The sequence below is a fragment of the Symplocastrum torsivum genome, assembly GCF_059505465.1.
Genome location: NZ_JCACKQ010000047.1, coordinates 1 through 53144 on the forward strand (window position 1 = coordinate 1; position 53144 = coordinate 53144).

Consider the following 53144-nt stretch of genomic DNA (forward strand, 5'->3'; position numbering starts at 1 on the left):
CTTCCCTGCTCCTTTTTCGCTTAAGTTGACACCAATGAAAGCCTTGCGCCCCTACAAATGGTGTTTCAAGGAAGGATATTGCGTAAGTCCTGTAATTGATAGCCCTACAAGGGAAGGGGGCTAATTTCAAAGCCTCTCTCCTTGTAGGAGAGAGGTTAAAACTGTACTGCGCGTACAATTGAAAACCGCTATGTATTCGCTTTTAGTCTTTTGTCAAACTAATGTAGGGCTTTACACAGTCTGCTGCATTGCTGCCTTCGTCTTCTCTCGGTTTAGCTTCAAAATCAATACCCCTAACGGTGGCAAACACAAGTCCAACGAGTAAGGCTGAGTGTGGAACGACCATTCATCTGTCCACTTGCCTCCTAGATTTCCCATGTTGCTACCACCATACTCACGGGCATCACTGTTGAAGAGTTCCGTATAAAATCCAACTTCTGGAACACCAACCCGATAGTGACTATGAGGTTGAGGTGTGAAATTGCAAACCGTAACAATAAACTCGTCAGAATCCTTAGCACGACGAATAAAGGCAACCACGCTATGGCGATTGTCACTACAATCAATCCACTCAAACCCCTCTTGGGCAAAATCCTGAGTATAGAGCGCAATTTCAGTGCGATACAGTTGGTTGAGGTCACTGACAAACTGCTTTAACTTTTGATGTGGCTCAAATTGCAACAAATGCCACTCCAAATCCGCCCAAGCATTCCACTCACTCCACTGCCCAAACTCCATACTCATGAAGAGAGTTTTCTTACCAGGGTGAGTGAACATATAAGCAAACAAGCAGCGGACATTCGCAAACTTCTGCCACTCATCTCCTGGCATCTTGCCCAGCATATTGCTCTTGCCGTGGACAATCTCATCATGAGAAAGCGCCAGCATATAGTTCTCGCTGTGGTTGTACCACATACTGAACGTGATGTTGTTCTGATGGAATTGGCGGAACCAAGGGTCCATGTGGAAGTAATCCAACATGTCATGCATCCAACCCATGTTCCACTTCAAGTTAAAGCCCAGTCCTCCCACATAAGTCGGCCAAGACACCATCGGCCAATCTGTTGACTCTTCAGCAATCGAGAGGATACCGGGAAAGTAGCTAAAGATAGTGTGATTCGTCTGACGGAGGAAATCAGCCGCATCAATATTTTCCCTACCTCCATACTGGTTGGGTAACCATTCTCCAGCAGGGCGACAATAGTCCAGGTAGAGCATCGAAGCCACAGCATCCACCCGCATTCCATCAATATGGTACTTGTCGAACCAGAACAGAGCGTTCGACACCAAAAAGTTACGCACCTCATTGCGGGAATAGTTGAATACCAGAGTTCCCCACTCCTTATGTTCCCCCTTACGTGGGTCGGCATGTTCATAAAGGTGAGTACCATCAAAAAACGCTAACCCGTGACCATCTTTAGGAAAATGTCCCGGTACCCAGTCCACAATCACACCAATCCCATTTTGGTGGCACTGATCAACAAAATACATGAAATCTTCTGGTGTCCCAAAGCGGGAAGTGCAAGCATAATAGCCCGTCACCTGATAACCCCAAGAACCATCAAAGGGATGTTCCGCTATTGGTAGTAGCTCAATATGGGTGAATCCGAGTTCCTTTACATAAGGAATTAGCTGCTGCGCTAATTCTCGATAGGTCAGGAAACGTGCCCCTGGTCTGAGTTCCGAAACGACTACTACAGGCTCTTCCCCATTCTCAAGCTTAGCTGGTTCTCCTGAAGAGGCATGAAGCCAAGAACCCAAGTGAACCTCATACACAGAAATCGGCTGAGTTAAAGCATCCGTATGTCGCCGACCCTCCATCCAGTCAGAATCCTGCCACTGATAAGCATCTAAGTCAGTAACAATTGATGCAGTTTTCGGTCGGGGTTCTTGCTGAAAGCCATAAGGGTCAGATTTTTCGTAAATATGCCCATCAAAGTTTTTGATTTCGTATTTGTAATGTTCCCCAAAACCAAGGGAGGGAATGAAGAGTTCCCAAACCCCAGTTGAACCTTTACGCATCTGGTGTTTGCGCCCATCCCAATCGTTAAAATCTCCCAAAACCGAAACGTTACGAGCGTTAGGTGCCCAAACGGCAAAGTAGACACCTTTTACACCGTCTATTTCTGTTGCGTGTGCGCCCAGTTTCTCGTAGATGCGGTGGTGATTGCCTTCGCTAAATAGATGTAAATCGAAGTCTGTTAAAAGAGGAGAACGGAAAGCGTAAGGGTCATGGATAACTCGCTCATGCTCACCTTCCTTGAGCCGTAGCTGGTAATTTGCCAGTTCAGGTGTCTCAATTTCTGCTTCAAAAAAGTGAGGATGGTGAACAGAATGCATTGGGTATTCCAGCCGTTCTTCTGGACGAACCACCCAAGCCGCTTCCGCATTTGGTAGATAAGCCCGCACTACCCAGCTAGTCTTCCCATTTTGCTCAACTCGATGGGGACCAAGGATTTCAAACGGGTCATTATGTTGATTCCAGACAATCCGGTCAACTTGTTCAGGGGCAATTATCGGGGACATCAAGCTATCTACCTCTATAAACGGGGAGCAAGAGCGCCATACACAACACAATTTTAATATTTATATACAAATTTATTGCTTTGTACACATTTTTACCGACAATACTGGCGAATTAGGGGCTAGAACACTAGCCAGAGAGGTATTTATGGCAAAAGGAAGAGGACAGAGGGCAGAAGGGAAAAGATTCAAGCAGAAATAAGACCCTCACCCATTGAGCAGGAATAAGATTACGATTACCCCCAAGATAGTTTTCGTCTTGGGTTGATGAGTGGAATTTTTGTTAAAGCGGAGTCAGTGTTCGGAACAGATGGCGCAGACGCAACAGAAAAATTAATTCCTGGATTCGTGGGTTCAATTCAGGCGAGGTGGGGCGCTGCGCTAACTTGGCTTGCAGTTGCGCGTATTGGGCGGCTGTCAGTACCTTACCATCAATAGGCGATCGCGCTTCGGTAATAATCTCCGTTCTTAACACCTCTTCTGGCACATCTTCCGGTGGTGGCAAACAAAAAGCGGGTTCAGCCACAACGAACGATAGTCCGATTACCAAACTCAAGAATCCGCTCTGTTTCATTGCCTAGCTTGCCTCTTAACCATCCACAACCTGCTTGCTCGTCCAGTACCATCTGTGCGTTTCGACAATAACTAAAGATGTCGCCAAAAACGCACTATTCACATCTAGCACGCTAAAAATGACTCCGTAGTTCATCCAACCTTTCCACGCTCCTTAATCAAAATAGCGACACCAGACAAGGGTCTGAATGTCGCCATCAATCTAAAGAGCGAGTCTCTTGGCTTGTGACCGAACGTAGCGCGATCGCGCTTCTTACTAGCTAGGCGATGTAGTTGGAGACTCAGCCGGAGAATCAGCAGGGGTCGTTTCGCCAGTACCACCTTCACCTGACTGGCAGGCACCTAAGGTAGTAGCTAGAGCAAACACGAGAGCTAAACCAATTAATTTCTTCATACACTCCTCTTTTATCACGGCTGGCATCAAAAGAGATGTTATGCCAGTCCATCTACAATTCTACAGTTTTAGCATGAAGAATTATTTTTTACTCTATTTCTTTAGAAAGATCGGCTTTTTTTAAATTTATGCTTCTTTATGCCTAGCTTGAGCCTCGTAAATCCCTACTCCTGGGTCTACGCTTTCTGTAGAGGGCGTTTTTCGTAGTCTAGACTACAACTTTTCGTAAGAGTAACCTGATATCCTACATAGATATGTCAGTTTGGGAAGTCGTCTTTAGGTTGATTTGAAAATTGGAATTCTTCTCGCTGCCCAAAATGAACGAGTTAAGGTGGGTGCGGAGTATTCTTCAAGGGAGGCATTGTGTTCCCGATCGCTAATTATGCTTTTCAATTTTTCCAAGCCTGGATCAGGTATCCCAGACTGCAAGCCGTACTTAGCCAAAAAATTGTTGACCGTATCCGCAATTCCTTGGAGTTGCAAGTAGTCCTCCAAACGGCGGCTGATGAGGTAGGTACCTTACTCAATTTAGATAGCTGTAGCTTCCTATGGTACTTCAAAGACACGCAGCGAGTGCAGGTAGTCTGTGAGTGGAATAACAAGCGAAAAACATCGCTATTGGGATACTATCCCTTATGCCGCTTTGGAGCGATCGCATCCGCACTCGTAGCTGGCGAGCGGATTGTGAACAATGGCATCGAGCCATCTAAGCCAAAATCATTATCGCTGGGTTTGCTAGCTCAACAACTCCCTTGGCTAAAGCATTGGCGCAACAAAAAGCCTCAGCAAGCGAGTTATGTCCTTGGGGCAAACCGACAATCCTTCGGGCAGGAAAGCAACCTGAGCGGATGTGGGGATAGCCTAGATGGACTACCTCTAGTCGCTCCCGACAAGATGATAGGAGAAGCCTTATTAAGTGCTTCAGGGGAGCTGACAACGCAAGAAAATCACCTTTGTGCAAATCATCCTGTACTGGGATATAGAGCTAGCGTACTGATTCCCGTTACTGCCACCAGCGAAGGAATCGGGTTCATCGCCTGTCTTTCAGAACAACCTCGTCGTTGGTCGGCGGGGGAAATTGAGTTTTTAGAGTCGATTGCTGAGCCACTAGAAATTGCAATCCGTCAAGCTAAGCTTTACGAAAAAACACAAAAACAGGCAATTCGAGAACGGCTAGTCAATCAAATCACCCGTCAAACCCGTCAGAGTTTTGATCCAGAGATAATTTTAACGGAAGCGATCGCACAACTGTTGGAGGTACTAGAGGCAGACCGATGCCTTGTTCACCTCGTTGAAGACCTCAACAACCCTGAAATTATTGAAGCTAACTCAGAACGCCCTAGAACTTTTGCTTGTGGCGCATTCCGGCGCAAGCATATCTACGAAGTTTGCCGCCAGCCGTTTTCCCCTTCCCTAGAAGTCTTCGATATCAACGGACCCATAACCCAGTGGGTAATCCAGCATCGTCAATTGGTAATGATTCCAGACATTACCCAAGATGAGCGGATTGGTAAAGCGAATCCTGAATACCAAAAGACTCAGATTAAGTCATCGCTTGTCATCCCCGTCCAAGCGAACGGCAAACTCCACGCCCTACTCTATATCAATCAGTGTTCGCAGACCCGGTACTGGTCAAAAAATGACCAACAACTTGCCGAAGCCGTAGCCGATCAATTGGCAATTTCCCTGCAACAGGCTTATTTGTATGCCTGCACTCAGCAGCAAGCTGCCCATAGTGCCCTGCAAGCGCAGAAGATGGCAGAAATGATCGAGGAACTGCGACTAACTCAAGCCCAACTGATACAAAGTGAAAAAATGTCAAGCTTGGGTCGGATGATTGCTGGTGTGGCTCATGAAATTAACAACCCCGTTGGCTTTATCTACGGCAACATTCCTTATGTTGAAAATTATGTAAGTGAATTAATTCGCCTCGTACAAGCCTACCAAGCTTACTATCCCCACCCACCTGACGGAATCCAACAATTGACGCAGGAAGCAGAAATCGATTTTTTACTCAGAGATTTACCCAAAATCCTGAAGTCTATGGAATCGGGGGCAGAACGGATTCAGGAGATTGTGCAGTTATTGCAGAAGTTTTCTGGCACCAATGGTGCCCCTGTAAAACCAGTTGATCTCAATGCAGCATTGGAAAGTACACTGTTGATTTTGCACAGTCAACTTGTCGGCAAAATTCAGGTAGAGCGATACTACGACAACTTACCGCCAGTGGAATGTTATGCCAAGCAGATCAACCAAGCCTTTTTGAGTATCCTAACGAATGCCATTGAATCACTCAACCGGTTGGCTGATCCGACGAAAGTCATTACGCTGCGGACAACGTGGGTTCCCAGTCTTAATTCGGGACAAGGGGGTCGAGTACAAATTGCGATCGCCGATAATGGTCCAGGAATTAAGCCGGAAATTCAGCCGAGAATCTTTGAGCCTTTTTTCACAACCAAAGACGTTGGTCAAGGTAGAGGATTGGGTCTAACCGTCACTTATCAAACCATTGTCAACCAACATCATGGTCAAATAGACTGTCAATCTCAGCTAGGTCAAGGTGCTACGTTCCTGATTGAAATTCCAGTGAAGCATCCCCAATTCTTGACATCAGAGCCATCTTCATATGCAGGGATGACTACTATGTCTCAAGCCAAATCTAAAGCCCCTAGCCGACATTCAGTAGCTGCTGCCACCAACAGCGGATGTTAGGATGAGTTCGATTATCGAGTTTTAGGCGAATTGCATTTTTGCGATCGCTAGTATCACGTTTGCTATCATTATTCGCTCTTTACGGGAATTGCTAGATACACCTTGTTTAGGGTAGTAGACATAGGTTCCCAGTCAGGACTCTGTTGCATCAGATAACGGACAAAAAGCAACAACGCCTAGCTGACGTGATCCAATGGACTTGAGATAACTTCCAACCTAAGAACGGTGAAATGCTTATGAACGCTGTCCCTCGCTCAGTTCTACCCCAACGACATCAACCCAGACGACAAGCGACCAACTCCAAGGGGACGCGATCAAGGGCAACGCTCTCATCAACCGTGAGTGTACCGTCTAGAAACACTGGCAAGAAGGTAGAAAAACTCAACGCCTCGCGACAGCAAACACCAATTTGGCTCTCATCACTATTGTTTTTGCAGCGTAGCTCCGACGTTGTAACATTCATTTTGGTTGCCACTACCCTCACAATCTACTCGTGGACAGTTTATACACAGCAGCAGTGGACAAAAGAGTACCGGAAATTAGAAACACTGCAACGTCATGAACGCCATCTAACGACAACGAACGCAGTGATTAAAGACCAACTAGCGCAACAAGCCGAAAACCCAGCGACAGGGCTAGTGACGCCTAACCCAAGCAACACAATTTTTCTGCCACCAGCACCTCAACGCCAAGCCCAAACTATTCCAACTTCAACAGCTAAACCAGAGTCAAAGGCAACTACACCACTGGGATACTGAGTTGACATCCTCCCCGGCGTGAACGCACGGGGATTCCAAAGATTACTCTTTGGGCTTCCTCTTTCCCCGACTCGGCTTACACTGAGGAGTTTCCTCACCAATGCAGAGGTCGATGTCTCCAGAGGCGTTTAACGTTCCCGTGTGCCCCACGGTACGGAGTGCGATTTCAAGGATATTGATAGCTGCATTCCAGTCTCGGTCTAACACGAACCCACAATGAGGACATCTATGAGTTCTTTGACTCAACGACTTGGTGACTCCCTTCCCACAAGTAGAACAATTTTGACTGGTGTAGTGAGGTGGCACGCTTACCGTCACCACACCAAATACCTTCCCAAAATATTCCAACCAATCTCGGAAAGCCGACCATGCAGCATCGGAAATAGACTTAGCCAGTTTTTTGTTCCTAACCATATTCCGCACCTGCAAGTCCTCATAGGCAACCAAGTCGTTAGACTGGATGACGCACCTTGCCAACTTTACGGCAAAGTCTTTACGCTGCCTACTTACCTTGAGGTGCTTTCGACTCAAACGATTTCTCGCATTGACTCTGTTGTTAGAACCATAAAGAGTCTTGGAAAGTCTGCGACCAAGACGCTTGAGCGATTTCTCCGACTTTCTCAAGTGACGGGGATTTTCAACGGTTTGCCCGTGGGAATCGGTGTAGAAGTGAGTCAAGCCAACATCCAACCCAATGGTTTTACCCGTTGGCTGTCTCTTCTCTACTCGTTCTTGGTCGAGACAAAACTGAACGTAGTATCCGTCAGCTCGACGGACAACCCGCACTCGCTTAATCTGCTTCAACTGATAGAAGTGCAGGTCACGGGTTCCCCACATTTTGAAACTTCCAGCTTCAAACCCATCAGTGAACGTGATAGTTCGCCTATCAACGAGCAGCTTCCACCCTGTGGTTTTGTACTCAACAGAGCCATGAGTTTGATGTTTTTTAAAACGTGGAAAACCTTTGTTTCCTGGTCTGCCCTTGTTGCAGTTGTCGTAGAACCGAGCGATAGAACTCCAAGCCCGTTCAGCAGAAGCTTGCCGAGCCTGAGAGTTAAGTTTGCCAGCGAACGGGAACTGTTTGCCGAGAACAGCGCAATATGCGCTCAACTCGTACTTCCCGATTCCCTTGTTGTCCATCCAGTGTCTGAGGCAACTGTTGCGAATAAAACGAGAAGTACGAATGGCTTCATCAAGCCGTTCATACTGCTGCTTTGTTCCCTCAAGTTTTGCCTCGAATACCAGCATGATTACGCTGACGCAACTGGCGTAAGTTTATCATAAAAGCCGCCCTAGAAGGACGGGGCTTTATACCCAATTTTTTGGTAACGAATCATGAGTTATGAGTTAAAAGAGCCTGACCGCTCTAAGGTCAAAGCACCTCACGGAGGAACGCCTTCACAAAACTCAAAACCCACTAAGCTGCCCCAGCTCAGACTGCTGCTGGTTTGGGCACTCATGATGGCAGGCAGCATCGGGCTACTCCTAAACTTGTATCGGCTGCAAGTTGACCAGGCACGACTCTTAGAGGGGAAAGCACGTCAGCAGCAGATGGTATCGTTACGTCCCTTTGTCCCGCGTCGTCCAATTGTTGACCGCAATGGCAACGTTTTGGCAGTTGACCGACCCGTCTATACCCTGTACGCCCATCCAAAGTTTTTCAAGATCTCCAAGCAGAAAATGGCAACAATCCTGGCTCCCTTAATCGGGAAGACAGTAAGCGACTTGGAGAAGCTATTTGACAAAAAAAACAGTGGAATTCGCCTGGGTCGGGCACTGACTGAAGACGTTGCGGACCGGATTGCCGCGATGCAAGTCGATGGTTTAGAGCTGATTCGGCAATACTCCCGCCTTTATCCCCAGCAGGATTTAGCGGCTGATGTAGTGGGTTACGTTGATGTCGATCATCGTGGTCAGGCAGGATTGGAATACTCTCAGGAAAACTTACTAGAACGTGCGGTTCGCACGATTCGCCTCAGTCGTGCTGGCAATGGCGCACTGATGCCAGATCATGTTCCAGAGGGATTTTTGCACTTTGATGATTTACAGTTGCAGTTGACGCTCGATAGCCGCCTCCAAAGAGCTGCTCGCTTTGCTCTCAAGCAAAAAATTGAGCAGTTTAATGCTGAGCGGGGGACGGTCATTGTTATGGATGCGCGGGATGGTTCTTTATTAGCGCTGGTTTCTGAGCCGACCTATAACCCCAATCAGTACTACAACTTTGATGTTGGTCTATTTAAAAACTGGGCGCTGACAGACTTGTATGAACCCGGTTCGACGTTCAAGCCCCTGAATGTTGCGATCGCATTAGAAACTGGAGCCATCCAACCCGACAGCCTGTTCAACGACACGGGGCGGATACAAATCGGCAAGTGGCCAATTGCCAACCATGACTTTGAGTCAATCGGCGCTCGTGGGATGCTCAGCGTCACCCAAATCCTTGAGCATTCCAGCAATATCGGCATGGTTCGGATTATCCGACAAATGAAGCCAGATCTCTATTACAGTTGGCTAGAACGCCTAGGACTGGGGCATAAGGTTGAAATTGACTTACCCTTCGAGGCACCGGGGCAGTTCAAAAGTCAGCGGCAGTTTACGACTTCAGCAATTGAACCCGCTACCACTGCCTTTGGTCAGGGCTTTTCCTTAACGCCGATGCAACTCGTTCAGATGCACGGTGTTTTGGCGAATGGAGGCAAGTTGGTGACTCCTCATGTGGTTCAGGGGCTATTTGATAGCAAAGGGCAAATGCATTGGCAGCCTCGTCTGAGTGCGGCGCGTCCAATCTTCTCTCCAACAACCACCCAATCGGTTCTTTCCATGATGGAAAGCGTGGTTCGTGAAGGCTCAGGGAGCAATGCTCAAGTTCCGGGTTATCGCATTGCCGGAAAAACGGGTACCGCTCAGAAAGCTAGCCCGACAGGCGGCTATTACAGCAATGCTAAAATTACCAGCTTTGTCGGGATTTTTCCGGTGGAATCTCCTCGCTATGTGGTTCTAGCTGTAGTTGATGAACCGAAAGGAGATGTTTTTGGTTCAACCGTCGCTGCACCGATTGTTAAGTCGGTGATTGAAGCCCTAATTGCCATTGAGCGAATTCCACCCAGTCAGTTACCAGAGCCAATGAACTCTACTCAGGTGCCACCGATGAACTCTACTCAGCCGCTACCGCTGAACTAAAGGAAGGGAGGCTGGGCAGGGGATGTTCATTCGCGCTGGTGGCAATTCTGCCCTAGCGAACTAATCTCTAGTTTGACTTTGCTGTACTTGCTTCAATAGCTGCTCTGGAGAGTGAGCTGGTGCAAGACAACTGAGTCCTTGGCAGACTAAGCCCACAGAGCCTTCAGGCAGATTGGTTTCTAACTGATAGACACTCACAGGCAAATACTGAGCAATTAGGGACGTTAGCTGGTCACTGTTAGAGCGAAGCAGGGTACAGTAGCGATACCAATCTAGGGCAGTAAATAGCGTTGGACAGGATTGAGGAGCCTGGTTCATGGCACTGCTAAACGCTTGTAGGGATTGCTCCGCTTTGTCAAGGTATTGGAGGTCTTCAGTAAGTAGAGCAAGACGAACTAGATTTGCGATCGCTACTCCATTGGCAGAAGGTGTCGCATTGTCAGCATAACTACGCTCCCGCACCAACAAGTCACCACTGGTGTCAGTCGCCGAGTTGTAATACCCACCCAGTTCCGCACTCCACAAGAATTCATCAAACTCTTCCTGTACCTTGAGGGCTTTTTCTAACCAGTTGTTCGTTGTTTGTTGTTCGTTGTTTGTTGTGCCAATGACAACTGACAAACTTGCTTGATGCAAATCTAGGAGGGCTTTGATAAACAGAGCGTAGTCTTCAGACTGTGCTAGCACTGAAGGCTGACCATCGTAGTTGAGTCGGTGGAAACGCCCTTCGACCCATTGATTGTCCAAAATAAATTTGGCAGCGTTATTGGCTAATGCCCAGTAATCCGGTTGATGGAACACACTGTAGGCTCGTGCTAAGCCGGAAATCATCAAGCTATTCCAGGCGACAATCATTTTCGTGTCCGTGACGGGTGGAATCCGACCTGACCACTTGTTCGTTTTTGCCTCTTGATTGTTTCGGGCTGGTGGGAAGGTTTCTAATGCCTCAGGATTAGAACCATAACGCGCCTCAAAGAGCTTTGCCAAAGCAGCTTCCAACGTCTCACTGAGTTGTTCAGAGTGGCGGCGTTGTAAAACATTGTGCCCCTCAAAGTTGCCTTCAGGTGTAACTGTAAATTCCTTTTTAAGTTCTGCGAGTTCTGATGAAGTGAGGAGTTGTTCCAGTTCTGTGTAACTCCAGACATAAAACGCTCCTTCCTCTGGTTCAGTAGCTGTAGGAGTCGTAAAATTGTCGGCATCTTGGGCAGCGTAAAAGAAGCCTTGAGGGGCAGTCATTTCCCGATTGAGCCATTGTACTGTTCCTCTGATCGCACGTTCAAATGCCGGTTCTTGAACACTCGCACTCCACAAATTCGCTAGGTACTCGACAATCTGCCCGTTGTCATAGAGCATTTTTTCAAAATGGGGTACCGTCCAAGTCGCATCAACGGTGTAGCGGTGAAAACCACCAGCAACGTGATCATAGATACCTCCCCTTGCTAGGTCTAATCCTCGCTGAGCGCAGGCTTGATAGGCATCATATTCAGATTCATGACTCAACCGGGTACCCCGTAGGGCAAGCTCAGCATACGGTATCATCGGGAAGCTTGGCCCATAACTTCCTCCACTGATTACGCCCGTATTCGTCTCAATGCCACGCTCTAGTAACTCATCACTGAGCTGAGTGGATGCTTGGAGCATGGCTGACTGCTGGAGGTTCAGCAGAATTTCTTCTTTGAATGTTTGTAGCTTAGTTTTTTCGATGTCGTAGAAGCGGCGAATCGCTTGTAGTACCTGTAAAAATCCAGGGCGTCCGTAGCGTGGTTCTACAGGAAAGTAGGTGCCTCCATAAAACGGCACTAAGTCATCAGGGGTGAGGAAAACATTAAGCGGCCAACCTCCTTGCCCTGTCATCATCTGCAAGGCTTGCATATAAATGCTGTCGATGTCTGGTCGCTCTTCCCGATCCACTTTGATCGGCAAGAAATTAGCATTCATATACTGCGCGATCGCAGGATCGGAAAAGGCTTCTCCTTCCATCACCGTACACCAGTGACAGCTAGAGTAACCAATGGAAAGGAAAATCGGTCTGTTGTTTGCCTTAGCGGTTGCCAGCGCTTCATCAGACCAAGGCCACCAGTCTATGGGATTTTCAGCGTGCTTACGAAGATAAAGACTTTGGGTTTGAACAAGGCGGTTAGTCATGGGAACAGATACTTAAAAACTGAGTAGACGCGCTTTGTGGCTATCTGGAGAGTCAGTGTATGAGGGGCGTGAGTAATCCTCTTGGCTGGAGTAGAGACAGCAGGGTTCAAGAAGGACGCTCAAACAGAAGGTGGGGCTAGGAAGCACTACTCGACTTAGCTAATGTTGTAGGAGTGGGGTAATCGCGTGTGTGAGCCACAACTCCTCAGTGCAAGAAGAAGGCAGGAGGCTCTTATGCAGAAGGCAGAAGCCTTAATGCTTGTACAGTAAGCCGTTTAGCCAATGTTCAACTGGATAGTTATTTCCGCCGCGCTGCACTAAGTTTTCTCCCCTCCAAGTTTCAATTTGATGTCAAATTCGCTTTCGCTTTTTCATAGGCAGACTTCTGCTGAGGTGTTGATGCTTGTAGGCACTCAGCATGAACACGCTCCAAACCCTCGATGTACTCCTGATTCTTGCCCAAAACTGGGTTGGCGCGAGAGGAGGCAATGAGAGCCAGTTGCGCCCTTAGAGGCAATTGGCGGAACGCTTCTAAGCGTTTTTCTAAAGAAGACATAGTTTTAAAAACAGCTCTTTCAACAGGGATGAGTAAATTAACCAACACCGAACAGACTGTGACACCATTAGCTTATCTAATGCTTTGGTTCACTACGGGCAGAATCTCAGCCTTTTTTAACCTATTCGTGAATTGCTCTCATGAAGCTTTCGGAACGTTTTACAGATGCTCTAACCTTTGCCACGCAGTTGCACGTCAACCAAACTCGGAAAGGCGGTGGAGTTCCTTACATTTCCCACCTCCTGGGTGTGGCGAGTATCGCTCTAGAGTATGGGGCAAATGAAGATGAAGCGATCGCAGCTTTACTTCATGATGCCATTGAAGACCAAGGTGGTGCTGCAACACGAGAAGAAATTCGCCGCTGCTTTGGTGATGTTGTGACAGAGATTGTTGATGGTTGTACTGACTCCGACCAAACACCGAAACCGCCTTGGCTACAGCGCAAGGAGGCTTATATTGCTCACATTCCCACAGCATCAGCCTCAGTCCGTTTGGTGTCAGCAGCCGACAAGCTGCACAATGTCTGGTCAATTCTCAAGGATTATCGCCTTTTAGGAGATGCAGTTTGGGAACGCTTCCAAGGCGGCAAGCAAGGCACACTTTGGTATTACCGTTCTTTAGTTAAGGCGTTTCACACGGCTGGGTCAACCCCTCTGGTTGAAGAATTTGAGCGCGTCGTGGATGAACTAGAACGCTTAGTCGGCATTCGAGCGAATGAATAATAAGCAAAAAAGTTAGCGATCGCTCTTTTCTAAACCAACTGCTTTTTCTATACTCTGTTCATCATTAATGACTACTGAAAATTTCGACAAAAAGTAAACTAACTTTAAATACTTTTTGCAATACAAGCGTAATTCGTGCACATTACTGATGTATTACTTTTCTCTCTTTAGAGTGAAATTAATCGCTCCTGAATTCTCCCTTTCTTCTTCAAAAATATCTCTTTAGACCTAGTCCTTTAGATAGAGCTTATTACAGATGTATGACAGTCACAGTAAGTAAAGAAACTTGTACTAATTGAAAGATTCATCAGTCGTGGCTTCACCCTGGACAAATCCACTCCCGCTAGAAGAATTTGCAGCAACCAAAGTCGTAATCTATTCTTATGACGATCGCTGGGTTCCCATTACATTTTCCAATTTGGCTGAGGCAATAAAAATCTATCATCAGGCATTGCTTCACGGTGCAGAAATTTTTGTATTTCCACCGGATTCAACACTGGATCATTCGACAATAGGGCTTTTGTCCTCTCTGTAGGAAGCGATCGCTCATGCTGAACAACAGCATCAGTTAGACTAAGCTTCTAAAACAATCAACCAGTTTTCAGATCGCAATCTACTTGCGCTCGAACGATGCGATCAAAGGATGGGTAGAACCTAATCTTTGATTTAGCGCGTCGAGAGCGGTTGGCTGAGAATGAACATGAGCATCAATAAATAAACCAATCGCTTCCGCCATCAAATTTCTCAGTTGGTCTTCTGGTTGGGTTGCTGGAAAGTCTAGAAATGGTCTACCCGTGGTAGCATCAAACGGATCGACGACAGAAAAATGGTTGGCTCCTTCCAGAAGCAGTAGATAACTATCATCTCTCCCGCCTTTGATCGCTTCCCGGAAAGTACGCATCACTGGAGTTGTCGCCTGTTCCCACGCCACTCCATAGGGATGACTGCTGTTCGCAATGACTCCATCGCAGGTTCCCCCCATCAGGAGTAGAGGTAAGGAATCCGGTAAAGGGAGGATTGTGCCAGATGCATACCCTAGCTGTACAATTGCTGCGGTATGAGCAGCATACGCAAAAGCGGCTGCCACTTGTGGATGAAACCGCGAGTCTGCACTTTCGATGGCTACTCTACCTCCAGCCGAGTGCCCACCCAGAATAATGTGGTCTAAATCGAGCAAACCAGCTAAAACCCCTTCAGCTTGTAACCGCTCTAGTGCTGCCAGTAAAGCGGGCAAAGCAGAGGCTGTTGGTCCTGTACCGTAGACGTTTGGAGCCAACATCTTCAGGTCAACCCCTGGAGTGAGCGCTACCATGCCGGGTAAATTCTCGGCAATCCAAGAAAAGGTAACGACCACAAGTCCACGATCCGCCAATTTAACTGCCAACCATTGATACAACTCAGGTCCACAGTTAATCCCGTTGAAAACAATGACAACCTTGAATGGAGCTTGTTGAGAATCAGCAGGAACAACACCCAGATTCTGTTCTTGATCACTGCCTGACATCTGGGCTGGGTAGAAAACCTTGAGCTGAATGGTGTCATAGGGTGAAGCAGCAGTTTCAACTTTAGCAGTTTGGAAAAGTGCCCGAACAGTCATGATATTCAAATGTCAGCTACTCAAATCCGGATCATCCTATCACTGCTTTGAAACAGTTCGCAAATCTCCAAAACACATAACTTATGATTTCAGTTTGATGAGTAATCATGAACATCATTTCCTCTCAACTTTGAAGAATAAAATGATGCAATTAAACTATATCAACGTCATTTAGGAGAAGAGATGAAAGTTCGCGTATCTCACTAGTGCAAGAAGGCAGAAGGAAGGGGGCAGAAGGCAAAAGGTCGAAAGGCTTATACGTCTCCGTTTTGGCTCTGTTATACCATGTCTCGATTCTGCCTTTATTGCTTCTAAATTTTCGTATAAGTCTCGTTAGGGTGCTGGTGGATCTGGAGGAGAAGGAATCAGCCCCCCCCTTGCAAAGGCAGGGCTGAGGTGGGGTAATAATAACTTGCTGGAAGAGCTGAGTTATAGCAAGCAAGTTAAATGTTGAGCAGCTTACCTTTCTCCAAAATTTCACTGGCTCTTAGCACTTCCTGTCTTGCCCATTGATCGGCGGCTAGGATGTCATCTAAGGAAGGATTCGGACAGTTATCTGTTTGATGGCGATCGCATATTTGTTCAATCAGACGCGCAATATTCAAATATCCAATTTTCTCATCTAGAAATAACGCCACTGCCTGTTCATTTGCCGCATTCAACACCGCTGGCATGGAACCCCCCGCACGTCCTGCGGCATAAGCGAGTTGCATACAAGGATATTTTTGATGGTCGGGTTCCCTAAACGTGAGATTTCCAGCCTTCACCAAATCTAGCTGTTCCCAATCGGTATAAATGCGATCGGGCCAGGATAACGCATATAGTAGCGGTAAGCGCATATCTGGCCACCCTAGCTGCGCTAAAACTGAGGTATCTTGTAGCTCAATCAACGAGTGAATAATACTTTGGGGATGGATGACAATATCGATATGGTCGTAGTCCATGCCGAAGAGAAAGTGAGCCTCAATTACTTCCAAGCCTTTATTCATCAACGTGGCGGAGTCTACTGTAATTTTGCGCCCCATTGACCAGTTTGGATGCTTCAAAGCATCAGCAACAGTAACCTCTGGTAACTTCTCTACAGGCCAATCGCGGAATGCCCCCCCAGAGGCAGTCAGCAGAATCCGCCGCAATCCCCCCGTTGGAACCCCTTGAAGACACTGAAAAATTGCAGAATGTTCTGAATCTGCGGGTAATAATTTGACTCCATATTTCTCAACCAGTGGCAGCACAACAGGGGCACCAGCAATCAGAGTTTCCTTATTCGCTAGCGCAATATCTTTACCTGCTTCAATTGCAGCAATAGTTGGTAACAGACCTGCACAGCCAACAATACCAGTCACTACAGTTTCAGCATCCCCGTAACGGGCAACTTCTGCAACCCCAGCTTCACCAGCTAGGAGAATTGGTTGGGGATCGAGGTCGGCAAGTGCTTCTTTGAGTTCTGGTAACTTTTCTTCTATACAGATGGCAGCAATTGCTGGTCGAAATTGCCGAATCTGAGACGCTAACATTTCAACATTACGCCCTGCTGCCAATCCAACAAGCCGGAATTGGTCAGGATACTGAGCAACAATATCTAACGTCTGAGTACCGATAGAGCCGGTGGAGCCGAGGAGAGTAATCGCTTTCACAATGCTTTTAAAATTAGACGCCACTCCACTATAAAATTCTTTGGGTTAATTCTTCGCAAGCTTCTATGGAAAAAACTTAAGGAGTCTGGGATAGACCGTATTCTACAAGCCTATATTTAAGCTATTGTGCCTTTGGGCACTGCTGACAGAATGTTATTTGGCTTGTTGCCTCATTTAGGGATAAGCAGTGATAGTCCTGGACAGCCTTGTTACCGGAGTAAGCGATCGCATTTTCCCATCTTGCTGGATAGCACATCCATAAAGACTGAAATGACAAAGGAAAAAATCAGCCAAATAGTCAACTCATCTTTGCTGATTAGTGGTGCCTTTCTTCTTTGTGCAGCCTTGGGGATGTTGATTAATCCTAATACGTTTTATAAATTCTTTTCTCCAGTTCAATTAGTCCCCGATCCGATTCCTCCTTCCCAGAGTGTTAGTTACTACTGGGATTTAAAAGGTTATGCAGAGCTGGCATTGAATAACCAATGTATTGCCTTCTATCCTCTCTGGCCGCTTTTGATTCGTACCCTTTTTCATCCTCAGAGTGTAGAGCAAGCAGCTTATGCTTTTTTGGTGCTTTCTGCTGTTCTCTTCTTTATCTCTCTTCCACTGTTAGTGTGGATTTTCAAGAAAGCTTTAAACCACCAAAGCTTAGCGTTTCTCGTGGTTTTAGCATTTTCGCTAAGTCCAATGGCAATTTTTCGAGTCATCGGTTATACAGAAAGTTTCTTTACTATCCTTAGTGCTATTTTTATTTGGTGTTGCTTACGTCAAAGTCGTTTACATGAAACACTTCGACTCGCTCTAGTATTTGGCGTAACGTTTGTTATGTCTTTAACTCGACCGATTTTAATGCCATTTATCTTTTCCTCAATTGCTGCATTGGGAACAATTTATTTATTTGATTGGTTGCGATTAGAACGTCGAAGTAGAAGCAGTCTATTGACAAACGCTCATTATTATGGTGAAGAAATTAAAATTACCATTACCCTTTGCCTTGCCACAGTAATAGGCTATTTACCCTATGGTTTGTTTTGTCTGCATTCGAGAGGAAGCTTTTTTGCTCCGTTCACCGATCAATCGCTTTGGGGTACTAAATTAGGGTTGCATTTAGAACTCTTGCTCTTCCCTAAATCTCCTTTATTTGACTTGTATGGGTTGTATTTCCCGATATTAGTCTTAGTGCTTTCGCTGTTCTTGGTTTACTTCAAGGTTAGAAATGAAGAACCCTTAATGTGGATTCCTCAGTCGCCGCTGTGGCTGATTTTATTTTTATATCCACCGCTACTTGTAGTAACCTATATAGCTAATTATCTCAGGTTAAGGAGTAATACTAATTGGGTGAGGCAAGACGAAATTTCACACCCCCCGTGTCAAGGGGGGAGCAATCAAAGAATATGGGACAAAATTAAACCCAATGGGTCTAAGGCATCTAGAGGTGCTAGTTCTCTAAGTAAGCTTGTCACATCGGATTTTGCCCAAAGCTTGAGTCATAACTATCTGTTTTGGTTTTGTGCCTACTTCGCGGTGTTCCACTCACTTCTAATCTTTTTCACACGCGATCGCCTTTATAGTTTGGGGAGATATAGCTTCGGCCTTCCCTTCTTCTTCCTGACGCTGGGATATCTTTGTTGCTGTATTCCGGGTAAAAGAACGAACCTTGCCTTATGGTTGTTTATTTGGGTTAGTGCGATCGCTTTGGTTGAACAATGGGTGAATTATGGACAAAATCAATGGCTTGGTTGAAACGTAGCGGTTTTCAGTTACGCGCGTGTACATCACAATAACCTAACCCCCAACCCCTTCCCGGAATCGGGAAGGGGAGTAAGAATCAAAGCCTCACTCAAGAGTTCGCACTCCAATAAAATAGATTTTCGGTCATTCAGTGGTTGCGAGGAGAGTATGGAGTCATCGGCTGACAGTATCAAAGCATCCGGTAACGATACCGAGAAACTAACTAGAACAAGGTTAATGCCAAAGGCTGTTGGTTGGATGATTGGTGTCAATGCTTTGATTTTATTTGTGTGTAGCAGTGTGCGACACGCCTTGTTTCAATCATCAGCGTTTGATTTGGGGATTTATGACCAAGTTATTTACCTGATGAGTCAAGGACAACCCCCAATTTCTTCGTTCTTGGGGTTCCATCATCTCGGCAACCATACTGCTTATTCTGTCTACCTGCTGGGTTTGCTGTACAAAATTTACCCGACGATTCACTGGTTGTTTGCGGTGCAAGCCATTGGTTTGTCGTTAGGTGCGCTACCCATTTGGCATCTGGCGCGTCAGGCGGGGTTGAAAGAGTCGCAAGCAACAGCAATGTCAGCAGTGTATTTGTTGTACCCGTTGATTTTCAATCTCAATATTTTTGACTTTCACCCAGAAGTCATGGCTGTATCGGTAATCTTAGGGGCAGTTTTGGCGGCACGATTGGGGAAGGTAGCGTGGTTCTGTTGTGCCATCCTTTTTGTGTTGGGATGTAAGGCGGCGCTTTCCCTAACCGTGGTAGCGATGGGAGTATGGCTGCTTGTCTTTGAGAAGAAACGAGTTTGTGGTGCGATCTCAATTGTAGCGGGTGTCGCTTGGTTTATTATTGCGACTCAAATAATCATCCCTAGATTCAGTGGCACAGAGGCAGCGGCTGTCTTTCGTTATGCCTATTTAGGAGACTCGGTACTGGATATTGCGAAAAATCTCTTATTCAAGCCAAATCTAGTATTAGGAAAAATCTTTTCCCTCGGTACGCTGGAATATTTAGCGTTGTTGCTATCGCCAGTAATTTGGGGACTTTCACCTCGCTATTTAACACCGTTGGTAGCCGCGATTCCGGCGCTAACGATGAATATTCTTGCGGCTTACCCTTATCAACGGGATTTAATTCATCAGTATTCTCTACCAGTCTTACCCTTTCTTTTGTTGTCGGTAATTGCAACGCTGGCGGCGGGTAAAGGCTTGTTACGCAACAAACGAGAGATAATACTTTGGTCGTTGGTAGCTTTTTTAGCGTTAGCGAAGTTTGGTTATTTCTGGAGTCGGTATTTGCGTCCGATTGAGACTTGGCAAGCTACAAAAGATGCGATCGCAGTGGTAAAAACAAAAGAAGGTGTTTTAGCATCCGCTCATATTGCCCCTCATCTTACTCACCGTACCTTAATCAAGGCAGCTTTTCCGGGTTCAGAATCAGCAGACCTAAATCAGTTTCGGTATGTTGTACTCAATGTCCGTTACCCTGGCTTAGGGCTGCCTATGGAAGTTGGGACAAATTTGGTAAAGCGGCTTAGTCAAACGCCAGAGTTTCAGTTGCGTTATCAGCGGGATGATGTATTTGTGTTTGAAAAGGTTGCTGATTCATAGTTTCGTTAGTATCAAATCTGCGGCTATAGGAACAAAGCCTACCTTCACGGACTAAAGACAGCCTTGCAAGCGTGTTTAGAACAATCAGCAGAATCAGGAAAATGAACGAGAATCTTTTACAACGAATCACCCTCAATTCAGATATTTGTCATGGCAAGCCCTGTATTCGGAATCTGAGATATCCGGTTGAGTTTTTGCTGGAGCTACTTAGCTCTGGTATGACAACGGAGGAAATCTTAGAAGACTATGACGACTTGGAAACAGAAGATATCTTAGCTTCACTGTTATTTGCAGCAAGGCTTAGTCAGGTTAAGAGCATTTACAAATTTGCCTCATGAAGTTTTTGGTGGATGCTCAGTTGCCGTTACGCTTAGCCTATCGCTTGCGAGATGTAGGGCATGATGTGTTGCACACACGAGAGTTACCCCGTCAAAATTCAACTCCTGATTCTGCGATTAACCAAATTTCGCTGGAGCAGGAACGAATTGTGATTACAAAAGATTTGGATTTTTTGGAATCGTTCCTGATTCGTCAACAGCCCTATAAGTTGCTATTAGTGACAACAGGCAATATAAAAAACTCTGATTTAGAGGCATTATTTCTCAACAATCTTTCTCAACTTGTTGAACTACTTGAGCAACACAACTACATTGAGTTAAGCCGTAACGCTCTAATCGTCCATCAATAATCATCCGAAAATTGTGCAAAGCCTTTTGGAATATTGATACAGTAGCGGTTAAAACGATTAATGCTTAGGTTGGTAAGGATGATGTTCCATCCAGTGTCGAGCAATATCCAGACGGCGGCAAATCCAAACCTTGTCATGCTTCTGGACATAATCGAGGAAACGCACCAACGCTGCTGTACGCCCAGGACGCCCTGCTAACCGCGCATGTAACCCAACAGACATCATTTTGGGGGCTGTTTCTCCTTCCTGGTAAAGCACATCAAACGCATCTTTGAGATAAGTAAAGAAGTCATCGCCACTGTTGAATCCAGGCGCAACGCAGAACTTCATATCGTTGTTGTCTAGAGTGTAGGGAATTACTAAGTGTGGCTTCCCCTCAACTTCTACCCAGTAAGGCAAGTCATCGTTATAGCCATCAGAGTCGTAAAGAAAGCCACCCTCCTCAACAACTAAGCGACGGGTGTTAACACTAGGCGCATAACGACAGTACCAACCGAGAGGACGTTCACCCGTTAGTTTCTGCAATGACTCAATCGCCCAACGCATTTGTGCGCGTTCCTCGACTTCATTCATGTTTTGGAAGCCAATCCAGCGCCAACCATGACAACAGATATCATATCCAGCTTTTGCGATCGCATCTGCTGCTTCTGGATTTCGTTCTAACGCCAGTGCCGCACCAAATACAGTAATAGGAATATCTCGTTGGGCAAATAAGCGCATCAACCGCCAAAATCCTGCCCGACTCCCATACTCATAAACCGACTCAACAATTAAGTCTCGCCTCCCCGATTCCATCGAAGCACCAGGCACTTCCCAAAGATACGTTTCTGAGCGATTATCACCATCAGGAATCGAGTATTCTGACCCCTCCTCATAGTTCATTACAATTTGCAGGGCAAGGCGAGCGCCTCCAGGCCATTTTGGATCAGGTGGGTTTGCCCCATAGCCAATTAAGTCACGCGGGTAAGGCTGGGTCATGAGACAAGTAGATGAACACGAGTTGACAGTAACTATAATTGCATCTCTGGTGCTGTAAGCTGTTGGCAAATTCATTGCTGTAGGAGCCAATGGCATTCATTGGTGTCAACTTAAGACCCGCTCATTGGTTTGGCTGACCATATTATTTGTTTTCTATTGGTATTGATTCATCAGTCGTTGCACCTGAATCTGCACATCTTGAAAGGCAAGAGGAGACACAACCCCAGTTCTGAAGGTTTGTTCGGTGGTGTAGCGCCCGTTCTCTAAGTCTCGAAAGACTGTAAGTTCCTTATCCTTAAGATTTACTACCCAATATTCAGCAATATCTGCTTCGTCATAGACAGCTTTTTTCTCGTTCAGGTCTTTGCTGAGAGTAGTGTTTGAGAACTCAATTAGCCAAAAAATGTCATCTGGATAGGGATGGTGTTCTAGATAGACTGCTCCCAGTGGTTTAACTATTGCCAAATCTGGGGCGGGTTCGGAGTCATGGGGCAGGGTGATGGGGTGCGCCTCGCGGATTTTGACCCGATTGCCCAGCAATGTCCGCAAATAATCGCCAACTTCACTGTTGTAGTAGGCGTGGGGTTCTCGCTCTGGCGGCATAACTACAAGATCTCCGCGCAATAGCTCGACGGGTTGATCGTCAAACAGCCCAGCATCAATCGCCCGGTGATAGCGTTCAATTGTCCATTTGTAGGTGGTAACAGTCATGGCTTGTAAGCGGATCTTATTCATTTTTTTGAATGAATAGCTGACTCAGCCGTTTTAATATTCCTAAAACTGTATACGAATCATTACCCCGCCTTAACGTAAATTCATCCGATAACGCATACAGTGGAACCTCTTGCTGAATCATTTTAAGAAAAATAAAATTACTTCCATTCGTCACCAAACCAAACAGAGGCTTTTCAGGTTGAGGACTTGCCAACATATAAGCTAAAGCCTGCGGAATTCCTGGCTCTAGAGACAGTCCGGCGCGTTTCGACTCAATGACAATTACCCAAAACCGATCTTGCAACACCAAAACATCAATCTTGCCTCGGATAACAACCTCTTCATCCTGCTCAACAATCTCTACTGATTCCTCACTTTGGCTGTAAAAGGGTGGTAGATAAAAGCCCGCTAAATCCAACAGGGGTGATAGCACGACCATTTTTACCATATCCTCCAGCATTGGACGCATGATTAAGTTGAGATAGCTCTGCTTAACCCGATCTAATCGCTGCCTTTCTCCATCAGTTAGTTCAGGTAATTCCCCTTGCCATTCCTGAAAAAATTGCTCGTCTTCAGACCGCCTTAACTTAAACTTTTTTACTAAATCATATAATGTTACTTTCTCAGCCTGAATGACCTGAACCATAAACCGCATCCTACTTCTTTTGAGATGAAGCATAACTCAACTACTGAAGAAACACATCCAACCCCTGACACGTCTCATCCCGTTCTGTCTCAATCTCCTGCCAACTTAACAACAGGTTGGTATGACTGAACAGCCTTTTGATAGCGTCGCACCATTTATTCAGGAATATATCTACACACAAGGCTGGACTGAATTTAGGCAAGTTCAAGTCGAAGCTTGTCGCGTTATTTTTGATACAGATGCTCACCTTTTACTAGCAGCAGGAACCGCATCAGGTAAGACAGAAGCGGCTTTTTTGCCCGTCTTAACTCGGCTTCACCAAAACCCATCTACAACCATTGGCGTCCTCTACATTGGCGCTATTAAAGCACTAATTAACGACCAATTTGAACGCCTCAACGACTTACTCAAACAAGCTGATATTCCGGTTTGTGCTTGGCATGGCGATGTCTCGCAACGCCGCAAACAACAGTTACTCAAAAATCCTAAAGGTGTACTGCAAATTACTCCAGAATCCTTAGAAAGCCTACTTATTAATAAAACTAGTGAACTCAGCCAGCTATTTGGAGATTTACAGTTTGTCATTATTGACGAGATTCATGCTTTCATGGGTTCTGAACGGGGTTGTCAGATTCTCTGCCAATTGTCACGCCTCTCTCGATTCATCAAAACTCCACCTCGCAGGATTGGCTTATCGGCAACGTTGGGCGATTACTCACTAGCAGAGAATTGGCTGAGTTCAGGAACCAATAGAGCCGTTATTACTCCTAAAATTCAGGGTGGGCAACGAAAAGTGCAGCTAGCGTTGGAACACTTCTACCGTTCCCATGAACCTGATGATGAAGCACTCAATAGTTCTTACTACAACTACATTTTCGACAACAGCAAATCTCGAAAGTGCTTGATTTTTGCTAACAATCGTACTGAGACAGAATCCATTATCGCCAAGCTGCGTCAAATTGCCAAGACACAAGGATTACCAGATATTTACCATGTTCATCATGGCAGCATTTCTGCCCCACTTCGAGAAGCAGCAGAGGAAGCCATGCGTGAGGCTTCAACACCTGCTGTTACAGCTGCAACCGTTACTTTAGAGTTAGGGATTGATATTGGTCAACTTGAACGGGTAATTCAGCTAGACGCACCCTTTTCTGTCTCTAGTTTTTTACAACGCTTGGGACGCACCGGGAGACGGGGGAGTCCTGCTGATATGCGCTTTGTCTGCACTGAAGTTGAGCCATCTGGTGAAGAATCCTTACCTGAGCGAATTCCCTGGCAACTCTTGCAGTGTATTGCCATCAGCCAGCTTTATATAGAAGAACGTTGGATTGAGCCAATTGAGCCGATTCAATATCCCTTTAGCTTGTTGTATCACCAAACAATGAGCATCTTAGTAGGGATGGGAGAACTCTCACCTGCTGCCCTCGCTCAAGAGGTTTTAAGCCTGCCTAGTTTTGCGGCAATTACACACGCAGATTTTCGGCAACTGCTACGTTACCTGATTGATATTGACCATATTCAACAGACTGAAAACGGTGGACTAATTATTGGTTTAACTGGCGAACGGATTGTCCGAAATTTTCACTTTTACGCTGTCTTTCCAGACAATGTGGAATATGTTGTCCGGGATGAATCAGGAGAAATTGGCAGTATTGCAATGCCTCCTCAGCTAGGAAATCGGTTTGCCTTGGCTGGGAGAAGCTGGGAAGTTTTAGATATTGATACCAAAACAAAAGTTGTCTTTGTTAAGCAAGTCGATGGGAGTGCCAGTATTTCCTGGCAAGGTGGTAGTTGCAGCATTCACACCAAAATTCTGGAACGGATGCAAAAAGTTTTAATTGAAGATACGCAATATTCTTACTTGCAAACTAAAGCAAAAGAACGCCTAAAAGCAGCGCGTCAACTTGCAAAAGTAGAGGGATTGACACAAGAAAATATTTTGTGTCTTGATGAGAAAATCTGCTGTATTTTTCCTTGGATGGGAACAGTTGCCTATCGCACCTTGGAACGGTTACTCAATTTTGTTGTCAGGGAGTCTTTAGATATCAGAAGTATTAAAGGTAAATCACCTTATTATCTGATAATAAAATTGGGACATGAGAGAGTGGAAGAGCTTCGTCAGGAAATTTTTAACTTATATAATAAAGGAGTGACAGAAGATAATTTAGTTGCTGCGGAAGAAGCGCCAAAACTCCAAAAATATGATGAATTTATTCCTAACAACTTGCTTCGCAAAGCTTTTTCACTTGATTATCTAGACGTAGCGGAACTCAGACAACTTCTCAATAAGTGGTAGCTGTTGGCAAGAGGTAGTTCTTGTGGGAGTTACTATTTAGTGATAGTTAAATTTTAATCGCTACATAGCAGAGGAATTAAGGACGGGAACCGCTTCGATATTTAATGCTTTCTTAGCATCTTCTAATCGAGCAAGCGCAAAGTCCATCTCTCGGTTAGGTTTGCAACGCTCTAAAAGAGTATTCAGAACAATTTCAAACCTGGATGCTACTGACTCAACTTGCTCCGAGGAATCTGAAGAAACGCCGCTTGCTTTGGAGTAGTCAGTTCGCTTGTACCCAATTTGTTCGCCTCGCTTAAGTGACAGTCCTGCCCAATCACGGGACTCTTCTAAATACGCGATCGCTTCATGGACTTGGGCATCTAATAGATATGTCCGTAAAATGATGTCAAATAGTTGAACAAACTCAAATTCAATTTTTAGGATTTGAGCAAGTCCTTCTTGCGTTTGCTGTGGATATCTAGACAGGCGCTCCCGCAACGCTTTAGCTTCTTGTGTAAATTCTGACATAAGCCGGATAAAACTTTTGAATAAAAAAAATCAGCGACTTTTGAACCGGCACCCTACACCATATAGTCTATCAAAATACCCATTGAGACTGTGATGAAAATCAACATAAGCTTGTGAAAACACTTAAAGAAATTAAGAGGAAGCGATTTCTTGTCCTCTCCTTAAATCCGGAAGATTAAATAAATTTTATACATTCACTCTCGTAAGGTATTGAAAGCGAACTCGTGTTCTAGACGGCCGTCTTTGCCAGTTCTTTAGGTAGACGGCGAGGCACATCATAGGTTAAAAAATCATAGGCTAATTTCGTTTGTGGGAAAATTGCTCGTGCTTCCTCAAGCAAGTCATCCAACATAATTGCATTTCCCGGAGCGTAGCGCGGACTGAAGTGTGTCATGATTAACTGCTTTACCCCAGCACTCAGAGCAACTTGTGCTGCCATCGTTGAAGTAGAGTGCAAGCGGTCAAAGGCGAGTTGGGCATCTTGGTGAGCAAACGTGGCTTCGTGAATCAGAACGTCAGCATCACGGGCAAGTTCTACTGCATTATCACAATAGACCGTATCAGTACAATAAACGAACTTACGCCCAATTTCTGCTTCTCCACACAACTCGGAACCCTGAATTTGGCGCCCATCTGGCAAGGTTACCGTTTCACCGCGCTTCAGCTTGCCGTAAAGAGGCCCTGAGGGAATTCCTAATTCAGTAGCTTTTTCTACGTCAAAACGTCCCGGCCGGTCTTTTTCCTCGACTCGGTAGCCAAAAGCTGGAACACGATGCTTGAGGCTACGGCAGCTAACGATAAACTCGTCGTCTTCGTAGACTACACCTGGACTAACTGTATGAACCTGGACGGGGTAAGAAAAATGGGTTTGGGAGTACTTTTTACCAGCCCGAAGGTAGTCCTCTAAATCCACTGGTCCGTAAAGATCAATCCGATCTGTGTTTCCCGCCAGCCCACAGCTTGCTAAGAGTCCCATCAACCCATAGATGTGGTCACCGTGCATATGGGTGATGAAAATTCGGCTGATCTGACTGACCTTGAGGTCACTACGCAGCAGTTGGTGTTGGGTACCTTCACCGCAGTCAAACAGCCAGATTTCCGCACGCTGAGGTAGACGGAGGGCAACGCTGGAAACATTACGCGATCGCGTTGGGACTCCAGAGCTTGTTCCTAAAAAAGTAATTTGCACAGGCGTTGACAACTTCACACAGGTCAGGGAATTGATCTCCCATCCCTATACTACATACTACACAGCAGCACTCTAGAACAGTTTTGTTGATTTTTCCCCACCTCCCAAACTCCTCATCTATCTTGGGGAACATGCCTGACCTCTAGATCATCTAGATGAAAATTGAAGTTAGTGTTGACGCAATCAGTACTAAACGTGCTAAATGTATCCCAGGAATCTTTATAGGAGTATTACCCTAGATAGAGTCCATCGGTATGTTTAACCATGGCAACAACAATTTAACTCAGGTGAGTTTTCTCTATTCACGTCATGAACTGATTAGTCCAGCAATGGCTTGGAGCGAAATTCAATCAAATCTTGTTAATCCAAATATGAGACTAGTCGCAGTAGGAAGTTTTAAAGATGGCATCTAGACATTTCTCTGTCTCTCTTATGTCTTTGCTGAAGCAGATGATTTTACTGGGAGGGCGTCATTGGTGGCTCTCTTTTTTACTGTGGATTGTCCTAGTTGGTCCCGCGCAAGCGGCGATGGAACTACGGGTGGCAATTAAAGATGGTGTCAGCAGGGTGCAAGTGGGTAGTTCGACTAATGCTATTGTCCGGGATAGTGCTGGTCAGCAAGTCGGAGAACTAGAAGCAATGAATGCCTTCAGCGCTCAAGGTGGGGGAGGGAATGTCGCTTTGGGACAGTGGCGATCGCAATCGCTCTGGGTTGAACCGGCGGGTGACGGTTATGTTTGGATTGGCGATCGCTGGTATCGGGGACGGACTCAACTGGTTCCCACCAGTAAGGGACTCACTGCGGTTAACCATGTCAATTTAGAACACTATCTCTATAGTGTTCTCGGCGCAGAAATGAGTCCTAGTTGGCCTCTAGAAGCCCTGAAAGCCCAAGCTGTTGCCGCTCGTTCGTTCGCCCTTCATAAGCGTTCATCAGGGAATAGTGCCTACGACGTTACCAACACAACATCGTCGCAAGTTTATAAAGGGATAGAAACCGAAGCGCAAAGCACACATCAGGCAGTTAACGCAACAGCAGGACAAGTAATGACTTATGGTGGCAAAGTTATCCTCGCCGCTTTTCACTCCTCTTCGGGAGGACATACAGAAAATGTAGAAGATATCTGGACACAACCATTACCCTATCTGCGAGGAGTCGCGGATTACGACATGGGCGCACCTGTCTTCCAGTGGACAAAAAGCTTTTCCAGAGGTGAGATGAGTCGCTTGATTTCTGGTGTTGGCAATGTAGTGTCCATGACACCCGAACGCAGAACTCCTCAGGGGCGTGTCGTCACAATGAAAGTGCAAGGCGATCGCGGCACAAAGCGGGTAAGCGGCAATGATTTACGCAGCGCCTTGGGCTTGAGAAGTACACTATTTGCCGTTTCTTCAACGGGTAGTGGTTTCCAAATTGATGGTCGTGGTTATGGACACGGGCTGGGTTTGAGTCAGTGGGGGGCGCACAATTTAGCAGCGCAGGGTACTAACTACCAGCAAATTTTGGGTCACTATTACCAAAGCGCTACTCTTGCCCAGCTTCAGGCAAATTAACTATAACGGTTCTCAATTCAGTGAGATAAATGCGTAGGGGCGCACCCCAAGAGCGCCCTTATTGTGATTTGTATTCGCTCTAAAAAGCGATCGCGTTCCAGAAAACCTGACGCAAAATGCTAACTAACTTGTCAGCACAGCATAATTTCCCAGGGCGATAAGCTCATAGTAGTTACTACTGCATTCGCAGTTACTAATAACTTTACAAAAAACGATTAACAGAACTTGATGCCATTTTTAATTTAACTTTTTTATGCATCGCTCTAATTACTCATTTACCAATTTGGTCAAAAACTGGGTTACCTAATTTTTTCATATTAGTGACTGTTATTGTCACTCTCTTATCTCTATCAGGCTATCTGGGAAAACTCAACGTCTATCTAGAAATAATCAGTAACTTCAAATTTCAATATCTACTAGTTGCATTTTGTTCTTTTATCTTCTTTAGGCTGACTCGCTGCAAAAATTGGTGGATAGTAAGCTTGTTTTGCCTATCAATTAACTTGACAGAAGTCGCCCCTTGGTATCTTCCCCAACTAGGAGTTAGTCATCAAAGTTCGGGTCAATCGATGCGGCTGTTTCTGTCAAATGTTTTGTTTTCCAATACTCGGTACGCTGATGTTATCTCCCTGGTGAGAGAAGAAAAACCTGCGATCGCTGTGTTTTTGGAAGCTACTGACCCTTGGCCCGAAGAGTTGAAAGTTTTACAGGATATTCTGCCCTATCATATCGGTGCAAAGAAGCTTGAAATCGAAGTCTATAGTAGTTTTCCTCTGGAAAACACCTCAATTCAGTTATACGGAGAAAAGCGGGGCAATGTCATATCCGATTTAACGATTCAAGGGAAAGTCGTCTCAATAATTGCGAGTCATGCCAATCCCCAATTAGTTTTTGGTAGCCAAGGTTATAAGTGGCGAAATAGACATTTGGAAGAAGGTATTGGTGATTATGTGGTGCAACTCAAAAAGCCAGTTGTGTTAATTGGCGATTTGAATGCGACTATGTGGTCGCCCTACTATAAAACTATGATTCAGCGATCTGGTTTGCGTAATACTCGTGCTGGTTTTGGAATTTTACCAACTTTTGGACCATTACTACCTTGGGGAGGTATTCCTATAGACCATTGTTTAGTCAGTCCAAAAATTAAGGTTTTGAATACTAGAACGGGCAAGGAGGTTGGTTCCGATCACCTCCCTTTAGTTACAGATTTAGTCATTCCTGTCTCGTGATTAACTACTGATACAGCGAGGCAAGATAGCTGAGTGATTCACCAACAACACGACAAGTTCGGCAATCTGGCAAAATTGTCCCACCCATTCGTTCATAAAAAGCGATCGCTGGTTCGTTCCATTGGGCAACATTCCACTCCACGCGCCCACAACCTCGCTTTATCCCTAACTGAGCCACATAACTCATCAGGGCTTTACCAATGCCCATCCCTCTGTATTCAGCTAAGACAAATAAATCATCTAGATGAATACCTACTTGTGTCATGTAGGTTGAATAATTAGAAAAAAACGTCGCAAACCCAACAACTTGACCCGAAGATTCCGCCAGGATTGCCTCAATATGAGGTCGTTCTCCAAAGAGATGGGCTTCTAAGGTAGCTGCATTTCCAGTGATAGCATGAGGGATATTTTCATAATCTGCTTTCGTGTGAATTAGCTCAAATAATGTAGAAACATCAGCAGGTGTGACTGGACGTACAAGGAATTGAGACGAGACTGTTGACATGACTAGATTCCTCCTAAGATTTGAATTTATTTACTTTGCTGAAAAACATTGAGTGAAATTTTATTAAGGCTGAGCAAGCCAAAAAAAAGCTGATGGTTGATAGCTGACCGCTAACTGCTATGCTCCGAACTTCGACACTTGCAGCTAAACGCTATTAGCCCAAACTCAACAACAACCCAACTCCAACTAGCGAAATAAGAACACCGACAAATGCTCTTAGGCTTACTACTTCGCCCATCCAAATGACAATCGGTAGCACAAACAAAGGACTAGTAGCGCTTAGGGTTTGGGCAATGCCAGCCGCTGTGAATTTAAGTGCTGTTTGTTGTAGCCAAATTCCTAAGAAAGTTGAGGCAAAAGCTGCAAAAATTACAGCGCCTAGTATCCGACTTAATGACTTATCTCTATCTGTTACTAAGGGTTTGATCCAGAGTCCAATCGGATAGCGCTTGACCAACAGCCATAAAACAATGACGAGCAACGCCCCGAAGAGCCTTAGCAGCACACTCCACAAGGGACTGATATTGGTTTGAACAAAGGCTTGTCGGGATAAAACAGCACCAATTGCTTGTCCCACAGCAGATAGTAGACCGCAGATGATGCCCCAGACTGGTATTGAGGTTGCACTTTTTCCTCCCGTCGAGGCTGAACTGGACACCCCTGGTACTCGTTCAGTCACTACCCAAGCAACACCCAGAATTACCAGTAAGATGCCGCACCAAGCGATCGCACTCAGCTTTTCTTGCAAAAAGAGGGTAGATAGAAGTGCTGCTGTTGGTGGGTCTAATGTTTTTATCAGTAACGTCCGTCTTGCTCCCAATTGTTTGAGTGCTTCCAGAAAGAACGTATCTGCTAAACCGATTCCCACAACACCACTCAGGAGAAGGAGGTAGAGGGGTAAAGGGGAGGCAGTGGGGGTAGTTATGCCTTGTAAGAGGAGAGTTGGAATTAAAAATGCGATCGCCACCACCGTCTTAATCAGATTCAACTCCAACGCTGGAATCCTGGCTCCGGCATGAGTGTAAATCACTGAACCCAACGCCCACAAGCAAGCGGCACTAAGGGCTGCTAGTTCTCCCCAAAAACTTATGTATTCAACGTGAGGCAAGCTAAACATCGGCGAGAGATAACGCATTTCTCTCACTCTAGGGGAGGTGATTATAGATGTCCAATATATATTTGAGGGCTGATTTATATAAAATTTGTATAAATAGAAAAGCCAGTCATGGAACTTCGACACCTCTACTACTTCGTTGCTGTTGCCGAAGAATTGCACTTTAGTCGTGCTGCTCAACGATTGCACATTGCCCAGCCTCCCCTTAGTCAGCAAATTCGCAATTTAGAAGAGGAATTAGGCGTGCAGCTATTTGAGCGTACCAAGCGTCGGGTTGAGTTAACTGATGCAGGGCAAGTATTTTTGCAGCAAGTGCGTCCGACGCTTAGGCAGATTGAAGAGGCAGTTCGCTCGGCACAACGAGCTAGTCGTGGTGAAATTGGTCGCTTAGTTGTTGGGTTTAATAGTTCTGCGACCTATAGTGTTTTGCCTAAGATTCTTCGTGTCTTTCGAGAACGCTGTTCTGATGTGGAACTGGTTTTGCATGAACTTACTACCAGTCAACAGCTAGAACGGTTTCACCACAACCAAATTGATACAGGTATTCTTTACTTACCTGTTGAAGAGAGTAGTTTGAATATCCTGTCGGTTTTGAAAGAACCTCTGGTTATTGCTCTGGCTGAAACTCATCCCCTGGCAACTCAACCACAAGTCTCAATTCTGTCACTGATTAATGAGCCTTTTATTTTACCTCCCCATCATTTGGGAGCAGGACTCTATAGCCAAATTATGAGTCTATTTCAACAGGCAGGTTTTACTCCAAAAGTGGCGCAAGAGGCGATTTTGCTTCAAACTGCTGTCAGCTTAGTCGCTGGAGGAGTTGGTGTTGCGATCGTTCCTGCTTCTGTTCAAAATTTGCAACGAACAGGGGTTGTTTATAAGTCGATGCAGGAACAGCCCCCAGAAGTGGAGATTGCTGTCGTGTGGCGACGGAATGACTCATCCCAGGTTTTGCAGAAATTTCTCCAAGTGGTTAGCGAGATAACTGATAAATCTGGGAACTTAGGGGGAAACTAGGCGTGGGTTATGGTAAGAGGAGGGTTGGAATTAAAAACGCGATCGCCACCACCGTCTTAATCAGATTCAACTCCAACGCTGGAATCTTGGCTCCGGCATGGGTGTAAATCACGGAACCCAACGCCCATAAGCAAGCGGCACTAAGGGCTGCTAGTTCTCCCAAAAAACGCATGAATTCAATGCGATCGCAATTTCTCTTCACGATGAGCAAAACAGCCATCCCAGGTGCCAGCCATTTTCCCTACTGCAATGACTTTAGCTTGGCGTTCCGCATCAACACCCAGCGAAAATCAGTAATCAACTTCAATACTCATTGAAAAAACAGATCTTACTTGTTAGCTTGATGTCATTTCTATAATTGACATCTATCCTAAGGCGGATTATTATTTAAAAACCGATATAACAACATAAACCTATCGATCAAGTAAAGTTTTGATAAACCTATTAAAACGCTCGTTAATATAATGATTCAAAAACAATCTCTAATCGATTTACTGCCAAAGCAGTATCATCTTCCACTTCGGTTTCATTATTGGGAAATTAGAGGAAAACATGAGAGAGAAATTTTCTTCTTAAAAGAATTAGTGAGTAGTAGGAAGCGGGCTATTGATATTGGAGCAAATGTAGGAACTTATAGTTATGCACTTTCTAAATTGTATAAAGTTGTAGAAGTATTTGAACCTCAATCTTGGTGCGCTGACACAATACTTGCTTATAGCAAATCCCGTAGAAGTAACATCAATGTATATAATGTTGGTTTATCTGAATCCAATGGTTCCTTGAATTTGCATATTCCTATTAAATCGGGTCGGTACTTGTATTATTTAGCGAGTTTTAGGCAACTAGAGGGAGAGACTAAACGTATAACTGTACCTGTTCACCGACTAGATGACTATAACTTTACAGATGTTTCATTCATAAAAATTGACGTAGAAGGATATGAGAGTCAAGTAATAAGAGGAGGACAAGAAACTATTCTTAGAGAGAAGCCAGTTCTTCTTGTAGAAATAGAACAGAGGCACCTGGGTAGCAAACCTATACAAAAAGTATTTCAAGAAATTATTGACCTTCACTATGAAGGTAGTTTTTTATACAAAGGAAAGCTGCATCCTTTGTCTGAATTTTCATATGAAATACATCAAAAACAGTTTTTAGATTCTACTTTTAGCAAAGTATTTGGCAACAAGATAAATAGAAACTATATCAACAATTTCGTGTTTAAACCTATTTAGTCAAGCTGAATTGATTTGGCTTTAAATAATGCGATGAATGATACTTACTGAATCCCTCCTACTAATTGCCAGTTCTAGCTGATGGACGTCGGAGGAAATATTCTGCCGTAGAATTGGTTAGCCACAGCCATAACCTGAGGCAATGCGCCAAACTTTGTAGCTATGGCTTTGGCTAATGGGATAATGATTGGAGAGAAAGAACCATAGTTGTAAACTATGGGATTCGTTTAAGTAATCGACTTTATGCTGCCCATCTCTAGACAGCAGCAGCTTGACGGAAGCGTTTTTCAGTACCCGTATACTCCGGCACCCAACCTTCAGTTGTCGTGAAGTAGCGCACGGCTTTAATCCGTTGCGACGGTGTTAGATAAAACCAGTGTTCAGTGTTCGCCGGGACGTTGATGTAATCTTCTGCTTGTACTGTTAATTCTACTTGGGTGCCATCAGGACGAACAAAGCCAAACACCCCATCACCAGCAATAATGTAACGGACTTCAGGGTCAGTGTGGTAATGACAAGGGTCAAACTTCTCTAGCAGGGCGTTAAGATTTGGAACTTCTGGATGCAGCACAATTAAGTCACGAGACTGATAGCCAGCCGTTTGCTGGAGTTCTTCAAAGTAGCTATCAAGCGCGTCGAGAACTTGTGCTTTCTCCTCATCGCTGAGGGCATCCTTTGCTAGTAAATTTTGAACGTCTGGATTGTCTCCTACCGGCCAGCGCTTTAGCTGAACAGATAAAGGAGCCAGTTCTCGTGCAATATCATCCACCTGAGTATAAGTTGTACCGTCTTCAAGTCGTAGAATTGCCACAATACACCTCCATTTGCGATTAATCACGCTGTAGCTCTACAAGGGCTGTCCGCTACAGGGATAACTCTTGTAGGGTGGCGAAAATTATTCTTGCATAACGCTCATCCCCTAAAAGTTTTCGCTCATCCCAGCAATAGACAGCGCCTCTCTACAGCTAGATTTCGCATGATAGCACTGTTCTCAAAATACGATTTGTTTGTCTTTATTTTTATAAATTTTTTAATAGTTTTTGTTATTCGTTGATGCGCTCCTTCTTTCTTTTGCGATTGGCTTGAATTGAACGTAATGTCACGACTACTAGAGTTAAAGCAGTGATGGGAATAACAAATGCCAGGAACACTGTGCTGAATAACGGGAGGCTATCGTGCTGTGTGGAGTCTAAAATTAGGTAGGTAGCATAGGCAAGGTAATAAGCTAAAAACACTAGACCTTCCCAACGTGCGATGACGTAGCCTGTGAAAAAAATTGGCAGACACGCGATCGCAACAGCAATCATCACTGGAATGTCGAATCGCAGTGCGGCATTAGAAATATTGATCCCATCGGGTGAGACAATAGCGGCTAAACCAATCACTGCCAGGATGTTGAAAATATTGCTACCCACTACATTTCCAACTGCAATATCCCGTTCACCACGCATAGTGGCAATAACCGAAGTAGCAAGTTCCGGCAAAGACGTTCCCGCCGCGATGATGGTGAGTCCAATAACTAACTCGCTCACTCCAAATGCCTGAGCAATGATAATTGCATTATCGACAAGTAAGCGTGAGCCAAGCACCAGCAACACCAAACCCCCGATAATTAACCCCAAATTAACGACCCACTGCTGTGCTGATACACCTGAACGAACATCATCCTCAGGTACATCTTCAGATTGAGCCGCACTATTGTTCTCCTTACGGCTTTCGTAAATCAAAAACACTGTATAGGCTATACCGCCGATTAATAAAATAACACCATCCGATCTGCCAATCTTGCCATCGAGTCCGAACAACAGCATGAGAAACGACACACCGATCATGATCGGTACATCTAACCGAATTAACTGCCTAGATACCAGTAGGGGAGAAATCGTAGCTGCCAAACCGAGAATCAACAAAACGTTAAAGATATTACTCCCTACCACGTTGCCCACAGAAATGTCAGCCTGACCAGCAAAACTAGCCTGCACACTTACTGCCATTTCTGGCGAACTTGTTCCGTAAGCCACAACGGTTAGTCCGATGACAAGTGGCGAGATACCCATAATTACAGCTAATTGTGAGGCTCCACGCACTAACGCCTCTGCCCCTGCGACGAGAAGCACCAGTCCGATTGCTAAAAAAACAAGTACGATAAAGCTCATAAAATTCTCTCTGTACGATCGCAATTCTCTACTAGCGTCATGAGAAACACCCAGATCTTTGATGACTTATTACAAGCACTGTAAGCTCTTAAAGGTCACTTCGAGTTTCACCAAAAGTACATCAAGTTCTCCTTAATCTAGGAAATAAACACACGGAGATAGTTACTTTTCATGAGTTTGGGCAACAGCCGCTAGCACTGCCTCATGAATTGCCCCATTACTAGCGACAATACCCTGATTATTGACCAGTTGGAATCCACAAGCAAAGTCTAACGGCTGACCATACATATCTGTTACTGTGCCACCCGCTTCTTCCACAACAATCGCTCCTGCGGCATGATCCCAAATATTTTCTTGTCTATGTATTGATTGAGGGGAAGGTAGACGGATGTAGAGCGCCGCTTCACCCCGTGCCACTAGACCATATTTCGCCTGAGAGTCAATCCGTAGAAAGGTTTCAGTAAGTCCAGCGGCTTGAGCCACCGCCTCTTGCCGTGCCAAGTTACCATGTGCTGACTCTACACTCTCAGCCAAGCGACGTGAACCAACTGCATCAGAGTTTGCTACATGAATTGGATGTGGCTCACCACCATCCAGGGGAATCATTGTTGTTCCTTGACCTCGGACAGCAACAAAGATGACTCCTCGCTCACCATGCGGGTGTTTTGGGTCAACAGGTAAGGCGGGACAGCCTAAGATTCCTAGCTTCACCTCACCTGCCTCAACTAGAGCAAGCGCGATCGCATATTGATCACCACGTAAGTAGCCTTTCGTCCCATCAATCGGGTCTAATGTCCAGTATCGAGACTCTATCCCTCCATTCCCCCAATCGATCCAATCCGTAACTACTTTAGGGGTAGCACCAGCTAAGTGAACTTGGACGTAGTTAGTTATCTGTTGCAACTGTTGGGTCATTGCTGGCGATCGCAACAAGGTAGAATCTTCCTCAGCAATCACTGGGTCAGTGGGAAAAGCTTCAGACAGAGCTTGACAAATTACCGCTTGTGCGCCGAAGTCAGCAATAGTTACAGGGCTAAAATCAGGTTTTGCGATCGCAACGGCACCTCGCTCCTCTCGGACTTGCTCACATAGGTTGGCAGCGGCAGCTACGGCTGTAATTGCTATCTGCTTTTCTCGCTTGTACAACATAAGTCAAGGCTTCCTGAGAGAAGAAATGGTTTTAGTCACGATGGAAGCGGCTTAATCCTCTATTTCCATAAAGCCAAATTCCAGGTCGATTCGCTTCTAGTTCCCAAGGGTCTTGGAGGTTAGCTTCACGAATCCCAAAGCTAAGCGATCGCACAAACGGGATATCATCATCGTCTTGCGAATCTTCCAGATTTGATGAGCGTTGCAATGGATTAGAGGAAGTTGTGTCGCTGTAGGGTAACTGTCGAGTAACAGTTGGTTCAATTAAATCTAGTTCCTCCTCTGCTTCTGGCTCTAGTTCTATCTCAGGAATAATAACTACTTCCTCCGAGAGTGCTGTGGAAGCAACGAAAGGATTATCTTGCTGTTGATGAGTAACTAAAGGTTCACTGGGAATAAAATCATCTGCCAGATCGACAATCTCTCCCTCAAAAAATTGCTGAAGGTTTACAAGCGCCTTTTCAACTACATCACTATCGTATTCCGTGTCTTTGTTTTGTGCTGGGAGTGTTAGTGGAGAGTGATTATCAGTTGTCCCTGTCCAGCTAGGATGAGTTTCTACTTGTGCTTGAGGTTGCTCCATAACAGGAGTACCTGCCCCGGCTTGCTCTGATGCGCTTGGTGTCGCTACCGCCAAATTTTGCCTCTGGGTGGCACTTGAAGCACTATCCCTTAGAAGAACATTATTTGAATCCACGTTGAAGGAACTAACGCCACGCTGCGCTAATAAAGCTTCTTCACCGTTTTTCTGGACAGATGGCTGTACATGATCAGACATTACCTGTCTTGTTGTCGAGGGCGGTGAATGATTAGGTGCAGGTTGTTGAGACGGCGCGACTCGGCTACCTTGGGATGTTGGCCGGTTGACAAGCGCACTATCAAAAGCGTCAGTTGCTCTGGCTTGTAGGCTCACCTTTACCTTGCGATTGATAGCCTCCTGAAAAGCGGCTTCAATGTTCGGCAATCTTTCCTGAATTTTCTCCCGCCATGCCTGGGGAATACTCACACGAGCGTATTGATTATCTAAGTCTATTAGACGACCAAGCTGACGCAGTAACTCTCGCGTAGATATCGGCTTAAGCTGGGCAAGTACCTGTTGCCAAATCTGATCTAAGTCAGAATGGTCAGTTACTGTACTTGGTGCTGCTAGTGATGCCTCAGGCGGATGTGCGCTGCTGTTGTCGCTAGAGGCTACCGTTTGGCTCTCCGGAGGTGCTGTGCGATCGCTAACAGTAGGTTGTGAAATCGGGGTATTGGATGCTAGCTGTTCACGGGGAGCAGAAATCTGTGAGGCTCTTGTTACCTCGGTTGATGGTGTCGGTAGTGAGACGCTAGCAGTAGAAGCGTTGCTGGCTGGAACAGTAGAGCGAGGAGATGGCTGGCTAACGGTGTTTTGAGTTGTAGGACTAGTACTGCGTTGTAAGCTTTGCGTTGAAGGACTTTCACTGGAGGGATGACTATTTGCTGAGTGCAATAAGCCTAACAATGTTACTTCTAACCACAGGCGTGGTTGGGTTGTGTTTTTGATTTGAACTTCGCTGTCTTTGAGGTGTTTTTGCCCCGCCAAAATTGTATTAGTGTCCAGACTTTTGGCAAAGTCACACATCGTTATCCAGGTTGGTGTTGTTATTGCAACCAAATCGTTACGTGTTGGCGCGGTTTTAGCAATGAGCAAATCACGATAAAAGCCAGCAAGATTCTGGAGGACAATTAGAGGCTCTCTACCTCTATCCATTAGATGACGGGCGGTTTCGAGTACGGTTTCCGGGTTATTTGATGCGATCGCGTCTGTAAGTGCCATCAAGTCCCGTTCTGGTACTGCACCCACCAAATCCCAGACTCGCTCTACTGTCACCTCACCAACTAACAAGCTCAGCTGATCGAGTAGACTTTCAGCATCCCGAAGTCCCCCTTGAGCCACTTGTGCCACTAACGTTATCGCATCGGTTGTAATACTAATGTTTTCTTGAGCAGCAATGTATTGAAGATGAGACACCATTGCCTCTAGAGGAATTCGTCTAAAGTCAAACCGTTGACAGCGAGAGATGATTGTCGGCAATACTCGTTGAGGGTCAGTGGTGGCTAAGACAAACACCACACGATTTGGCGGCTCCTCTAATGTTTTTAGGAGAGAATTGAACGCCGCACCGCTAAGCATATGGCATTCATCAATCACATAAACTTTGTAGCGACACTGAACCGGGGCAAATTGGGCGCGTTCAATGATTTCCCGGATATTATCGACACCTGTGTTGCTTGCCGCGTCAATTTCAATGACATCGAGTGCATTACCCGATGCAATGCTTTTGCAGACCTCACAGACACCACAAGGCTGCTCTGTGGGCTTATCTTGCTTCTTACAGTTGAGAGACTTTGCTAGAATCCTCGCACTAGAGGTTTTTCCCGTGCCTCTAGGACCCGTGAATAGATAGGCTGGAGCAATCCGCTCAGTACGGATAGCGTTAGTGAGAGTAGTCGCGATCGCCTCTTGTCCAACTAAATTGGCAAAAGTCTGAGGACGATATTTATGGTGTAGAGGTTCGTAGCTCACGAGACTCAGTTGAGAAGAATGGGGAGAGGGGAGGGTGTATGCTTAACCCGCACTGCCAACAGCAATAGCGTCCATCTTAGATGAATCCTGAGCCGTCTGATGTGTCGATAGTGCCACGGCTCTGCTACAACAGCATTTATGAGTTAATTTGTATCTCACAACTTTCAATTTAAAGCTCAATGCCTCCTACTCGCCAAATCCAATGTTTTTACACCGATGGTGCTTGCACTGGCAACCCTGGTCCTGGCGGCTGGGGCACTGTGGTTTATTTCACTGATGGCTCTGTGTATGAAATGGGTGGTGCTGAAGCACAAAGCACAAACAACCGGATGGAAATGCAAGCGGCGATTCAGGCGTTAAAGGTTCTCAATGCCTCTGGACAAACTGAAGCCGTTACCCTTTACACAGATAGCGAATATGTCAAAAATGGTGCCACCAAATGGGTTAAGGGCTGGAAAAAGAAAGGTTGGAAAACGGCGCAAGGAAAAGCTGTTTTAAACCAAGACCTATGGGAGATTCTTGATGAACTCAATTCTCCACTAGTGGATTGGCAGTATGTGCGGGGACACAGTGGGAACGAAGGAAATGAGCGATGTGATACGATCGCTCGTGCTTTTGCCAATGGTAGATCCTTAGTACTAGAACAGTCGTTTAGTCTTAATCCTTCACAATCAATTCAGTCAGCCACTAATCTCCCGGTAACAGGAGTATCAGATTCAAACATTGCTCCTGAGTTAGCTTACACAACTGAACCACTGAGTGATTCCTCTTTTGACGTAGCCATGATAGACTCAACCGCTTCTCTGTCGAATACTGTACTTGACGACTTACCGCGCGAGGTGAGAGTTGGTCAACTTCGTAACTTGGTAGAAACTCTACGCATTGCTGATGAAATTGCGAGTCAGGGCTACCTAATTAGCAGTTCTGAACTGGCTGACTTAATGGACGTTAATGCTAGCGCGGTGACCAGTCGAGGTGATCACTGGCCTTGGCGCAACTGGATTGTCTCACGAGTCCGGCGTGAAGGTAATCAAATTCTCTGGCAACTCGAACGGGTAGACCAAGTGAATGGAGGAGATGAGGAATAGGGATTGGCTATTGGGGATTGGTGACTGGGAATAGAAGACAAAGCGACAGTATTTTCTACACTCCCTTCTCCCTTGCCTCACTCTTCCCCGATCCCCAATCACCCGTCCTAATCCCTATTCCCCATAAACCCTACCTCGCCAAGATTTCGGTCTTTGAACAGCAGATAAGAAAATCCGCAGAACGGCTAACGGGTCTGCCAAGGGAGAAAGCCAAAATAGCCACGAGGCTTTAGGTAATGTTTGAGTGCGATCATAAGAAGGAGCGATCGCAAATAGCAAGGCAAAGCGAATCAACACCAAAAATAAATTCAAGCCAGTGGCTGCCATTACCACTGGTGAGGACACTCCTAGCGCCAGATAACCCAAGAAAACTAGGGAGGCTGGTAGAGGAAGACCTTGGACACTCAAGAGCAACCACAAATCACTCCATAACTGACCTGTAGACGAAGCATCTTTGAGGTCAAGACTCCGCCCCCATTCTTTCCACGTTTCGGCAGCCCCCTCATACATCCGCACCTTGACGACCTTTGCCCCATCCATAAACCCAACCTTAAACCCTTGAGCCGCAGCATAACGAGCCAAGGTGACATCATCGCAAAATGAACCCTTGGCACTCGTATAACCGTCCAGCTTGGTCAAGACATCACAGCGGCATAAGAAACACTGTCCATTTGCCATTACCCGTTCTGCCGACTCGCTATTGATGCCAGTTGGTCCAAATCTATAAACCAGGGTTATCAATAGCGAAGGTTGTAGCCACCATTCCCCTGGATATTTAAGGATGAATTGCGGTGACAGGGAAACCAAGTCAAACTTCTCGTCCTCAGCCGCCTTGATTAGACCTGCAACCAGTCCGGGTGTCGCTTGAGTATCAGCATCCATACCCAGAAACCACTCACTTTTCTGGGACGTGTGTAAATAACCCGTATGCAATGCCCAAGGACGCCCTACCCAATCCGTTGGCAAGGGATCGTCGGTAATTAAGCGAAATCTGGGGTCTTTCTCTTGGGCATCCTTGACTAAATCCGGTGTCCCATCCGTTGAGCGGCTGTCTACGACAATGATTTCTCGAACTTCATAACTCTGCTGACTCAAGCCGATTAGGCAGGGTGTCAAGCGTTCTCGCTCATTGAGCGTAGGAACCACCACACTCACCTTGCCGAGTTGGTCTGGGGTCGTGGTTTGAGGAACAATTGGTAGACGGCGCCCAGGGCCTTTGCTTAGGCGGGAGAGTAGGAGAAAAGCAGCTGGGATCTGGATGAATAACAATGTTATTGCCAGAATGCCAGCAGCTTGCAGTGAAAGTAAGCCTGTTGACCCACTGACTATAGTTGCAACCGAATTCACTTAGGCATAACTCCCATCGATGCCACTGGCACTTGAGTCGTTGGGATCTCAGTGAGTCTGGTATTTTCACCTTGATCTGGTGGCATTGACGTTGGTGCGGATGAAGCCATCCACCACAGAATCACAGCAGGAAGAATGCCCAAAAGGACGCTCAACCCGATTGGAACCCAAAGCCCAACACCAAACAGAGTGAGTACAGCGCTAAAAGCAATGTTACTGATATAAACAACCAGAGGAAATATCAACTGCTGACGCGATAAGACAATAGGCTTTTTGTTCCAGAACAATGCTGCTACACCCATAAACAGACCACCAGTGGCGATCCAACCTGCAAAATTACGGTAGGGTGTTCCAAAAAAGGAGCCTACTTCCCCAAAGTGCCAGAAGGGATAAGCGGTTTGGCTCATCGCTGGATCAAGGGCAAAGTCCCAGGATGTCAGGAGTATGGCTCCCAAGGCAACGCTCAAGATGGGGCGCAAAAAGCTGATAGGATTCCCAGTTTTTACTTTGGCATTGATTGCGCTAAGAGCCAGTAGATAACAAACAAATCCCATGTAGAACCAGGAAAGGGGAACGGTGAAGGGGACAAGTCCAGCAACCTTGTAACCTAACCCACTTAAGTAGCCGTACTCTCCAAAGGGGAAGCCAGTACTGGTGCCTAGCAATTCACTACCCAAAGAGAGAAAAACAGCAGGTATCATGAACGTCAGCCATTGCCACAGTCCTAAGGTTCGGTAGGCATAAATCGCTACAGCTACCGTACCCAGAATAATGTTGACGACTCCACCCCCTGACATTGACCAAGCAAACACCTTCTGCCCAAAAGGCCCTAAGTCCGCGAGCAGTTCTGGATGGGGTATGACGAGCAGTAGCCCTGCTAGCCCAAAGACCATTGCAAAAATATGACCAACAAGAAAAGAGCGCTCAAGATTGACAAGTTGCTTCATTAGAAACTCCTAACACGGTTGAAGCCCGGAGCAAGAACCGGGAGAGCCGCATCCTTTTGAAGGCGGCATCGATATTGTTTTGAGCAGGAACAAGATTAGTTGTTTAATAGTTTACAAATGTTTATGAACAATTCCTCTGTCGTAAATAGAGATTATTTATCGCTTAGTGGGTCAATTTGACATAATATTCAAATCCTCAGGAACAGAATCCTCAGCTTTTCGCAACGCCGAGAAATTATTTAGATCTGTGAAATGTTAACACTGCTTCTAGATGTAGTGTGTTGCAACATAGAACTTTTAGAGGGAGCCACAGAACTCCTTTCCCTAAAACTTTAGGTGTACCTAGATTTAGTGAATAAGGAGTATATTTCAACGCTTCCAAGCGTGAAAATCTCCATCCGATGCAGTAACCCGTAGGAACAGGACGGTGAAATGATGGGAAAATCGTTAATATATTGGCAGTAACCTCAGTCTTGTCATTATATTTTGTTGAGCAAGCCTGTTAGTCGCCTCTGCTATCTGCCATCAGCTTCATCGCCTCTGTACCCAACATGAATTCACCTGTGTCGGAAAACGAGAAGAATGTGATTCGCCCCATCCAATACCGTGATTTGGAGGCAATCGAACAGCTTACTACAGGGGTAACTGATGCCGATAGCAACAGTTGCTCAACGACCTTTGATCGGCAGCTTCAGCAGGTTAAACGCTGGTATTGGCTGTTCAAGTTTTTGAGTTGGTTCCCGAACCCATACCAGTATGCTTTCTGTGTTTATGTTGTTGGGCAAATCCAGCAGATTCGCGGGCTAATTAAGATTGCGCCGTTTAATCGCACCCGCAGCACTTGGCGGGTAGAGCGGGTATTAGTCGATGCTGAGACTCCCCAACTAAAAAACATACCAGTAATGTCCGAACTTGGTTCTGGGCTATTAAGGCATTGCTTTGAGGCGATTTGGGAGGCGCGAACCTGGGTACTAGAGGTCAATATTCATCACAAATCGACACTTGCTCTTTATCGGCAAAATGGTTTCCAGCCGTTAGCGCAATTGACGTATTGGGCGATCGCACCGGAATTACTCCAAGAACTCGCTAAGCACGAGCCAGATGTACCTAATTTGCTTCCAGTGAGTAATGCTGATGCCCAACTGCTGTATCAGCTAGATACAGTCTCCATGCCGCCCTTAGTGCGCCAGGTGTTTGACCGCCACATCCAGGACTTTAAAACAGGCGTTCTAAGATCGTTCCTGGGGAATGTGCAGCAGTGGTTTAATCATACAGAGGTAGTCAGTGGCTATGTATTTGAACCGCAGCGTAAAGCCGCGATCGGGTATTTTAAGTTGCGGCTGTGCCGTGATGGCTCCACTTCCCACGAAGCTGAGCTAACTGTCCACCCTGCTTATACATTTCTGTACCCAGAGCTACTGGCTCAAATGGCACGGGTTGTCCAAGAGTTACCCCCGCAATCCCTGCAACTGGCTTCCGCTGACTATCAGCCAGAACGCGAAGAGTATCTGGAACAGCTTGGAGCAGAACGAATAGAGCATACATTGCTGATGTCTCGTTCTGTCTGGCACAAGCTACGGGAAGCTAAGCCTTTGGAAGGGTTACAGTTATCCGATGTACTCCAAGGGCTACAGCCAGCACGCACACCGATACCCAGTCGTATGACTTGGCTGAAATCGCTATCTAAAACGCCTCAAGTGGCTCTGAAAGCCGAGACAGCTCATCCTGTCTCTACCTCTCCTCAAGCATTACTGAAGGAGAAAAAGCTACCTTCTGAGTCTTCAGAAACTCGGATTAGGGATTGAAGATTGGGCAATAGTTTTGGATTAAGGCAGATTGACGATAAACCATCTCTTCCCAATCCTCTAGGAAAAACACCTGCGATTAGCGGAGCGTGATGCAAAGAATCTCAGCACTGGGTCTAGATGTGGGGAACAAGCGCATTGGTGTGGCAGGATGTGATGGTCTGGGTCTTATTGCCACAGGTCTTACAACGATTGAACGCACCTCCTTTGACCGAGATATTGCCCAGTTGCGACAGTTGGTTGAACAAAGACAAGTAGAAGTGCTGGTGGTGGGTTTGCCTTATTTGATGGATGGCACAATCGGGGCGCAGGCGCGAAAGGTACAAAAGTTTACGGCTAGATTATCATCTGCCCTTGGGCTACCAGTAGAGTATGTCGATGAGCGGTTAACTTCAGTTGAGGCAGAAGAGTTAGTGAAAGCTGAAAGGCGATCGCTTTCTGACAATAAAGCTCTCATTGACCGTAAGGCGGCGGCAATCATTCTCCAACAGTGGCTAGATGAACGTCGCTAGAGCCAAACTGGAAAGAAGCGATTAGGGATTGGAAGGATTATTGAGAGAGTTCTGAGGACTTGCCAATCCCCAGCCACCAGTCACTAAAGCCCAATCCTGAAAGACTAGCTTTCAACCATAGTGTTGAGAGTGATAACATGGGAGACTGCTGGATTATATGAATCAAATCTGTCCATGACTCTGACACAAGAGCGTAAACACGAAATCATCGACGGCTACCAAGTACATGACACCGATACTGGATCGGTAGATGTTCAAGTTGCCGTGCTTACTGAGCGTATTAATCGGTTGAGCAATCACCTGAAAACGAACAAAAAAGACCATTCCTCCCGCCGGGGGTTGTTACAGATGATTGGTCGCCGCAAGCGTTTGTTGTCGTATCTTCGCAAAGAAGATATAGCACGCTATCAAAATTTGATTCAACGCCTAGGTATTCGCGGATAGGCAGATTTAAACCTATGTCTACTGAACCATCAGGTGATGCCAAAAGCGGCTCTAACGACAGCCGCTTGCCGTTTGAACCCCGTCAGAAGCGCAAAAAGTCTGCCAAACCCCAACCGGAACCCGCAACCAGTCAACCGACTCCTAAAAAAACCGCACCTAGTAAAACTACTGCACCCACGGCATCTAGTAAAACTACTGCTTCTAAGAAAGATAAGCCAAGCGCTGCTTCAAAGGAATCCATGGCGATTCCAGAGGTAGTCAGCAAACGCATGGTACGCCGCATGGCTTTGCTGTGTGGCACTCCTACCGTTTTGGGCATATTGACGTTTTTTGTTAGCTATTTTTTGGTCACTAAGCTTGGGTTGAAGTTGCCTAATGTGGCAGTGGTTCTCGTTAGTATGGGGTTTTTCGGATTAGGGGTGTTGGGGTTAACTTATGGTGTCCTCTCCGCCTCTTGGGATGAGGAGGTACCAGGTACTAAGTTGGGTTGGCAAGAGTTCACCCTGAACCTAGGGCGGCTGACATCAGCATGGCGGTCGGCTGGACAAAAGGACTAACAACTTGTCGTTAGTGGTAAAGATTGCCTTCAGTAGTTTCAGTCACGCTTGATTTCTAGATTTCTTACATCATTAGCAAAGGTAAAAGCGATATAGCGGTTCTCATACTCGTGAAATACAGATTGACTCCTCCCCCAGCCCCTCCCCGATGCGGAGAGGGGAGCAAGACTCCGGTTCCCCATTCCAGCAAAAAAAGCTTTCCTTTTCCCTCCCCTTATAGGGGAGGGTTAGGGAGAGGTTGGAAGGGGGCTAGGGCGTGTTTTCAAACTTCCCCGTTAAATTCAGATCCCCCAACCCCCCTTCAAAAGGGGGGAGAATTTATTCAAAGTCCCCCTTTTTAAGGGGGACTTAGGGGGATCTGCGGGTTTTAAAACACTTCTTAGGGGATTAGGTTTAGTCGTATGCACTTAAGTGAGAAACGCGATAAGTACTACAGCTACTTAACAAAGTTTGCTTTGCGAAAAGTCTTCTTGAAGTCAAGCTTAATTTTGATCAGGATACGCACACAAGCACTTTGGCAGGGACTCTAAAAACATGATTGTGGTAATGAAAGTTGGCTCCCCAGAAGCCGAAATCAATCGCATTAACCAAGAACTGGCTGAACGGGGTCTGACTCCAGAAAAGATTGTTGGGAAGCACAAAGTTGTCGTGGGTCTTGTTGGCGACACGGTTGATTTAGATCCGTTGCAAATTCAGGAAATTAGCCCCTGGATTGAACAAGTGTTGCGGGTTGAGCAACCTTACAAACGGGCTAGCCGTGAGTATCGTCACGGTGAAGCAAGTAGTGTTGTTGTGCCAACGCCCAATGGTTCGGTTTCCTTCGGAGAGCAGCATCCATTAGTCATTGTTGCTGGTCCCTGTTCGGTGGAAAACGAGGAAATGATTGTTGAAACGGCGCGTCGGGTTAAGGCGGCGGGAGCGCACTTCCTTCGGGGAGGGGCGTATAAGCCTCGGACATCGCCTTATGCGTTTCAAGGTCATGGGGAAAGTGCTTTAAGTTTACTGGCAGCAGCGCGGGAAGCGACTGGCTTAGGCATCATTACCGAGGTGATGGACAGTCCTGATATTGAGAAGATTGCTGAGGTAGCGGACATTTTGCAAGTGGGTGCCCGCAATATGCATAATTTCTCACTCCTCAAAAGAATTGGTGCCCAGGAGAAGCCAGTTCTGCTGAAGCGGGGGATGTCCGCGACGATTGAAGAGTGGTTGATGGCGGCGGAGTATATTCTGGCAGCAGGCAACCCGAATGTGATTTTGTGTGAGCGGGGTATTCGGACGTTTGATCGGCAGTATGCCCGGAATACGCTGGATCTATCGGTATTACCTGTGTTGCGATCGCTTACTCACTTACCGATTATGATTGACCCCAGTCATGGTACAGGTCGCGCTGAGTATGTGCCAGCAATGGCGCTTGCTGCGATCGCAGGTGGTACTGACTCTCTAATGATTGAAGTCCATCCTAACCCTGCCAAAGCGCTATCTGATGGTCCTCAATCCTTGACTCCAGAGCGGTTTGACCGTTTGGTGAAAGAAATGTCAGTGATTGGCAAAGCTGTTGGGCGTTGGTCTGAACCTGCTGCTGTTCTTGCTTAAAAAGTTTTAAGAATTTTTAACATCCTCCCTGGCTGAATCTTTGATTGAGGTAGGGAGGATTTCTATCAGTTCACAGCTACTAAACGTGCCAAGTTGAAGATTGCGAATCGCGCCAAGCTTACTAGTAGCGATCGGATTAAGATATTCATGATCGATAACCGTGTACAACCGTAGTAGGTACAAGATGGCTACTCGAAAGCTGACACTAGAAATCTCTGAATCTCTTTTTGAGCAACTGGAAGGCATTGCTGAGTTGACTGAGGAATCCCTTGAAAGCATAGCCATACGGATTATCGCTCGCAGAGTGCCTTCATTACCTAGAGAAGCGCATGAACTTAACGAAAAACTGGCTCAAATCACTCCCAATCAGTTGCATGGTGAAATTGGTCTTGAAGAGGCGGTAGGTGGTGAGGTCTACTAGTCGTTCTGAGTCATACGTTCCCAAAAAAGGAGATGTTGTTTGGATAGACTTCGATATTAGAAAGACTACTAGCTGAAGCCTAAGCTAGTTTTGTAACTTGTCAGGAAAGGAGCATTACTTCGATATTCTTCTGCATCCGCTCCAATTCATTCCGCTTTTGGGCTATCCAAGCTTTTTCAACATCGCGTTGTTCTGGTGTTTCCTGCTGATATCTCTCTTGCCGCTCTAGGAAGTCATCATAGAATGAGATAACTTTGGCAAGAGCTTGAGTCGCTAATTTAACCCTATCATCAAAGATTGCAGTAACAATATCATCGATTGTTGAACTAACTTCATTTTTGAATTTAACAATCTCTTCCCAATAGATATCTCCCCAACCTTTGTTCACTAAAGCACCTAAAGGAGAACTAACAGCGACTCTAAAAACTTTTGCCTCGCTAGGTGGATGCTCTTTAATATTGCAGAACTTAGTTTTAAGATCATTCAATATTGAATTAATCTGGTAACTTAACTCAGTTTTCGCATTTTGATCTAAAAGGTTTAGACAACGCTCTATTAGTTCTAGATTAGTATCTGCAACTTCTTGATATACAACACTTAAGCTTTGTCTAACAGTTACAGTCAGGTCTGATGACTGCGAATCAATTTGTGGTCGTATATCCTTAATAAAACCCTCCTTCTCGTTCCAACCAATTCCTTTTTTAGATTGCTGTTTTGCATCAACAAACCATTTTTTCCTCAATCGTTCTATCCGTTCTTCCCATGATTTTTTAATCTGTTCTGCTGCCTGTAGTTTGCACTGCTTACCTAGCTGAAGGATTTTGAAGTCACGTCCACTAATTTCACCAATTTGTTCACAAATATCTTCTTGTGCTATTTCAGAAATTCTGGTCTTGCTGTCCCAGACATCTTCAGCTTGACGCAATTCATCTAAACAAGCTTGTACTAACTCCTTAAGTTTTTTAGCAGATTCCTTGAGTTCTGGAGAATAACTTTCAACCCTTTGATCACTTTGAGGTCTATCCGGTAAGTTGACGAGTATCTGGTTGGCCGCCTTAACGAACAAGGAGCCAAGTGGCTCGAATTGAGCTGGATTGAGTAATGAGTAAACTTTTTCTAAGGCTTGTGCATCAATGATTTCTTGAGTACTGAACCCAGCCTCTAAAACCGCTAGGTGTTGAGACTCGATCTGTAGCCAGTTACCCACTGATTGCCAATACTGCTTCTCACTAGAGTTTACTTCTCCATCTACCACTGATATCTCGTAGCAAATGGCAAGCAGCAACAGTCTTTCTGATTCTGAAAGGGGAACCATCAGCATCTTCAAATCATCAGTTTTTGCATAAACCTGATTCTCGCGTATGCCCTTAATTGAGCGGTGCGCCAACCGACGTGCATCAGTATCTAGGGAAGTAAATCGATTAAGGGCTGTCAGTAGTTGTCTTATTTCTGCATCTGTTACCGTACCATCTGCATACATCACACCCAATAGAACTGTTACTAAAGCGGTCAGAAAGATTATGGAAGGTGTGAGATCTTGTTGATTGAGTTTTTGCCCAGTAATGCGCGACAAGAGATCTATAGTCTCAGAACCAACCAGTGCAGTATCCATAAAGCCTGTGAACTAATAATGTTACTTGTCGTCTAGTATCGCCAGATTCAACCAAGACTAAATCCGGGAAAATACGGTTATCTTTGTTGGCAAAACTCGCTAGGCTCTAAGAAATTAACTTCCAACTAAGCAGAAATATGCTGTTTCAATTTCCCCCTGCTGTTCAAGCGGCGATGGCTGCTGGCAAGTACGTGCAAGTCTTTACATCAGCAGGAGTACCGATAGGCATGGTTAGAGACACCGTTACCGGACAGTTCGCTGCTCACGCCGTTGGTGTTGTCGTTCACAATAGCCCTTTATCCCCGCTAGTAGCAGCTTCCCAACTCATCATTGGTGGGACACAGATGGTTCAAACCCATATGGGGTTTCAAGGAGTAAACAGAAGAGTTGAAGGTGTTAGTCAACAAGTTGAGGGCGTTAGCCAGCAAGTTGCAGGGGTTAGCCAACAAGTTGTAGGAGTTAGCCAACAAGTTGCAGGTATCAATGCTGGCTTACAATCGCTTCAAGCAAGTGTAGGAATCCTGCAAGCAACCACAGCAGTGATTGGTGTTGGTGTTGTAGCTGGTGTAGCACTGTCAGCAGTGAACCTCCGTCAAACTATGAAGTTGAGGGAAGATGTAAAGCAACTGAAGCTTGAAGTTAAAAGCGGCTTTATTGACCTGAAAAAAGTATTGAAAGACCAAGGAAGCGAAATTATCCTAAGGATTGACCAAGTTGCCCAAGACGTGAAATTTGAGCAGCATCGTCTAGTTTTGATTCAAGCTTATGGAAGATTTCTAGAAGCGACTAAGCTGATGAAAATCGCTATCTCATGCGAAGACGTGAGTATCAGGAATGCTGACTTAGCGAATGCACGGCAGATGTTAGCCGAGGCTTTAGCAGACTACAACAATCCTCGCCTACTATCAGAAACTTCTGCGGCTGGACAACTCCGTAGGCTCGAATGTGGCTGGGCAATTGACCAGACGATTGCTTTATCTTATCAATTGCAAAATGAGTCAGCGGCAGTAAGCGATCGCCTTTCTCATCTTCAAGACAAAATTCGTCAAGATTCCCTCACTGTAATTGACCGTTGTGAAACCGAAGATGATCTTGATTTCCTCTTCCCTGAACTCACCCGAATTCATGACCACGATTTAGCTGTATTAGAATCTTGGCAAAATCATGTAGATTGGATGCGATCGCTTCCTGCATCCGAACTCAAACTGCTCCAAACTGCCGACTTCACTAACTCCGAAATCTCAGTTAATTCAGACATCAACACCGATACAATAGCTGATTCAGCACCACCAGAACAGTTACTCTACGAAAATCTAAAGCAAAAATCTCATCCTGAATCTCTGCGCGATCAGTTGCAATTTATGATGAAGCCTGAACTACGCCAAGAATCTGAATCTTATATTACTCAGCAAGCTGCGATCGCAGGTTATAAAACATTAGTTCCAGCGAATTTACAAAAAGCATCAGACTTAGCTGTTGCTAACCTCTACTGGTATTTCAAAGTTAGAGATGAATCAGAAGAAGAAGTAGAAGTTGCCTAAACAACAGGGAAAGAGTACTCGCTCACTCCTTAACAAATAGCTACCGTACCTTCCGGGAACATCAGTGGTAGGAAAATCCTTCTAGAATACTGAAACGATACTGACTCCACACCAGAATGCAACGTACAGTAGCGAAGCTCATCCCCTTTGCCCTCCTCCTACTCAGTTTTCTGACAGCAACCACCTTACATTCACTGCATCATCCTGATTTTGCTGCCTTAGCCACCACACCGCAGCTAACCTCAACAGCAAAGTCTTGGGAAAATGCTCAATTGGTGCAGACTTTAAGACCCCTTGGCGCACCAACACCAGAACCCTGCACTGGCTTTTCAATTACATCTGAGGCATTTAGTCCCGATAGCCAAATGCTTGCCGTTGGGGTTCACAGCTATGTCCAGAGTGTGTGTGGTGGCGGTAGTAGCAATCTGAGCTTATGGAACCTGCAAACAGGAAAACAAATCAAGACTCTTGTTCAAGGGGGTGCAGGCGAGGCATTGCTGGCGATTGAAGAGCATCGTAATCAAGAACCCGACGATCCGAATGCTCTAGTGGGTGACATTGCTCATCAGGTTGCCTTTACTCCCGATGGGAAGATTGTAGCAGCAGCGATGTCCGATAAAACTATCAAGCTCTGGAACGGGAAAACGGGTGAACTACTTCGCACACTCACAGGACATAATTATGCTGTTCATGCGATCGCAATTAGCTCAGATGGTCAGACTTTAATCAGTGGCAGTTCTGACAAAACAATTAAACTGTGGAACCTGAAAACTGGACAACTCATCCGCACCCTCAGAGACTCCCAGCCAGTTTATCAATTGCTCCTGAGTTCTGATGGCGAAAGCCTTGCGAGTGTCACTTCACGGAATAGTCTCTCGTATGGCTTGGGCGATACAATCGTTACCCTCTGGAACCTAAAAACGGGGAAAGTTGTCCGCAGCCTTTCAGATTTTGCAGATGCTTCTGCATCGCCTCTGCTGAGTCCAGATGGACAGATTCTCGTCACTGGCAGCAATGACAACAGCATTAAGTTGTGGAATGCACGCACAGGGGTACGGATACGTTCCTTGATGAGCCATTCCGCTACAGTTACCCGCCTTGCCATTACTCCAGATGGTCAGTTCCTAGCGAGTAGCAGTAGTAATGACGGCACCGTCAAACTTTGGAACTTCAAAACGGGTCAAATCATCCGTACCATCCCCGACCTTAAATTCATTAATAGCCTTGCTTTCAGTTCAGATGGACGGACGCTAGCTATGCATGATGGCAGTAGGGGACTGCAGGTGTGGAATTGGCGATTGCCGAAAAAAATCCGCACAATCGAGGTTAATTCTAATTTCTCCTTTACTCCAGATGGACAGAGCTTGATTGCGGGACATAACTACGCGATCGAGGTTTGGCGCTAGGGCGTGTTTTCAAAGCCTTCGATCCCCCCAGCCCCCCTTAAAAAGCGATAGCGAAGCGATAGCGAGGTAACGAGCGTCTGCTGGAACACGTCCGGTTCCTCCGAGTTAGGAAGCATCAAGACGGGGGAAGAATTCAATCAAAGTCCCCCTTTTTAAGCTATGCATTAGTCACATCTTTCTTAATAAACTCTGACTTGA

General features: G+C 45.8%; 46 protein-coding genes. 23 read left to right on the forward strand and 23 right to left on the reverse strand.

Annotated elements, in window-relative coordinates; genetic code table 11:
• Positions 1–231: 231 nt before the first annotated feature.
• From glgB to AC5JL3_RS15925, 3 genes are all read right to left on the reverse strand, one after another.
• Positions 232–2526: a 1,4-alpha-glucan branching enzyme gene (gene glgB / locus AC5JL3_RS15915; RefSeq protein WP_496075406.1), complete on the reverse strand. Its 2295-nt coding sequence runs from the start codon at positions 2524–2526 to the stop codon at positions 232–234.
• A 280-nt stretch (positions 2527–2806) separates the two neighbouring features.
• Complete coding sequence (locus AC5JL3_RS15920; RefSeq protein ID WP_348259004.1) at positions 2807–3097, reverse strand: hypothetical protein; 291 nt, start codon at positions 3095–3097, stop codon at positions 2807–2809.
• A 255-nt stretch (positions 3098–3352) separates the two neighbouring features.
• Entirely contained in the window at positions 3353–3490 is a 138-nt protein-coding gene (locus AC5JL3_RS15925) for a hypothetical protein (protein WP_192219642.1), read from the reverse strand.
• A 363-nt stretch (positions 3491–3853) separates the two neighbouring features.
• Between AC5JL3_RS15925 and AC5JL3_RS15930 the strand changes: the two genes are divergently transcribed.
• Complete coding sequence (locus AC5JL3_RS15930; protein ID WP_496075407.1) at positions 3854–6202, forward strand: GAF domain-containing protein; 2349 nt, start codon at positions 3854–3856, stop codon at positions 6200–6202.
• 236 nt (positions 6203–6438) lie between these two features.
• Positions 6439–6960 (forward strand): hypothetical protein, encoded by a 522-nt coding sequence (locus tag AC5JL3_RS15935; RefSeq protein ID WP_496075408.1) that lies wholly within the window; start codon positions 6439–6441, stop codon positions 6958–6960.
• A gap of 42 nt (positions 6961–7002) precedes the next feature.
• Here the strand turns inward: AC5JL3_RS15935 and AC5JL3_RS15940 are convergent, their stop codons facing one another.
• Entirely contained in the window at positions 7003–8208 is a 1206-nt protein-coding gene (locus tag AC5JL3_RS15940) for an RNA-guided endonuclease InsQ/TnpB family protein (protein WP_496075409.1), read from the reverse strand.
• A gap of 87 nt (positions 8209–8295) precedes the next feature.
• On the opposite strand from AC5JL3_RS15940, the gene AC5JL3_RS15945 reads away from it, so the two are divergent.
• Positions 8296–10140, forward strand: coding sequence for a peptidoglycan D,D-transpeptidase FtsI family protein (locus AC5JL3_RS15945; protein WP_496075410.1), 1845 nt, complete (start codon positions 8296–8298; stop codon positions 10138–10140).
• A 60-nt stretch (positions 10141–10200) separates the two neighbouring features.
• On the opposite strand, the gene AC5JL3_RS15950 is transcribed toward AC5JL3_RS15945, so the two are convergent.
• Both AC5JL3_RS15950 and AC5JL3_RS15955 read right to left on the reverse strand, forming a co-directional pair.
• Complete coding sequence (locus tag AC5JL3_RS15950) at positions 10201–12285, reverse strand: thioredoxin domain-containing protein (RefSeq protein WP_496075411.1); 2085 nt, start codon at positions 12283–12285, stop codon at positions 10201–10203.
• Positions 12286–12625: 340 nt separating this feature from the next.
• Positions 12626–12841, reverse strand: a complete 216-nt coding sequence (locus AC5JL3_RS15955; protein WP_192219646.1) for a hypothetical protein — start codon at positions 12839–12841, stop codon at positions 12626–12628.
• A 140-nt stretch (positions 12842–12981) separates the two neighbouring features.
• Between AC5JL3_RS15955 and AC5JL3_RS15960 the strand changes: the two genes are divergently transcribed.
• Positions 12982–13563 (forward strand): HD domain-containing protein, encoded by a 582-nt coding sequence (locus AC5JL3_RS15960; protein ID WP_496075412.1) that lies wholly within the window; start codon positions 12982–12984, stop codon positions 13561–13563.
• A gap of 295 nt (positions 13564–13858) precedes the next feature.
• Positions 13859–14098: a hypothetical protein gene (locus AC5JL3_RS15965; RefSeq protein WP_496075413.1), complete on the forward strand. Its 240-nt coding sequence runs from the start codon at positions 13859–13861 to the stop codon at positions 14096–14098.
• Positions 14099–14176: 78 nt separating this feature from the next.
• Here AC5JL3_RS15965 and AC5JL3_RS15970 read toward each other — a convergent pair whose 3' ends face one another.
• Together AC5JL3_RS15970 and dxr are read right to left on the reverse strand one after the other, a co-directional pair.
• Entirely contained in the window at positions 14177–15160 is a 984-nt protein-coding gene (locus AC5JL3_RS15970; protein WP_496075414.1) for an alpha/beta hydrolase, read from the reverse strand.
• A 443-nt stretch (positions 15161–15603) separates the two neighbouring features.
• A complete protein-coding gene (gene dxr / locus AC5JL3_RS15975) occupies positions 15604–16794 on the reverse strand; it encodes a 1-deoxy-D-xylulose-5-phosphate reductoisomerase (RefSeq protein ID WP_496075415.1) in 1191 nt (396 codons plus the stop codon).
• A gap of 270 nt (positions 16795–17064) precedes the next feature.
• Here dxr and AC5JL3_RS15980 point away from each other — a divergent pair, with 270 nt between their 5' ends.
• From AC5JL3_RS15980 to AC5JL3_RS15995, 4 genes are all read left to right on the forward strand, one after another.
• Positions 17065–18540, forward strand: coding sequence for a hypothetical protein (locus AC5JL3_RS15980; protein WP_496075416.1), 1476 nt, complete (start codon positions 17065–17067; stop codon positions 18538–18540).
• Positions 18541–18696: 156 nt separating this feature from the next.
• Positions 18697–20145: a DUF2079 domain-containing protein gene (locus tag AC5JL3_RS15985; RefSeq protein ID WP_496075417.1), complete on the forward strand. Its 1449-nt coding sequence runs from the start codon at positions 18697–18699 to the stop codon at positions 20143–20145.
• Positions 20146–20246: 101 nt separating this feature from the next.
• The gene (locus AC5JL3_RS15990; RefSeq protein ID WP_496075418.1) at positions 20247–20483 is read left to right on the forward strand and encodes a DUF433 domain-containing protein; all 237 of its coding nucleotides are present in this window, start codon (positions 20247–20249) and stop codon (positions 20481–20483) included.
• Positions 20480–20833, forward strand: a complete 354-nt coding sequence (locus AC5JL3_RS15995; protein WP_496075419.1) for a DUF5615 family PIN-like protein — start codon at positions 20480–20482, stop codon at positions 20831–20833. The genes AC5JL3_RS15990 and AC5JL3_RS15995 overlap by 4 nt, the downstream gene beginning before the upstream one ends.
• A 57-nt stretch (positions 20834–20890) precedes the next feature.
• Here the strand turns inward: AC5JL3_RS15995 and puuE are convergent, their stop codons facing one another.
• From puuE to AC5JL3_RS16010, 3 genes are all read right to left on the reverse strand, one after another.
• Complete coding sequence (puuE, locus tag AC5JL3_RS16000) at positions 20891–21811, reverse strand: allantoinase PuuE (protein ID WP_496075420.1); 921 nt, start codon at positions 21809–21811, stop codon at positions 20891–20893.
• Positions 21812–21964: 153 nt separating this feature from the next.
• A complete protein-coding gene (locus tag AC5JL3_RS16005; RefSeq protein ID WP_496075421.1) occupies positions 21965–22546 on the reverse strand; it encodes a Uma2 family endonuclease in 582 nt (193 codons plus the stop codon).
• Positions 22539–23171, reverse strand: coding sequence for a PD-(D/E)XK nuclease family protein (locus tag AC5JL3_RS16010; protein ID WP_496075422.1), 633 nt, complete (start codon positions 23169–23171; stop codon positions 22539–22541). The genes AC5JL3_RS16005 and AC5JL3_RS16010 overlap by 8 nt, the downstream gene beginning before the upstream one ends.
• 121 nt (positions 23172–23292) lie before the next feature.
• On the opposite strand from AC5JL3_RS16010, the gene AC5JL3_RS16015 reads away from it, so the two are divergent.
• A complete protein-coding gene (locus tag AC5JL3_RS16015) occupies positions 23293–25467 on the forward strand; it encodes a DEAD/DEAH box helicase (RefSeq protein WP_496075423.1) in 2175 nt (724 codons plus the stop codon).
• Between the two features lie 60 nt (positions 25468–25527).
• Here AC5JL3_RS16015 and AC5JL3_RS16020 read toward each other — a convergent pair whose 3' ends face one another.
• Together AC5JL3_RS16020 and AC5JL3_RS16025 are read right to left on the reverse strand one after the other, a co-directional pair.
• A complete protein-coding gene (locus AC5JL3_RS16020; protein WP_496075424.1) occupies positions 25528–25977 on the reverse strand; it encodes a hypothetical protein in 450 nt (149 codons plus the stop codon).
• A gap of 229 nt (positions 25978–26206) precedes the next feature.
• Entirely contained in the window at positions 26207–27166 is a 960-nt protein-coding gene (locus AC5JL3_RS16025; RefSeq protein WP_496075425.1) for a ribonuclease Z, read from the reverse strand.
• Between the two features lie 402 nt (positions 27167–27568).
• Between AC5JL3_RS16025 and AC5JL3_RS16030 the strand changes: the two genes are divergently transcribed.
• Positions 27569–28720 (forward strand): SpoIID/LytB domain-containing protein, encoded by a 1152-nt coding sequence (locus tag AC5JL3_RS16030; protein ID WP_496075426.1) that lies wholly within the window; start codon positions 27569–27571, stop codon positions 28718–28720.
• A gap of 503 nt (positions 28721–29223) precedes the next feature.
• Positions 29224–29949 carry an endonuclease/exonuclease/phosphatase family protein gene (locus tag AC5JL3_RS16035; protein ID WP_496075427.1) on the forward strand — a complete coding sequence of 242 codons (726 nt, stop codon included), beginning with the start codon at positions 29224–29226 and terminating at the stop codon, positions 29947–29949.
• A 4-nt stretch (positions 29950–29953) separates the two neighbouring features.
• On the opposite strand, the gene AC5JL3_RS16040 is transcribed toward AC5JL3_RS16035, so the two are convergent.
• Together AC5JL3_RS16040 and AC5JL3_RS16045 are read right to left on the reverse strand one after the other, a co-directional pair.
• Entirely contained in the window at positions 29954–30454 is a 501-nt protein-coding gene (locus AC5JL3_RS16040; protein WP_496075428.1) for a GNAT family N-acetyltransferase, read from the reverse strand.
• Positions 30455–30608: 154 nt separating this feature from the next.
• A complete protein-coding gene (locus AC5JL3_RS16045; protein WP_496075429.1) occupies positions 30609–31589 on the reverse strand; it encodes a DMT family transporter in 981 nt (326 codons plus the stop codon).
• Between the two features lie 90 nt (positions 31590–31679).
• On the opposite strand from AC5JL3_RS16045, the gene AC5JL3_RS16050 reads away from it, so the two are divergent.
• Entirely contained in the window at positions 31680–32585 is a 906-nt protein-coding gene (locus tag AC5JL3_RS16050) for a LysR family transcriptional regulator (RefSeq protein ID WP_496075430.1), read from the forward strand.
• A gap of 7 nt (positions 32586–32592) precedes the next feature.
• On the opposite strand, the gene AC5JL3_RS16055 is transcribed toward AC5JL3_RS16050, so the two are convergent.
• Entirely contained in the window at positions 32593–32805 is a 213-nt protein-coding gene (locus tag AC5JL3_RS16055) for a hypothetical protein (RefSeq protein WP_496075431.1), read from the reverse strand.
• Positions 32806–33049: 244 nt separating this feature from the next.
• Here AC5JL3_RS16055 and AC5JL3_RS16060 point away from each other — a divergent pair, with 244 nt between their 5' ends.
• Positions 33050–33817: an FkbM family methyltransferase gene (locus AC5JL3_RS16060; protein ID WP_496075432.1), complete on the forward strand. Its 768-nt coding sequence runs from the start codon at positions 33050–33052 to the stop codon at positions 33815–33817.
• 256 nt (positions 33818–34073) lie between these two features.
• Here AC5JL3_RS16060 and AC5JL3_RS16065 read toward each other — a convergent pair whose 3' ends face one another.
• The 4 genes from AC5JL3_RS16065 to AC5JL3_RS16080 all read right to left on the reverse strand — a co-directional run bounded on the left by AC5JL3_RS16065 (position 34074) and on the right by AC5JL3_RS16080 (position 39673).
• Positions 34074–34628: a 1,2-dihydroxy-3-keto-5-methylthiopentene dioxygenase gene (locus tag AC5JL3_RS16065; RefSeq protein WP_496075433.1), complete on the reverse strand. Its 555-nt coding sequence runs from the start codon at positions 34626–34628 to the stop codon at positions 34074–34076.
• A gap of 232 nt (positions 34629–34860) precedes the next feature.
• Complete coding sequence (locus AC5JL3_RS16070; protein ID WP_496075434.1) at positions 34861–35973, reverse strand: calcium/sodium antiporter; 1113 nt, start codon at positions 35971–35973, stop codon at positions 34861–34863.
• 162 nt (positions 35974–36135) lie between these two features.
• Positions 36136–37122: a 3'(2'),5'-bisphosphate nucleotidase gene (locus tag AC5JL3_RS16075; protein ID WP_496075435.1), complete on the reverse strand. Its 987-nt coding sequence runs from the start codon at positions 37120–37122 to the stop codon at positions 36136–36138.
• A 31-nt stretch (positions 37123–37153) separates the two neighbouring features.
• A complete protein-coding gene (locus tag AC5JL3_RS16080) occupies positions 37154–39673 on the reverse strand; it encodes a DNA polymerase III subunit gamma/tau (RefSeq protein ID WP_496075436.1) in 2520 nt (839 codons plus the stop codon).
• A 179-nt stretch (positions 39674–39852) separates the two neighbouring features.
• On the opposite strand from AC5JL3_RS16080, the gene rnhA reads away from it, so the two are divergent.
• Positions 39853–40761: a ribonuclease HI gene (gene rnhA / locus AC5JL3_RS16085; RefSeq protein ID WP_496075437.1), complete on the forward strand. Its 909-nt coding sequence runs from the start codon at positions 39853–39855 to the stop codon at positions 40759–40761.
• A gap of 114 nt (positions 40762–40875) precedes the next feature.
• On the opposite strand, the gene cruG is transcribed toward rnhA, so the two are convergent.
• Complete coding sequence (cruG, locus tag AC5JL3_RS16090) at positions 40876–42090, reverse strand: 2'-O-glycosyltransferase CruG (protein ID WP_496075447.1); 1215 nt, start codon at positions 42088–42090, stop codon at positions 40876–40878.
• 14 nt (positions 42091–42104) lie between these two features.
• Positions 42105–43055, reverse strand: a complete 951-nt coding sequence (cruF, locus tag AC5JL3_RS16095; protein WP_496075438.1) for a gamma-carotene 1'-hydroxylase CruF — start codon at positions 43053–43055, stop codon at positions 42105–42107.
• 551 nt (positions 43056–43606) lie between these two features.
• Here cruF and AC5JL3_RS16100 point away from each other — a divergent pair.
• The 6 genes from AC5JL3_RS16100 to AC5JL3_RS16125 all read left to right on the forward strand — a co-directional run bounded on the left by AC5JL3_RS16100 (position 43607) and on the right by AC5JL3_RS16125 (position 48387).
• Complete coding sequence (locus AC5JL3_RS16100; RefSeq protein ID WP_496075439.1) at positions 43607–44860, forward strand: GNAT family N-acetyltransferase; 1254 nt, start codon at positions 43607–43609, stop codon at positions 44858–44860.
• Positions 44861–44952: 92 nt separating this feature from the next.
• The gene (ruvX, locus tag AC5JL3_RS16105) at positions 44953–45372 is read left to right on the forward strand and encodes a Holliday junction resolvase RuvX (RefSeq protein ID WP_496075440.1); all 420 of its coding nucleotides are present in this window, start codon (positions 44953–44955) and stop codon (positions 45370–45372) included.
• A 174-nt stretch (positions 45373–45546) separates the two neighbouring features.
• Positions 45547–45816 carry a 30S ribosomal protein S15 gene (gene rpsO / locus AC5JL3_RS16110; RefSeq protein WP_192219696.1) on the forward strand — a complete coding sequence of 90 codons (270 nt, stop codon included), beginning with the start codon at positions 45547–45549 and terminating at the stop codon, positions 45814–45816.
• A gap of 14 nt (positions 45817–45830) precedes the next feature.
• Positions 45831–46373, forward strand: a complete 543-nt coding sequence (locus AC5JL3_RS16115) for a PAM68 family protein (protein ID WP_496075441.1) — start codon at positions 45831–45833, stop codon at positions 46371–46373.
• A 534-nt stretch (positions 46374–46907) separates the two neighbouring features.
• Complete coding sequence (aroF, locus tag AC5JL3_RS16120) at positions 46908–47966, forward strand: 3-deoxy-7-phosphoheptulonate synthase (RefSeq protein ID WP_496075442.1); 1059 nt, start codon at positions 46908–46910, stop codon at positions 47964–47966.
• Between the two features lie 184 nt (positions 47967–48150).
• Entirely contained in the window at positions 48151–48387 is a 237-nt protein-coding gene (locus tag AC5JL3_RS16125; protein WP_496075443.1) for a hypothetical protein, read from the forward strand.
• Between the two features lie 100 nt (positions 48388–48487).
• Here AC5JL3_RS16125 and AC5JL3_RS16130 read toward each other — a convergent pair whose 3' ends face one another.
• Positions 48488–49999 carry a tellurite resistance TerB family protein gene (locus AC5JL3_RS16130; RefSeq protein WP_496075444.1) on the reverse strand — a complete coding sequence of 504 codons (1512 nt, stop codon included), beginning with the start codon at positions 49997–49999 and terminating at the stop codon, positions 48488–48490.
• A gap of 137 nt (positions 50000–50136) precedes the next feature.
• Between AC5JL3_RS16130 and AC5JL3_RS16135 the strand changes: the two genes are divergently transcribed.
• Together AC5JL3_RS16135 and AC5JL3_RS16140 are read left to right on the forward strand one after the other, a co-directional pair.
• Complete coding sequence (locus AC5JL3_RS16135; RefSeq protein ID WP_496075445.1) at positions 50137–51540, forward strand: hypothetical protein; 1404 nt, start codon at positions 50137–50139, stop codon at positions 51538–51540.
• Between the two features lie 116 nt (positions 51541–51656).
• The gene (locus AC5JL3_RS16140) at positions 51657–52946 is read left to right on the forward strand and encodes a WD40 repeat domain-containing protein (RefSeq protein WP_496075446.1); all 1290 of its coding nucleotides are present in this window, start codon (positions 51657–51659) and stop codon (positions 52944–52946) included.
• Positions 52947–53144 lie beyond the last annotated feature (198 nt).

What these genes read in the sequence shown, in the direction of transcription:
- AC5JL3_RS15925 (WP_192219642.1), bottom strand. Translation starts at nt 3,490, where the DNA reads ATGAAGAAATTAATTGGTTTAGCTCTCGTGTTTGCTCTAGCTACTACC.
- AC5JL3_RS15970 (WP_496075414.1), bottom strand. Translation starts at nt 15,160, where the DNA reads ATGACTGTTCGGGCACTTTTCCAAACTGCTAAAGTTGAAACTGCTGCT.
- AC5JL3_RS15980 (WP_496075416.1), top strand. Translation starts at nt 17,065, where the DNA reads ATGACAAAGGAAAAAATCAGCCAAATAGTCAACTCATCTTTGCTGATT.
- glgB (WP_496075406.1), bottom strand. Translation starts at nt 2,526, where the DNA reads ATGTCCCCGATAATTGCCCCTGAACAAGTTGACCGGATTGTCTGGAAT.
- AC5JL3_RS15955 (WP_192219646.1), bottom strand. Translation starts at nt 12,841, where the DNA reads ATGTCTTCTTTAGAAAAACGCTTAGAAGCGTTCCGCCAATTGCCTCTA.
- AC5JL3_RS15945 (WP_496075410.1), top strand. Translation starts at nt 8,296, where the DNA reads ATGAGTTATGAGTTAAAAGAGCCTGACCGCTCTAAGGTCAAAGCACCT.
- AC5JL3_RS16040 (WP_496075428.1), bottom strand. Translation starts at nt 30,454, where the DNA reads ATGTCAACAGTCTCGTCTCAATTCCTTGTACGTCCAGTCACACCTGCT.
- AC5JL3_RS16140 (WP_496075446.1), top strand. Translation starts at nt 51,657, where the DNA reads ATGCAACGTACAGTAGCGAAGCTCATCCCCTTTGCCCTCCTCCTACTC.
- AC5JL3_RS16020 (WP_496075424.1), bottom strand. Translation starts at nt 25,977, where the DNA reads ATGTCAGAATTTACACAAGAAGCTAAAGCGTTGCGGGAGCGCCTGTCT.
- AC5JL3_RS15920 (WP_348259004.1), bottom strand. Translation starts at nt 3,097, where the DNA reads ATGAAACAGAGCGGATTCTTGAGTTTGGTAATCGGACTATCGTTCGTT.
- rpsO (WP_192219696.1), top strand. Translation starts at nt 45,547, where the DNA reads ATGACTCTGACACAAGAGCGTAAACACGAAATCATCGACGGCTACCAA.
- AC5JL3_RS15995 (WP_496075419.1), top strand. Translation starts at nt 20,480, where the DNA reads ATGAAGTTTTTGGTGGATGCTCAGTTGCCGTTACGCTTAGCCTATCGC.
- AC5JL3_RS16030 (WP_496075426.1), top strand. Translation starts at nt 27,569, where the DNA reads ATGGCATCTAGACATTTCTCTGTCTCTCTTATGTCTTTGCTGAAGCAG.
- cruF (WP_496075438.1), bottom strand. Translation starts at nt 43,055, where the DNA reads ATGAAGCAACTTGTCAATCTTGAGCGCTCTTTTCTTGTTGGTCATATT.
- AC5JL3_RS15990 (WP_496075418.1), top strand. Translation starts at nt 20,247, where the DNA reads ATGAACGAGAATCTTTTACAACGAATCACCCTCAATTCAGATATTTGT.
- AC5JL3_RS15985 (WP_496075417.1), top strand. Translation starts at nt 18,697, where the DNA reads ATGGAGTCATCGGCTGACAGTATCAAAGCATCCGGTAACGATACCGAG.
- AC5JL3_RS16015 (WP_496075423.1), top strand. Translation starts at nt 23,293, where the DNA reads ATGACTGAACAGCCTTTTGATAGCGTCGCACCATTTATTCAGGAATAT.
- AC5JL3_RS16100 (WP_496075439.1), top strand. Translation starts at nt 43,607, where the DNA reads ATGAATTCACCTGTGTCGGAAAACGAGAAGAATGTGATTCGCCCCATC.
- aroF (WP_496075442.1), top strand. Translation starts at nt 46,908, where the DNA reads ATGATTGTGGTAATGAAAGTTGGCTCCCCAGAAGCCGAAATCAATCGC.
- AC5JL3_RS16135 (WP_496075445.1), top strand. Translation starts at nt 50,137, where the DNA reads ATGCTGTTTCAATTTCCCCCTGCTGTTCAAGCGGCGATGGCTGCTGGC.
- AC5JL3_RS16115 (WP_496075441.1), top strand. Translation starts at nt 45,831, where the DNA reads ATGTCTACTGAACCATCAGGTGATGCCAAAAGCGGCTCTAACGACAGC.
- puuE (WP_496075420.1), bottom strand. Translation starts at nt 21,811, where the DNA reads ATGACCCAGCCTTACCCGCGTGACTTAATTGGCTATGGGGCAAACCCA.
- AC5JL3_RS16005 (WP_496075421.1), bottom strand. Translation starts at nt 22,546, where the DNA reads ATGAATAAGATCCGCTTACAAGCCATGACTGTTACCACCTACAAATGG.
- AC5JL3_RS16050 (WP_496075430.1), top strand. Translation starts at nt 31,680, where the DNA reads ATGGAACTTCGACACCTCTACTACTTCGTTGCTGTTGCCGAAGAATTG.
- AC5JL3_RS16045 (WP_496075429.1), bottom strand. Translation starts at nt 31,589, where the DNA reads ATGCGTTATCTCTCGCCGATGTTTAGCTTGCCTCACGTTGAATACATA.
- AC5JL3_RS16125 (WP_496075443.1), top strand. Translation starts at nt 48,151, where the DNA reads ATGGCTACTCGAAAGCTGACACTAGAAATCTCTGAATCTCTTTTTGAG.
- AC5JL3_RS15960 (WP_496075412.1), top strand. Translation starts at nt 12,982, where the DNA reads ATGAAGCTTTCGGAACGTTTTACAGATGCTCTAACCTTTGCCACGCAG.
- AC5JL3_RS15940 (WP_496075409.1), bottom strand. Translation starts at nt 8,208, where the DNA reads ATGCTGGTATTCGAGGCAAAACTTGAGGGAACAAAGCAGCAGTATGAA.
- AC5JL3_RS15950 (WP_496075411.1), bottom strand. Translation starts at nt 12,285, where the DNA reads ATGACTAACCGCCTTGTTCAAACCCAAAGTCTTTATCTTCGTAAGCAC.
- AC5JL3_RS16060 (WP_496075432.1), top strand. Translation starts at nt 33,050, where the DNA reads ATGATTCAAAAACAATCTCTAATCGATTTACTGCCAAAGCAGTATCAT.
- AC5JL3_RS16010 (WP_496075422.1), bottom strand. Translation starts at nt 23,171, where the DNA reads ATGGTTCAGGTCATTCAGGCTGAGAAAGTAACATTATATGATTTAGTA.
- ruvX (WP_496075440.1), top strand. Translation starts at nt 44,953, where the DNA reads ATGCAAAGAATCTCAGCACTGGGTCTAGATGTGGGGAACAAGCGCATT.
- AC5JL3_RS16070 (WP_496075434.1), bottom strand. Translation starts at nt 35,973, where the DNA reads ATGAGCTTTATCGTACTTGTTTTTTTAGCAATCGGACTGGTGCTTCTC.
- AC5JL3_RS16130 (WP_496075444.1), bottom strand. Translation starts at nt 49,999, where the DNA reads ATGGATACTGCACTGGTTGGTTCTGAGACTATAGATCTCTTGTCGCGC.
- AC5JL3_RS15935 (WP_496075408.1), top strand. Translation starts at nt 6,439, where the DNA reads ATGAACGCTGTCCCTCGCTCAGTTCTACCCCAACGACATCAACCCAGA.
- AC5JL3_RS16055 (WP_496075431.1), bottom strand. Translation starts at nt 32,805, where the DNA reads ATGGCTGTTTTGCTCATCGTGAAGAGAAATTGCGATCGCATTGAATTC.
- rnhA (WP_496075437.1), top strand. Translation starts at nt 39,853, where the DNA reads ATGCCTCCTACTCGCCAAATCCAATGTTTTTACACCGATGGTGCTTGC.
- AC5JL3_RS16075 (WP_496075435.1), bottom strand. Translation starts at nt 37,122, where the DNA reads ATGTTGTACAAGCGAGAAAAGCAGATAGCAATTACAGCCGTAGCTGCC.